Source organism: Streptomyces sp. H27-H1 (assembly GCF_026627445.1).
GTDB lineage: Bacteria > Actinomycetota > Actinomycetes > Streptomycetales > Streptomycetaceae > Streptomyces.
In genome coordinates this window covers 165,323-214,625 of the sequence record NZ_JAPNLJ010000011.1, presented here as the reverse complement: position 1 = coordinate 214,625, position 49,303 = coordinate 165,323, and the positions used below count along the sequence as shown (strand labels likewise).

General features: G+C 70.8%; 52 protein-coding genes and 1 pseudogene. 28 read left to right on the top strand and 25 right to left on the bottom strand.

Translation table 11 applies throughout. The features are described from left to right. Positions 1 to 124: 124 nt before the first annotated feature. Positions 125 to 358, top strand: coding sequence for a GNAT family N-acetyltransferase (locus OTB20_RS15220; protein WP_324290372.1), 234 nt, complete (start codon positions 125 to 127; stop codon positions 356 to 358). Here OTB20_RS15220 and OTB20_RS15215 read toward each other — a convergent pair. The 6 genes from OTB20_RS15215 to OTB20_RS15190 form a co-directional block, all read right to left on the bottom strand. Continuing rightward, positions 355 to 2,064, bottom strand: a complete 1,710-nt coding sequence (locus OTB20_RS15215) for a type VI secretion protein (protein WP_267817882.1) — start codon at positions 2,062 to 2,064, stop codon at positions 355 to 357. The genes OTB20_RS15220 and OTB20_RS15215 overlap by 4 nt on opposite strands. 1 nt (position 2,065) lies before the next feature. Further along, entirely contained in the window at positions 2,066 to 3,487 is a 1,422-nt protein-coding gene (locus OTB20_RS15210) for an ATP-binding protein (RefSeq protein WP_267759761.1), read from the bottom strand. Between the two features lie 19 nt (positions 3,488 to 3,506). Beyond that, positions 3,507 to 5,069 (bottom strand): SCO6880 family protein, encoded by a 1,563-nt coding sequence (locus OTB20_RS15205; protein ID WP_267817881.1) that lies wholly within the window; start codon positions 5,067 to 5,069, stop codon positions 3,507 to 3,509. Further along, positions 5,066 to 6,370 (bottom strand): hypothetical protein, encoded by a 1,305-nt coding sequence (locus tag OTB20_RS15200; RefSeq protein WP_267817878.1) that lies wholly within the window; start codon positions 6,368 to 6,370, stop codon positions 5,066 to 5,068. Before OTB20_RS15200 ends, OTB20_RS15205 begins: the two co-directional genes overlap by 4 nt. Beyond that, positions 6,360 to 7,181, bottom strand: a complete 822-nt coding sequence (locus OTB20_RS15195) for a hypothetical protein (protein WP_267817876.1) — start codon at positions 7,179 to 7,181, stop codon at positions 6,360 to 6,362. The genes OTB20_RS15200 and OTB20_RS15195 overlap by 11 nt, the downstream gene beginning before the upstream one ends. A gap of 85 nt (positions 7,182 to 7,266) precedes the next feature. Beyond that, a complete protein-coding gene (locus tag OTB20_RS15190) occupies positions 7,267 to 7,575 on the bottom strand; it encodes a hypothetical protein (RefSeq protein WP_031145169.1) in 309 nt (102 codons plus the stop codon). A gap of 673 nt (positions 7,576 to 8,248) precedes the next feature. On the opposite strand from OTB20_RS15190, the gene OTB20_RS15185 reads away from it, so the two are divergent. Beyond that, complete coding sequence (locus OTB20_RS15185; protein WP_267817874.1) at positions 8,249 to 8,392, top strand: hypothetical protein; 144 nt, start codon at positions 8,249 to 8,251, stop codon at positions 8,390 to 8,392. Between the two features lie 69 nt (positions 8,393 to 8,461). On the opposite strand, the gene OTB20_RS15180 is transcribed toward OTB20_RS15185, so the two are convergent. After that, positions 8,462 to 8,749 carry a hypothetical protein gene (locus OTB20_RS15180; protein WP_267817872.1) on the bottom strand — a complete coding sequence of 96 codons (288 nt, stop codon included), beginning with the start codon at positions 8,747 to 8,749 and terminating at the stop codon, positions 8,462 to 8,464. Between the two features lie 172 nt (positions 8,750 to 8,921). Continuing rightward, positions 8,922 to 9,755: a pentapeptide repeat-containing protein gene (locus tag OTB20_RS15175; protein WP_267817870.1), complete on the bottom strand. Its 834-nt coding sequence runs from the start codon at positions 9,753 to 9,755 to the stop codon at positions 8,922 to 8,924. Between the two features lie 101 nt (positions 9,756 to 9,856). Between OTB20_RS15175 and OTB20_RS15170 the strand changes: the two genes are divergently transcribed. The 4 genes from OTB20_RS15170 (at position 9,857) to OTB20_RS15155 (ending at position 13,477) form a co-directional block, all read left to right on the top strand. Further along, positions 9,857 to 10,465: a LysE family translocator gene (locus tag OTB20_RS15170; RefSeq protein ID WP_267759774.1), complete on the top strand. Its 609-nt coding sequence runs from the start codon at positions 9,857 to 9,859 to the stop codon at positions 10,463 to 10,465. Between the two features lie 74 nt (positions 10,466 to 10,539). Continuing rightward, on the top strand, positions 10,540 to 11,379 hold the full coding sequence (locus OTB20_RS15165; RefSeq protein WP_267817869.1) for a thioesterase family protein: 840 nt from the start codon (positions 10,540 to 10,542) through the stop codon (positions 11,377 to 11,379). Between the two features lie 153 nt (positions 11,380 to 11,532). Then, positions 11,533 to 12,552 carry a bifunctional lytic transglycosylase/C40 family peptidase gene (locus tag OTB20_RS15160; protein WP_324290370.1) on the top strand — a complete coding sequence of 340 codons (1,020 nt, stop codon included), beginning with the start codon at positions 11,533 to 11,535 and terminating at the stop codon, positions 12,550 to 12,552. 211 nt (positions 12,553 to 12,763) lie between these two features. Beyond that, positions 12,764 to 13,477 (top strand): phosphatase PAP2 family protein, encoded by a 714-nt coding sequence (locus OTB20_RS15155; protein WP_267817865.1) that lies wholly within the window; start codon positions 12,764 to 12,766, stop codon positions 13,475 to 13,477. Positions 13,478 to 13,633: 156 nt separating this feature from the next. Here OTB20_RS15155 and OTB20_RS15150 read toward each other — a convergent pair whose 3' ends face one another. Together OTB20_RS15150 and OTB20_RS15145 are read right to left on the bottom strand one after the other, a co-directional pair. Then, positions 13,634 to 13,867: a hypothetical protein gene (locus tag OTB20_RS15150; RefSeq protein ID WP_267817863.1), complete on the bottom strand. Its 234-nt coding sequence runs from the start codon at positions 13,865 to 13,867 to the stop codon at positions 13,634 to 13,636. A gap of 139 nt (positions 13,868 to 14,006) precedes the next feature. Then, a complete protein-coding gene (locus OTB20_RS15145) occupies positions 14,007 to 14,228 on the bottom strand; it encodes a hypothetical protein (protein WP_267817861.1) in 222 nt (73 codons plus the stop codon). A 146-nt stretch (positions 14,229 to 14,374) separates the two neighbouring features. Here OTB20_RS15145 and OTB20_RS15140 point away from each other — a divergent pair, with 146 nt between their 5' ends. Together OTB20_RS15140 and OTB20_RS15135 are read left to right on the top strand one after the other, a co-directional pair. After that, positions 14,375 to 15,214, top strand: a complete 840-nt coding sequence (locus tag OTB20_RS15140; protein WP_267817860.1) for a hypothetical protein — start codon at positions 14,375 to 14,377, stop codon at positions 15,212 to 15,214. A gap of 145 nt (positions 15,215 to 15,359) precedes the next feature. Then, positions 15,360 to 15,515 (top strand): hypothetical protein, encoded by a 156-nt coding sequence (locus OTB20_RS15135; protein WP_250744641.1) that lies wholly within the window; start codon positions 15,360 to 15,362, stop codon positions 15,513 to 15,515. A 42-nt stretch (positions 15,516 to 15,557) separates the two neighbouring features. Here OTB20_RS15135 and OTB20_RS15130 read toward each other — a convergent pair whose 3' ends face one another. Beyond that, positions 15,558 to 15,935, bottom strand: coding sequence for a metal-sensitive transcriptional regulator (locus tag OTB20_RS15130; RefSeq protein WP_267817858.1), 378 nt, complete (start codon positions 15,933 to 15,935; stop codon positions 15,558 to 15,560). A 195-nt stretch (positions 15,936 to 16,130) separates the two neighbouring features. Between OTB20_RS15130 and OTB20_RS15125 the strand changes: the two genes are divergently transcribed. Beyond that, on the top strand, positions 16,131 to 16,751 hold the full coding sequence (locus OTB20_RS15125) for a DUF47 domain-containing protein (RefSeq protein WP_267817856.1): 621 nt from the start codon (positions 16,131 to 16,133) through the stop codon (positions 16,749 to 16,751). Between the two features lie 5 nt (positions 16,752 to 16,756). Beyond that, a complete protein-coding gene (locus OTB20_RS15120) occupies positions 16,757 to 17,758 on the top strand; it encodes an inorganic phosphate transporter (protein ID WP_267817854.1) in 1,002 nt (333 codons plus the stop codon). A 136-nt stretch (positions 17,759 to 17,894) separates the two neighbouring features. On the opposite strand, the gene pstB is transcribed toward OTB20_RS15120, so the two are convergent. The 7 genes from pstB to mshD all read right to left on the bottom strand — a co-directional run bounded on the left by pstB (position 17,895) and on the right by mshD (position 26,901). Further along, entirely contained in the window at positions 17,895 to 18,671 is a 777-nt protein-coding gene (gene pstB / locus OTB20_RS15115) for a phosphate ABC transporter ATP-binding protein PstB (RefSeq protein ID WP_267817851.1), read from the bottom strand. Between the two features lie 55 nt (positions 18,672 to 18,726). Then, positions 18,727 to 19,809, bottom strand: a complete 1,083-nt coding sequence (gene pstA / locus OTB20_RS15110; RefSeq protein WP_267817850.1) for a phosphate ABC transporter permease PstA — start codon at positions 19,807 to 19,809, stop codon at positions 18,727 to 18,729. Then, positions 19,809 to 20,798 carry a phosphate ABC transporter permease subunit PstC gene (gene pstC, locus OTB20_RS15105; protein ID WP_267817848.1) on the bottom strand — a complete coding sequence of 330 codons (990 nt, stop codon included), beginning with the start codon at positions 20,796 to 20,798 and terminating at the stop codon, positions 19,809 to 19,811. Before pstC ends, pstA begins: the two co-directional genes overlap by 1 nt. A gap of 134 nt (positions 20,799 to 20,932) precedes the next feature. Next, positions 20,933 to 22,069 carry a phosphate ABC transporter substrate-binding protein PstS gene (gene pstS / locus OTB20_RS15100; protein WP_267817846.1) on the bottom strand — a complete coding sequence of 379 codons (1,137 nt, stop codon included), beginning with the start codon at positions 22,067 to 22,069 and terminating at the stop codon, positions 20,933 to 20,935. A gap of 356 nt (positions 22,070 to 22,425) precedes the next feature. Then, on the bottom strand, positions 22,426 to 23,382 hold the full coding sequence (locus OTB20_RS15095) for a CHAD domain-containing protein (RefSeq protein WP_267817845.1): 957 nt from the start codon (positions 23,380 to 23,382) through the stop codon (positions 22,426 to 22,428). Beyond that, complete coding sequence (locus OTB20_RS15090; RefSeq protein ID WP_324290369.1) at positions 23,363 to 25,672, bottom strand: RNA degradosome polyphosphate kinase; 2,310 nt, start codon at positions 25,670 to 25,672, stop codon at positions 23,363 to 23,365. Before OTB20_RS15090 ends, OTB20_RS15095 begins: the two co-directional genes overlap by 20 nt. Positions 25,673 to 25,968: 296 nt before the next feature. Next, the gene (gene mshD, locus OTB20_RS15085) at positions 25,969 to 26,901 is read right to left on the bottom strand and encodes a mycothiol synthase (protein WP_267817842.1); all 933 of its coding nucleotides are present in this window, start codon (positions 26,899 to 26,901) and stop codon (positions 25,969 to 25,971) included. Between the two features lie 169 nt (positions 26,902 to 27,070). Here mshD and OTB20_RS15080 point away from each other — a divergent pair, with 169 nt between their 5' ends. Further along, positions 27,071 to 28,894, top strand: a complete 1,824-nt coding sequence (locus tag OTB20_RS15080; RefSeq protein ID WP_267817840.1) for a bifunctional metallophosphatase/5'-nucleotidase — start codon at positions 27,071 to 27,073, stop codon at positions 28,892 to 28,894. Between the two features lie 84 nt (positions 28,895 to 28,978). On the opposite strand, the gene OTB20_RS15075 is transcribed toward OTB20_RS15080, so the two are convergent. Then, entirely contained in the window at positions 28,979 to 29,758 is a 780-nt protein-coding gene (locus OTB20_RS15075; protein ID WP_267817838.1) for an alpha/beta fold hydrolase, read from the bottom strand. A gap of 158 nt (positions 29,759 to 29,916) precedes the next feature. Between OTB20_RS15075 and OTB20_RS15070 the strand changes: the two genes are divergently transcribed. From OTB20_RS15070 to OTB20_RS15060, 3 genes and pseudogenes are all read left to right on the top strand, one after another. Further along, complete coding sequence (locus OTB20_RS15070; RefSeq protein ID WP_267817836.1) at positions 29,917 to 30,486, top strand: TetR/AcrR family transcriptional regulator; 570 nt, start codon at positions 29,917 to 29,919, stop codon at positions 30,484 to 30,486. 107 nt (positions 30,487 to 30,593) lie between these two features. Next, positions 30,594 to 31,472: a phosphatidylinositol-specific phospholipase C gene (locus OTB20_RS15065; protein ID WP_267817834.1), complete on the top strand. Its 879-nt coding sequence runs from the start codon at positions 30,594 to 30,596 to the stop codon at positions 31,470 to 31,472. A 36-nt stretch (positions 31,473 to 31,508) separates the two neighbouring features. Then, positions 31,509 to 31,604, top strand: a pseudogene (locus OTB20_RS15060) (hypothetical protein); the annotation flags it as partial. Here OTB20_RS15060 and OTB20_RS15055 read toward each other — a convergent pair. The 5 genes from OTB20_RS15055 to OTB20_RS15035 form a co-directional block, all read right to left on the bottom strand. Next, positions 31,594 to 33,063 (bottom strand): sensor histidine kinase, encoded by a 1,470-nt coding sequence (locus tag OTB20_RS15055; RefSeq protein WP_267817832.1) that lies wholly within the window; start codon positions 33,061 to 33,063, stop codon positions 31,594 to 31,596. The pseudogene OTB20_RS15060 and the gene OTB20_RS15055 overlap by 11 nt on opposite strands. Continuing rightward, positions 33,060 to 33,809, bottom strand: a complete 750-nt coding sequence (locus OTB20_RS15050) for a response regulator transcription factor (protein WP_267817830.1) — start codon at positions 33,807 to 33,809, stop codon at positions 33,060 to 33,062. The genes OTB20_RS15055 and OTB20_RS15050 overlap by 4 nt, the downstream gene beginning before the upstream one ends. A 51-nt stretch (positions 33,810 to 33,860) precedes the next feature. Next, on the bottom strand, positions 33,861 to 35,117 hold the full coding sequence (locus OTB20_RS15045) for a S1C family serine protease (protein WP_267817828.1): 1,257 nt from the start codon (positions 35,115 to 35,117) through the stop codon (positions 33,861 to 33,863). 507 nt (positions 35,118 to 35,624) lie between these two features. Then, entirely contained in the window at positions 35,625 to 36,647 is a 1,023-nt protein-coding gene (locus OTB20_RS15040; RefSeq protein ID WP_267753982.1) for a LacI family DNA-binding transcriptional regulator, read from the bottom strand. A 70-nt stretch (positions 36,648 to 36,717) separates the two neighbouring features. Then, the gene (locus OTB20_RS15035) at positions 36,718 to 37,488 is read right to left on the bottom strand and encodes a response regulator transcription factor (RefSeq protein ID WP_267817827.1); all 771 of its coding nucleotides are present in this window, start codon (positions 37,486 to 37,488) and stop codon (positions 36,718 to 36,720) included. Between the two features lie 477 nt (positions 37,489 to 37,965). On the opposite strand from OTB20_RS15035, the gene OTB20_RS15030 reads away from it, so the two are divergent. The 13 genes from OTB20_RS15030 to OTB20_RS14975 all read left to right on the top strand — a co-directional run bounded on the left by OTB20_RS15030 (position 37,966) and on the right by OTB20_RS14975 (position 47,953). Continuing rightward, on the top strand, positions 37,966 to 38,220 hold the full coding sequence (locus OTB20_RS15030) for a MoaD/ThiS family protein (RefSeq protein ID WP_267753985.1): 255 nt from the start codon (positions 37,966 to 37,968) through the stop codon (positions 38,218 to 38,220). Positions 38,221 to 38,230: 10 nt separating this feature from the next. After that, the gene (locus OTB20_RS15025; RefSeq protein WP_267817826.1) at positions 38,231 to 39,685 is read left to right on the top strand and encodes a hypothetical protein; all 1,455 of its coding nucleotides are present in this window, start codon (positions 38,231 to 38,233) and stop codon (positions 39,683 to 39,685) included. Positions 39,686 to 39,901: 216 nt separating this feature from the next. After that, positions 39,902 to 40,618 (top strand): DUF2993 domain-containing protein, encoded by a 717-nt coding sequence (locus OTB20_RS15020; protein ID WP_267817824.1) that lies wholly within the window; start codon positions 39,902 to 39,904, stop codon positions 40,616 to 40,618. Between the two features lie 158 nt (positions 40,619 to 40,776). Further along, positions 40,777 to 40,866, top strand: a complete 90-nt coding sequence (locus tag OTB20_RS42750; protein WP_350875872.1) for an Ms5788A family Cys-rich leader peptide — start codon at positions 40,777 to 40,779, stop codon at positions 40,864 to 40,866. Positions 40,867 to 41,068: 202 nt separating this feature from the next. Then, complete coding sequence (locus OTB20_RS15015; protein WP_267753989.1) at positions 41,069 to 41,914, top strand: sulfurtransferase; 846 nt, start codon at positions 41,069 to 41,071, stop codon at positions 41,912 to 41,914. A 65-nt stretch (positions 41,915 to 41,979) separates the two neighbouring features. Continuing rightward, positions 41,980 to 42,270, top strand: a complete 291-nt coding sequence (locus tag OTB20_RS15010; protein ID WP_243339454.1) for a DUF1416 domain-containing protein — start codon at positions 41,980 to 41,982, stop codon at positions 42,268 to 42,270. Between the two features lie 62 nt (positions 42,271 to 42,332). Continuing rightward, entirely contained in the window at positions 42,333 to 42,671 is a 339-nt protein-coding gene (locus OTB20_RS15005) for a DUF3099 domain-containing protein (protein WP_267817905.1), read from the top strand. 116 nt (positions 42,672 to 42,787) lie between these two features. Then, positions 42,788 to 43,651 (top strand): hypothetical protein, encoded by an 864-nt coding sequence (locus tag OTB20_RS15000; protein ID WP_267817823.1) that lies wholly within the window; start codon positions 42,788 to 42,790, stop codon positions 43,649 to 43,651. After that, positions 43,648 to 44,487 (top strand): hypothetical protein, encoded by an 840-nt coding sequence (locus tag OTB20_RS14995; RefSeq protein WP_267817821.1) that lies wholly within the window; start codon positions 43,648 to 43,650, stop codon positions 44,485 to 44,487. Before OTB20_RS15000 ends, OTB20_RS14995 begins: the two co-directional genes overlap by 4 nt. Continuing rightward, positions 44,484 to 45,443 (top strand): hypothetical protein, encoded by a 960-nt coding sequence (locus OTB20_RS14990; protein ID WP_267817819.1) that lies wholly within the window; start codon positions 44,484 to 44,486, stop codon positions 45,441 to 45,443. Before OTB20_RS14995 ends, OTB20_RS14990 begins: the two co-directional genes overlap by 4 nt. 318 nt (positions 45,444 to 45,761) lie before the next feature. Then, the gene (locus OTB20_RS14985) at positions 45,762 to 46,334 is read left to right on the top strand and encodes an FABP family protein (RefSeq protein ID WP_267754000.1); all 573 of its coding nucleotides are present in this window, start codon (positions 45,762 to 45,764) and stop codon (positions 46,332 to 46,334) included. A gap of 147 nt (positions 46,335 to 46,481) precedes the next feature. Next, complete coding sequence (locus tag OTB20_RS14980; protein WP_267817818.1) at positions 46,482 to 46,952, top strand: Fur family transcriptional regulator; 471 nt, start codon at positions 46,482 to 46,484, stop codon at positions 46,950 to 46,952. 32 nt (positions 46,953 to 46,984) lie between these two features. Then, positions 46,985 to 47,953 carry a YgfZ/GcvT domain-containing protein gene (locus OTB20_RS14975; RefSeq protein WP_267817817.1) on the top strand — a complete coding sequence of 323 codons (969 nt, stop codon included), beginning with the start codon at positions 46,985 to 46,987 and terminating at the stop codon, positions 47,951 to 47,953. Positions 47,954 to 48,047: 94 nt separating this feature from the next. On the opposite strand, the gene dtd is transcribed toward OTB20_RS14975, so the two are convergent. Then, a complete protein-coding gene (gene dtd, locus OTB20_RS14970; protein WP_267754006.1) occupies positions 48,048 to 48,473 on the bottom strand; it encodes a D-aminoacyl-tRNA deacylase in 426 nt (141 codons plus the stop codon). 132 nt (positions 48,474 to 48,605) lie between these two features. Between dtd and OTB20_RS14965 the strand changes: the two genes are divergently transcribed. Continuing rightward, positions 48,606 to 49,232 carry an AmfC protein gene (locus OTB20_RS14965; RefSeq protein WP_267817815.1) on the top strand — a complete coding sequence of 209 codons (627 nt, stop codon included), beginning with the start codon at positions 48,606 to 48,608 and terminating at the stop codon, positions 49,230 to 49,232. The last annotated feature ends 71 nt before the right edge of the window (positions 49,233 to 49,303 follow it).

Genomic DNA, 49,303 nt, shown 5'->3' with positions numbered 1-49,303 from the left:
ACAGGCGACTTGGCAAGGTCACCCGCATCAACGGGAGCTTCGTTGCGTTCGTAGCGCCTCCGCCGGACACCGTCACACGGCCACACCAGCGCGTCTACAAGATCAATCCGACTTTGCAACAGCCCTGGGGCAGCGGGGCACCGGGGTGACCGAGTCGCTGTTCGCGGCCGCGCTGGAATGGGCCTGGGCGTTGGAGGAGCCGGCGCTGGGGCGCGTACGGCTCTTCGTGCACGAGGCCAATGCGCGGGCCGGCGCGTTCTACCGGCGCTTCGGGTTCGAGCCGAGCGGGCAGGTCGTGCCGATGCCGACCGATCCGTCCGCGAAGGAACTGGAGTACGTGTTCCCGCGGCCGGTTTAGCGGGCGGCGACGGGCAGGTCCGCCTCCGGCCAGCGGGAGCGGGCCTGTTCACGGCTGCGGCACAGGGCGACGAGCGGGAGCGTCGTGTCCTGGAGCAGCTGCGGGAGTTGGGGGATCGGGGCCACGGCGGCGACGTCCTCGAAGACCAGGCTCAGTGGTGGGTCGAGCCGACCGTCGGATGACCGTGCGGCCATGCGGCGGCCGTGCTCGACCACGCTTGAGGCGAGTGCGGTCAGCAGCGGCATCGCACCCGGGTGGGCACGGGGGTCTTCCAGCGGTTCGCCCACCACGTAGAGGGTGCCCCCTTCGGAGACGAACGATGCCAGGGCGAGGGAGTCGTTTCGGTTCGGGGTGCAGGATTCCCGGATGTGGATCGAGGAGAGGGCCGTCAGGGCGCGGGCCGTGAGGTGCTGGGCGAGTTCGCGGCGCTCCGGGTGAGCGGTGAGGGCGCTCTCGAGCTCGCCGGCCGCGCCGGGGGCGGCTGTCGCCGCCTGGGGGTGGGTACGCAGGATGCGGACCGGCTCCTGGGCGTTGGTGCCCTGGGCCCAGCGGTGGAGCTGCTTGAAGGGGCGGTTGTCCAGGGCGGCGGCCTGGAGCCAGCTGCGCAGGAGCGTTTCCGCGGTGTCCGCGAGGGCGGAGTCCATACGGGCCTGGGGGCGGACCGGGGCCAGCAGCGCGACGGCGCGGGCGGTGGCGGTGGCGCGGTCCGCGCAGCCTTCTGTGGGGCTCCAGTGGATGCGGGCCGGGGTCTCGCAGAGGTGGGAAGGGTCGTAGAGGAGGACGGGGCCCAATTTGGAGCGGGCGTCCTTCGTGTCCGACCAGAGGGTGGGGGAGGACGTGATCACGAGCACTGCGCCGGGGGCGGCGGCGATGGCCTCGGCGGCGGCGGTGGTGCGGGCCGCGGGTGGGGCGTATGTGAGGCGGTGGGGTTGTGCGGGGTTGGGGGGCGGCGCGCTGGGGGCGTAGCCGAAGCCGTAGCGGTATGCCTCGTCTGTGGGGGATGGGGCGGTGCGGTTGGCTTGGGGGGTGGTCTGTGCCTCAAACGCCGGCGGGGCTGAGAGCGGCTGCGCCGGGGGGAAGGCCGGGTGGGGCTTGGTGGGGGTGGGGACCGTGGGTGGGTGCGGCGCCTTTGCCGGGGGCCAGCCCCCGGGCCCCTGCGCCTCAAACGCCGGCGGGGCTGAGAGGGGCGACGGCCTCGTGGGTGGGTGCGGCGCCGTTGCCGGGGGCCAGCCCCCGGGCCCCCGCGCCTCAAACGCCGGCGGGGCTGGAGTTGCCAGTGAGGCTGGAGTTGCCAGCGGGGACGACGCAACCGGAGTTGGTTCGGGTGACGGTGGGGCCGGGTGGCGGCGGCGGGATTTTGTGCGGGCGATGATGCCCAGGGTGAAGATGGTCAGGACCAGGAGGACCAGGAGCTGGCTGATGAACAGGCCCCAGACCAGGCCCCAGTTCGAGAGGGATTCCGGGGGCGTGTCTGGCCAGGCTGCCGGGATGTTGTGGGGTTGAGCTATCAGCGAGCGGACCGCCGTCGGGGTGCGGGTGAAGGTGACCGTGCCCGGCCAGGCGCCCTTGGTGAAGAGGGCGGCCAGGCCGGTGGCCGTCCAGGTGAGGACGGCCACGCCGAGGAGGAAGGCCAGCAGGCCCACCAGGAGGCCGTCCGGGATGCCGCCCTGGGGGCGGTGGTCCGTGCGGTCCGTGCGTTCGGGCATGTCAGGCCACCGTGGTGGCCGAGCCGGCGCCGCCGGCGTTGCGGTGGCGTTCCATCAGGAGAGCGCGTTCCTCCGCTTCCAGTTCCGCGGCGAGGAGGTCGTCGGGCAGCCGGTGCTGGGCCGAGGACTCGGTCATGGCGCGGTCCGTGAAGACGAGGGGGCGCTCGGCTTCGGTGATCAGGTGTTTGACCACCTGGACATTGCCGTTCACGTCCCAGACCGCGATGCCCGGGGTCAGCGTCGGGATGATTTCCACCGCCCAGCGGGGTAGGCCGAGGACCCGGCCCGTGGCGCGGGCCTCGTCTGCCTTCTGGGCGTAGATCGTGCGGGTCGAGGCCATTTTCAGGATCGCCGCCGCCTCGCGGGCAGCGGCGCCGTCGACCACGTCCGAGAGGTGGTGGACGACCGCGACGAAGGACAGGCCGAGGCGCCGGCCGAACTTCAGGAGGCGTTGGAACAGCTGGGCCACGAAGGGGCTGTTGATGATGTGCCAGGCCTCTTCGACGAGGAAGATGCGCTTCTTGCGGTCCGGGCGGATCCAGGTGTGTTCCAGCCACACGCCGACGATCGCCATCAGGATCGGCATGGCGATGGAGTTGCGGTCGATGTGGGAGAGGTCGAAGACGATCAGGGGGGCGTCGAGGTCGATGCCGACGGTCGTCGGGCCGTCGAACATGCCGCGCAGGTCACCGTCGACGAGGCGGTCGATGACGAGCGCGACGTCGAGGCCCCAGGCCCGGACGTCGTCCGTGGCCACGTTCATGGACAGCGCCGATTCCGGTTCCGGATGGCGCAGTTGTTCCACGATGTCCATCAGGACCGGCTGGCGGTCGCGGATCGTGTCCACCACGTAGGCGTGGGCGACCTTCAGGGCGAAGCCCGAGCGCTCGTCCAGGCCGTGGCCCATGGCGACTTCGATGATGGTCCGGAGCAGCGCGAGCTGACCGGTCGCGGTGATCGCCGGGTCGAGGGGGTTGAGTCGGATCCCGTCGTCGTTGGCGGCGATCGGATCCAGGCGGATGGGGGTTATTCCCAGCTGCTGGGCGATGAGGTTCCACTCGCCGACGCCGTCCTCGCCCTGGGCGTCGAGTACGACGACCTGGCGGTCCCGGAAGCGGAGCTGGCGCAGGACGTACGTCTTCTCCAGGGCGGATTTGCCGTTGCCGGATTCGCCCAGGACCAGCCAGTGGGGGGCCGGGAGTTGCTGGCCGTACAGCTGGAAGGGGTCGTAGATGTAGCCCTTGCCGCTGTAGACCTCACGGCCGATGATGACGCCGGAGTCGCCGAGTCCGGGGGCGGCCGTGGGGAGGTAGACGGCCTGCGCCTGGCCGGTGGACGTGCGGACGGGGAGTCTGGTGGTTTCGACCTTGCCGAACAGGAAGCTGGTGAAGGTGTCCGTCAGGGCGGACATGGGATCTCGCATGGGCGGCCATTCCCTCCAGCTAGCGTCGGATGCCGGTGGCGAACGGCAGGGTGTTGACGAAGGCGCGGTGGTGCTCGCGGTCGCACCACTCGATCTTCAGGTAGGACTTGCCCGCCGCGGCGCGGATGGTGCGCTTGTCGCGGGCGAGGGCTTCGGGTGAACGCGAGGACACCGTGATGTACCCGACCAGGTTGACTCCGGCCGCACCGCTAGCGAGGTCTTCACCCCGCTGGTCGAGCCGGCCGTGTGCGGCGATGTCGCGGGGGTCGACGGTGCGGTTCATCTTGGCGGCGCGGCTGGCGTCGGCCTCGTCGTTCGTCTTCTCGGTGAGCATGCGCTCGATGGCGATCTCGGTGGGTTCCAGGTCCATGGTGACGGCGACCGTGCGGATGACGTCGGGGGTGTGGACGAGGAGCGGGGCGAGGAAGTTCACGCCGACCGGGGTCATCGGCCATTCCTTCACCCAGGCGGTGGCGTGGCACCAGGGGGCGCGGGTGGAGGACTCGCGGGTCTTGGCCTGGAGGTAGGTCGGTTCGACGGCGTCCAGTTCGGCGGGCCAGGCGTTGCGCTTGGTCATGGCCTGGATGTGGTCGATGGGGTGGTCGGGGTCGTACATGGAGTGCACGAGGGAGGCGAGGCGGCCCTGGCCCAGTGGCTGGCGGACGCGGATGTCGGCCTCGGCGAGGCGGGCGCAGATGTCGGTGAGCTCGCGGGCCATGACGATGGCCAGTCCGGCGTCGCGGTCGACCTTGCGGCCCTTGTACGGGGTGGCCGCGCGGGCGATGGTGTGGGCCTCGGCGGCGAGGTCGCGGGTGAAGTGGATGCAGGCGACGAGGTACGCGCGGTGCTGTTCGGAGGAGGTCGACACCATCGACTGGAGCTGGTCGTACGAATCGCGGAGCCAGATCGGGGCGTGGGTGTCGCCGCGGGCGGCCACGTCCTTGTCGTGGGCCTCCGGATCGGCCGGGAGGGTACGGACGAGCATCTGCAGGCGGGTGACGAAGCCGTCGCCGTTGGCCACGTGCTTGAGGAGGGTGCCGAAGCGGTCGACGAGGGCCTCTTGGTCCTCGCTGTCGCGCAGGCCCACGCCGGGCCCCTCGATCTCGATGGCGGCGGTGACGGTTCTGCGGTCCGCGTGGAGCAGGACGGCGATCTCGTCGGGGCCGAAGGGCGCGGCGAGCCAGTTGATGCGGCCGATGCCGGGGGGCGGACCGACCTCCACCTCGCGGCCGTCGCCGGCGCGGATGCCGGCTTCCATGGCGCTGGAGCGGAACGTCGTGCCGCGGCGCAGGGTGCGCTTGTAGCTGCGGTTGATCTCGAACCAGCGGTAGAAGGTGCGGCCGCGGTAGGGGACGTAGACGGCGGTGAGGGCCAGCATCGGGAAGCCCGCGAGGGAGACGATGCGCAGGGTGAGGCTGGGGACGAGCAGTCCGCTCATCATGCCGAGGAACGCGCCGACGATGATCAGGGCGATCTCGCCGGTCTCGCGGTTCTTGCCGACGATCGCGTTCGGCCGGGCCCGGCCGATGAGATACGTGCGGCGGGGCGTGACCGGGTGGAGCTGGTGCGACTGGGTCGTCACCGCCCGTCACCTCCTGTGTTCCTCGTGCTGGAGCCCGTACGGGGCGGGGGTGCGGCGGTGGGGCCGGTCCCGCCGCTTCCGCCGCCGGAGCCGCGGCTGCTGTGTGCGGCCACGCCTCCGGAGATCTGGTTGCCGCCGCCTGCGCGGTGGGCGCCGCTGCCGCTGTTTCCGCCGCCGCGGCTGCTGTGGGTCTTGATGCCCTGGGAGACGAGGGAGGCCGGGGAGCTGATGACGGCGGCTGCCTGGGCGCCGTCGGTGGCCTTGCTGCGGTTGGTGCGGGCGGAGGCGATCTCGTCGCCGAAGCCGGGTACGAAGCGGTAGATCATCGCCGAGGCGAAGATCGCCAGGAGGATGATGGAAAGGCCGGAGACGACGGCGGAGAAGGCGTTCGGTCCCTTTTCGCCCGCGAGGGCTCCGGCGAGGCCGAGGACGATGACGATGACCGGCTTCACGAGGATGACGGCGATCATGATGCCCGCCCAGCGGCGGACGTGGCCCCAGAGGTTGCGGTCCACGAGGCCGGCGTAGACGACGGTGCCGAGCAGGGCGCCGACATAGAGGAGTGCGGCGCGGATCACGAGCTCGAGGCAGAGGATGCCGGCGGCGAGGACGGTGACGAGGGCGACGACGATCAGCATGATCGGGCCGCCGCCGATGTCGTCGCCCTTTTTGAGGGCCTCGACGAAGGAGCCGAAGAACACGTCGGTCTGGCCGCCGGTGGCGGAGGCGATGACCTCGGTGACGCCGTCAGTGGCGGAGACGACGGTGTAGAGGATGAGGGGGGTGAAGGCGGAGGCGAGGACGGTGAGCCAGAGGAAGCCGATGGCTTCGGACATGGCGGTGGTGAAGGGGACGCCCCGGATGGCTCGTTTGGCGACGGCGAAGAGCCAGAGGACGAGCGTGAGGATGGTGGAGGCGGCGAAGACGATGGCGTACTGCTTGAGGAAGGCGCCGTTGGTGAAGTCGACGTTGGCGGTGCCGTTCACCGCCTTGCTGAGTTCGCCGACGATCCAGGCTGCGGCGTCGGCGCAGCCCTTGGCCAGGGAGGCGAGGGGGTTCAGGGCGTCTGCGGGGTCGCTGGGGGCCAGGCCTGAGCCGGGGGCGGAGTTGCCGCCGCGTTCGCAGTACTCCTTGGCCGGGCCGGCGATCAAGCCGCAGGGATCGGTGCTCGGACTCGGCAACGGGGCGGCTGGCGGTGACGGCGCGGCCGTCGCGCGCGCGGCGAGGAGGATGACGGCGGCCTGGACGGCTGCTGCCGTGGCACCGACGCCGCGGAACGAGAGCTTGCGGCTACCGGGCATAGGTGAAGCCTCCGAATTCGGTGACGGCGCGGCCGATCTCGTCGGAGGTGGATACCGGGTCGTCCCCCGTGACCGGGGTGGGGCCGTCCTTCTGGGCGGTTTCGAGGACCTTCCAGTCAGACCCGTCCCACTTGAGGGTCAGGGAGATGGTGAACCAGCCACTGGTCACGGGGCGGGTGGACTTCTCGCCGGTCAGGCCGAACAAGCCGATGCACCAGACGTCGACCGAGGCGGTCCCCGCGGAGAAGTTGGTGACCTTGGTGCCGGCCGCCACGGTCCGGTTGACGAACGTGGATCCCGTTGGCGCGAGACCGTCTTTGGTCAGACCGATCTGGGAGAGCAGGCCGGCGGAGTAGTCTGCGTCGAAACCGCTCTGGAGTTTCGTGCGGGTGCCGGCGTCCGCGACGGCATCGATGATCGCGTGTCTGCGCGCGGTGTTGAACATGCCATCAGAACCCAGTGCCACGGCGTAGTTCGACGCTGCCGACTGGGCGCCCTGCTGATCCTGCGGGAAACCGGAAGGAACCCCGGACGATTTGTTCCCCACCGGGGGGACCCCCGTCGCGGCCGTGGGATTGGCGGCCGGGGGCTTGTCCTGGTTGGCGGGGTCCTGGGGGGTACGGGACTGGTTCGCGAAGGCGATGGCTGCGATGAGGAGGACCACTACGCCGACCACCGCGACCAGGCCGCGTGAGGGGCGTGGGGTGCGGCGGGGGGCGCCGTACGGGTCGGTGGCGGATTCCGGGAAGCGGGTACGGGTCTGGCCGGTGCCGCCGACCTCGCTGCGACCGTACTGGTCGTCGGTGCTCATTCGGTGTTCGCCCCCTCCGCGTCGTACGACGGTAGCGCTGGTATCCGCGCAGGCGCGGCGTGGTGAGTCCTCATCAGGGCTCTGGCTAGACGGCCATTCCGTAGACGATCGTGAAGAGGGTGCCGAGGGAGCCGATGATGAAGACGCCCGTCAGGCCGGCCACGATGAGGCCCTTGCCCTGTTCCGCGCTGAAGGTGTCGCGCAGTGCGGTCGCACCGATGCGCTGCTTGGCGGCGCCCCAGATGGCGATGCCCAGGCAGAGCAGGATCGCGACGGCCATGACCACTTCGATCATGATCTTCGCTTCGTTGCCGAGACTGCCGAACGGGCCCCAGTTCGGGGCGATTCCGCCGATGATGGTGGTGATGTCGCCCTTTTCGGCTGCCAGGATCATGTAACTCACCGCCCCTGTATGGGTAGTTCCGGTAGCCCATGCCCGGACGGCAGGGGTCACGCTCTATCTTCCCTGATGAAATCGCCGTCGGATGTCGACTTGACTGCTCTCTTTACCCGATCTGTCGCATCAGGTGCCGTCCGTATGTCCTGACCTGGGGTCGGGCGGCGTGTGGGGGAAAGAACGTATGGTCACTCTGTGTATCACGAGGGGTGACCGCAGGCAATGATTGCCGTCTCGGTGGGCTGGGTGGTCGTCGCGGGGGCGCCGTTTGGCTCAACGGGCCGTGGTTCGTTCGACCATACCGATGATGTTTTCCGACATTCCGTCAGTCGGCCCAGTCGGGAGCGGGGGTTGCGGGTGATGCTCCACGTGGTTCGGTACGGAGGCGCGGGGAGTGGTGGCGGATGGGGGCTCGCGGCAGGTTGGGGCGGCGGGGTGCTCGGCCGGCCGGAGGGCCGAAGGGGGATCGCGGGCCGAAGGGTGGCCGGGGGTCGACCGGTCCGTGCGTGGACATGGACTCGGTGAAGGCGCAGGGCGATCAGGAGCTCAGTGTCGCGTTGAGCCGGGGCAGGGCGTACATCGGGCGGCGGACCGTGAAGGGGGCGACGGTCGGCGCGTACGTCTGGAAGGACCTCACCACGCCGGCGAATCCCGGTTTCCCGAGGGATGCTTGCGGGGTGTCCGTCACCTGTACCGGGCGGCGGGCGTACGTGAGGTGCTGACGCCGGGCGGGGATGTTTCCGAGATCTTCTGCGACTACTCGGCCATGAGCGTCACTTGCCCGCTCGGCCGGCAGGCCGTCGTCAAGCCCTGACGGCCGGCTTCCCCGCGAGTGCCGTGCCCGGGGCACGAGCCGGGCACGGCACTCGCGGGGTGTCCGGAGTTACGGGACGAGGATGTTCGAGGTGAACGGGGCGAAGCGGGTCTCGCCGGAGTGGATGACGCCGATGATCGCTCCCGTGCACCAGCGGCCGCTGGTGATGAAGACGGGGCCGTCGGTGTGGTTGGAGACCGCGGCGGGGCCGTTGTGCAGGATGCAGCCGGACGGTTCGTGGATCGGGTAGCCGTTGACGACCAGTTCGCCCGAGGACGCGTACGCGGAGCCGCCGAGGCCGAGGGCGAGGGTGGCGGCGGCCGCGAGGGTGCCGAGGGTCTTGGTCAGTCGTCGCATGGTGGGAGAACCTCCAGTGGGCCCGTCGGATGACGATCATCTTCCGGTTGCGTGGCTCACCGTATTGGCTCAGTCGCTCGTGGTCACGTCGGGTGGGGAGCGTGTGGATGCGCCAGGGGCGCACGAGTGTCCGGTGTGCGCCGTCCGGTGAGTGCGGGGGGCGGAGCTGCCCCTACGGGAGCCAGTGCGCGGGGCGGGTGAGGGAAGCCGGGATGCGGGTCTCGGCGTTGCCCCGGGCCGCGTTCAGCTGGGGCTGCGTGAGGAAGAGGGCGCCCCGCAGGTCGGCGCCCCGCAGGTCGGTGTCGCGGAAGTCCGCGCCGATCAGGTCGGCCGTGCGCAGGTCTGCGCCGCTGAGGTCGGCGGCGATCAGGTAGGCGCCGCGGAGGTTGGCGCCGCGCAGGTCCGCGGCGGGGAGGCGGGCTCCCATCAGGTCGGCGCCGCGGTGGTTCTTCTTGCGGCCCGCCACCTCGGCCCGTACGAGTTCGCTGGTCTTGAGGAGCAGGGTGTTCACCTCCTGGCGCAGGGGGGTGATGTCGAACTCGGCGAGGGTTTCAGGGGTCGCCGCGGTCCATTGGGTGGTGTCGGCCAGGGCTGCGCGCAGGTCCGCCTGGAGGGGGCGCGCGGCGGGTCGGGTGAGGGCCTCGGTGAGGTAGAAGAGCAGCTCGTGCAGGTTCCGCATGACCGGGAAGACCGTGAACATCGTGCCGGCCGCGGCGGGATGGGCGCGCCAGTCGCGGCCGCCGAAGGTGACCTGGGAGACCTGCTGGCCGGCGCCGAAGCAGTCGAAGACGGTGCAGCCCTGGAAACCCTTGTCGCGCAGGCCGGTGTGGATGCCGCAGCGGAAGTCCTGCCGGAGGTTCTTGCAGGGGGTGCCGGCCGGCTTGTTCACGGCGAAGTCGGCGGACTTCGCGAAGGGCAGGGCGACGCAGCAGAGCGCGAAGCAGTTGGCGCAGTCGGCTTGCAGCACGGGGAGCGGGGCGGGGGCGGCGGGAGGAGGCTTGGGCACGTCCTCATTGTCTCCCGACGGGGGAGTCGGGTGCTCGCGGGGTGGTGCCCGGGATCCGGGAGGGCTTGATCATGTGGGGTGTGGGCGGCGAGCATCGGGGGATGACCGAAGTGATCGCAGTTGCCGTCATCACCTTCCTCGCCGTCATCAGTCCCGGCGCGGATTTCGCCATGGTCGTCCGCAACAGCTACCTCTACGGGCGGCCCACCGGCCTGTTCGCGGCCGCCGGGGTCGCGGCCGGGGTGCTGGTCCACGTCTCGTACACGATGCTCGGGGTCGGTCTGCTGATCGCCTCCTCCACCGAGCTGTTCACGGTGATCAAGCTCGCGGGCGCCGCGTATCTGGTGTGGATCGGGATACGGACCTTCCGGGCGCGGGCCGAGGTGACCGTGGACCTGGAGGGGAAGGGCGGGCTGACGCCGTTCGGGGCGCTCAGGGGCGGTTTCCTGACCAACGTGCTCAACCCGAAGACCACGCTGTTCGTCGTGTCCACCTTCACGCAGGTGGTCGGGCCGGGGACTGCGGTGTGGCAGCAGGCCGGGTACGGGCTGTTCATGTCGGTGGCGCACCTGGGCTGGTTCTCGGCGGTGGCACTGTTCTTCTCCAACTCCCGGCTGCGGGACCGGATGCTGAAGGCGCAGAAGGCGCTGAACCGGGCCATCGGCTCGGTCCTGGTGGGTCTCGGCGTGGGGCTGGGTTTCGCCCGCTGAGCGGGGCGGGGCCGCGGAGGCGAGGGCCGGTGGGGGCTGGCGGCCGCGGATTACCAGTCGGTAGCGTGGCGGTCATGGGTGCCGAGAGTGGTGTCGCAAGCGCCGCTGAGAGTGGTGTCGCGGGGTTCTACGAGCGGATCGACGCGGGGCGGTTCCTGTCGACCGGCTATACGCGCGGCCCGTGGGATCCGGGCTCGCAGCACGCCGGTCCGCCGGCCGCGCTGCTCGGGCGGGCGATCGAGGAGCGGCCGGGCGGGCGGGAGGACATGCGGATCGCCCGGATCACCTACGAGATCCTTCGGCCGGTGCCGATCGGCCCCTTGGAGCTGACCACCAGCGTGCTGCGGGCCGGCCGCGGCACCGAGGTGGTCGAGGCCGCGCTCGCCCCCGCCGGGGCCGCGCCCGTGATGCTGGCGCGTGCCCTGCGCATCCGGGTGGTGGGGGAGCCCGTACCGGCGGTGGTGCCCGGGCCGCAAGTGCCGCCGCCCGGGGAGGTGGGGCCGACGCCGTTCTTCCCGGTGCCGTGGGAGAAGGGCTACCACTCGGCGATGGAGACCCGTTTCACGGAGGGTGCGTTCCTCGAGTCCGGTCCGGGGACCTGCTGGATGCGGATGAGGGTGCCGCTCGTCGCCGGGGAGGAGCCCCGGCCGCTGGACCGGGTCCTGGTCGCGGCCGACTCGGGCAACGGCATCAGCGCCGTCATGGACTTCGGGCGGTACCTCTTCGTCAACGGCGACCTCACCGTGCACCTGCACCGCCATCCGGCCGGTGAATGGGTGTGCGTGCAGGCCCGTACGAGCGTGGACGCGGCGGGCATCGGGTTGGCGGACGCGCGGCTGCACGACGAGAAGGGGCCGATCGGGCGGAGCGCGCAGAGCCTGTTCGTGGCACCGCGGGGTGAGCGGTCCCAATAGTTCGTATCGTCTGATGAGTTCACCCGTCCGCCGGGGTTCGTGCCCCAACTACCCTCGGTGCGGCGGTTCCTGCGAAGGCCGTCCGGCGGGATGATTCGACACGGGGTGGCGCAATGCCACGGGAAAAGCCGTTCGATGGGGGAAGGTTGGCGGGTGCGCAGACTCTGGGTGGTCGGTGGAATCAGCTTCGGGGCATGCCTGTGCTTTCTCGCCCTGCTCGTGATCGGTACGTACTCGGCGGCCGCGGGCATCGCGACCGGCGCGGGCGGGCGCGCCGGCGGGCTCGCGAAGGGGGCCGTGCCGGGGAAGTACCAGTCCCTCGTGCAGAAGTGGGGCAACCTCTGCCCGACCCTCACCCCGGCGGTGCTGGCAGCCCAGCTCTACTCGGAGAGCGGCTGGAACCCCGGCGCGGTGAGCCCGGCCGACGCGCGGGGCATCGCGCAGTTCATCCCGGGGACCTGGGCGACGCACGGCATCGACGGCGACGGCGACGGGGACCGTGACATCTGGGACCCGAACGACGCGATCCCGTCGGCGGCTTCGTACGACTGCGACCTGGCGCGGTACGTGGGCAAGGTGCCCGGGGACCCGGTCAAGAACATGCTGGCCGCCTACAACGCGGGCCCGGGCGCGGTGAAGAAGTACGGGGGCGTCCCGCCGTACCGGGAGACCGAGGGGTACGTGAAGACCATCACGACCCTCGCCAAGAGCTTCGAGGCCCCCATCGGGCGGGTCGCGCCCTCGCAGCAGGCCGCCGGGGCCATCTACTTCGCACAGAAGCAGTTGGGGACCCCCTACCTGTGGGGCGGGAACGGGACGCCCGACCAGAACGGGCGGTTCGACTGCTCGGGGCTGACCAAGGCCGCGTACGAATCGGTGGGGATCGATCTGCCGCGCGTGGCGAACGACCAGTACAACGCCGGTCCGCATCCCTCGCGAGCGGAACTGCTGCCGGGCGACCTGGTGTTCTTCTCCGATGATCTGACGAACTCTCGGGAGATCCGGCACGTAGGGCTCTACGTGGGCGGCGGGTACATGATCAACGCCCCGTTCACCGGAGCCGTGATCCGCTTCGACAAGATCGACACGCCCGACTACTTCGGTGCGACGCGCGTGACGAAGGACGGCGCGGAAGCGCTGCCCAGGCGCGAGGCCGTCGGCAACGCAGCGTGAAGCGAAGGCCCTGAGCTGCGACGATGAGTCACTCTTCGATAACGTTGGGGTGATCATTCGGTGGAGAGTGGAACGTGGCGGCCAGAACGGGCGTTCCATGGGCACGGGGGACGCACGGGCGCAAGCGCCGGCTTGACCACCGGGGGGTGAAGGGCCGCACACAGGGGTGCGGCCGCACGGTTACCAAGGCAAGGGCAAGGGCCGCATCACCATGGCTGGACTCACAACAGGTGGGCCGAACGTGGATGTAAGCCTGCTGTACGAGATCAACGGACTGGCGCGGCAGGCCCCGAGTTGGCTGGACCGGGCGGTCTCCGTCCTCGGCGAGTACGGGATCCTGTCGGCCCTCGTGCTCCTGGTGCTGTGGTGCTGGCGCGGAGCGCGCCGGCAGGAAGAACCCGCCGCCGTAGAGTCCTTCGCGGCGCTCGTGTGGGCTCCGCTCGCCGCCGGGGCCGCCCTGCTCCTCAACGTCCCGCTGCGGGAGTTCGTGGCCCGGCCGCGGCCCGCCGCGCAGCACGGCGGCGTGGAGGTGCTGGATGCCGGCGCCGGGACGGGCCACAGCGCTTTTTCGTTCGTCAGTGACCACACGACACTCGCGATGGCCCTGGGCGTCGGCCTGTTCATCGCCCACCGCAAGCTCGGCCTCATCGGGATCGGGCTGGCGCTGGTCGAGGGGTTCACCCGGGTCTACACGGGCCTGCACTATCCGACCGATGTCATCGGCGGACTCGCCCTGGGGACCGCGGTGGTGCTGTTGCTCGCGCCGCTCGCGATGGCGCTGCTGACCCCGGTGGTCCGGGCGGTGGCCCGGTCCCCGCGGCTGGGCGTACTGGTACGGGATCGCGGCCGCGTGGTGGCCCGGCCGGTGGACCTCGCGGCTACGCCGCCCGCGGCCCGCGGGCACGAGAGCGACCTCGCCGCCTGACGGGGCGGCCGCCGCGGCCACCGGCTGCGCGGTCGGGGCCGTCGGGGCGTCAGCCGATGCCGTACGCGTCCCAGACGGTCAGCGCCACGGCCGCCAGCAGGCACAGCGCCGACGCCCCGAAGCACACGCGGACCGCGGCCGGGCGGGGACGCGGGGTCACGGGTCGCCGCCGCTGTCCGTGCCGTCCGGATCCGTTTCCGGGCGGCGGTAGCGGGAGCGCAGCCACAGGCCGGTCGCGGCCGCCGCGGTGGTGGTGACACCGATGGCCAGGGCTACGTCGCCGGGGCCGTCGGCGGTCCCCACGGGGCTGGCCCGGGCCTGCGTGGCGGGGGCGGATGCGATCAGCAGGGCCCAGAGGAGGGCGGCGAGTCGTGGCGCGGGTCCGGGCATGACACAAGGGCAACCGGTCCCGGGCGCGTCGGCCAGCCGGGCCGTCCGATCGGGCGAACCGCAGGGCGGGCCGGCAGACCGGGCGGGCCGGAGACGGCCCGGAGGCGAGCCGTGGGCCGGGCCGGCGGGCCTGCCCGGGTTACTCCGAGGTGTGGCCGGTGGCGTCCTTGCGGGCCAGGTCGCGGGAGCGGCGGGCCGGGCCGCGCCAGCCGCAGGTACAGACGGCCAGACAGAACGATCCGCGGTCCGAAGTGCTCGTGGTGTGGCTTGCGGGCGGTGTCAGGGCCGGGCCCGTGGGATCGCGGGGCAGCGGCACTGCGGCAAGCGGAGGGACGAGGGTCGCTTCTGTGTGCGGTTCCACTCCACCAAGGTACCGGGCCGGGGGTGGCCGGGGCACTGGTCCGGGGTGGTGAACTCGCGGCCGTGACGGGAGGCCCCGGACCTCGTTAAGCGGAGCGGTTGGGGGCTTCGGGCAAACAGCTGTCACGCGTTGGGGGTTGGCAGGCAATGGTGGTGCACCAGCAGAGGCGGAGGCCGGCAGGCGCGGGCCGTGCCGCGGTCGCGGTCGGCCTGGCCCTGACCGTGGCGGCGTTGAGCGGATGCGGTGGCGGCGCGGCCGCGGGCGATGACGCCCGGCCCGCCGACGACCCGGCGGCGACGGTCCGCGGAGCCGCCGACGCGCTCGTCAGGACCGGGAGCGCGCAGGCCCGTACGGCCATGGAGATGGCCACGGGCGGTACCCGGGTCACGATCCGGGGCGAGGGCGGCGTCGACTTCAAGAACCGGATGGGGCAGCTCCTGGTGATGCTCCCGGACGACGCCAAGGGCAACGCCGAACACCGGCCCATCACCGAGCTCCTGGTGCCCGGCGCGCTCTACATGAAGAACCGGGGCGCGGGCGTTCCCGACGACAAGTGGGTCCGGGTGGACACGACGGCCCTCGCCGACGGGAACCTCGTCACGGGCGGCGCCACCGATCCGATGGCCGCCGCCGAGTTGCTGCGCGGGGCGCAGGAGGTGAGTTACGTCGGTGAGACGGAGGTGGCCGGGACCAAGGTGCGGCACTACCGGGGTACGACGGACATCGTGCGGGCCGCGGCGCTGGCCTCACCGGCGGTGAAGGGCGCGCTGGAGGCGGCGGCGAAAGGGTTCAGCAAGGGGGCGGTGCCGTTCGACGCGTACTTCGACTCCGACGGCCTGCTGCGGAAGGTCCGCCACCGCTTCACCTACGTCAACAATGGCGTGATCGATGTGTCCTCCACCACGCTGCTCTACGGCTTCGGGGCCCCGGTCACCGTCGTATTGCCGGCGGAGGCGGACATTTACGCCGGGAAGATCGCCGATTAGCCGGCCCGGGCCCCTGGGGCGGCGCGATCGGGCCATGGCCGGGTATCCGGAAATGGCCCATCCGTGTCATGCGCGCCGCACCGCGCGCTCCCTACGCTGAGAAACCGAGCGCCGGCGACCGGACGACGGCAGAGAGAGGTGGCGCGTGACTCCCGCAGGCGGTTCGACGGTGCAGGACCTCGTGGCTCTCGCCGAGATCGAACTGTGCGGAGAGTTGATCATCGCGGCCTCGGCCGTAGCCGAGGAAAGGCTCAGCCAGGACCGGATCGACGAGGTTCTGATGGGCGTGTGGTCCGGCTGAGCCCCGCTTTTCCGGCCCCGAGTCCGCTCTTGCCGTGGCTGGTCAGGTGCGCAGCAGCCGGGCGATCGCCTTCGTCGCTTCCTCGACCTTGGCGTCGATCTCGCCGCCGCCCTTGAGGGCCGCGTCCGCGACGCAGTGCCGCAGGTGCTCCTCCAGCAGTTGGAGCGCGAAGGACTGGAGCGCCTTCGTGCTCGCCGAGACCTGCGTGAGTATGTCGATGCAGTAGACGTCCTCGTCGACGAGGCGCTGGAGCCCCCGGATCTGGCCCTCGATCCGGCGCAGCCGCTTGAGGTGCTCGTCTTTTTGGTGGTGGTAGCCGTGCACCGCGCCCGTGGTGGCCGCGCCCGCCCCGGTGCCTGCCTCGGTGCCCCTCGCGGTGCCCGCTTCGGCTCCGGAGCCCTCCGCCTGGATGGCAGTCATGCGTCCTCCCGTGGTCCGGAATGGGGGATCTATACCCCTCATGGGTATAGGGTACCGGCCCTCGGCCGCAGGGGCAGGGGGTCAGTCGTGCTCACTCTGCCTGATGGAGGACACTGGGGAACTGTCGGTTAGCCGTGGCCGGGGGATGCACCTAGCATCAGCCTGACCGAATCCAATGCACCCCGAGGACCTCACGTGCGATTTCGTCTGACCCCCAGGGAGACGAGCTTCTACGACATGTTCGCCGCATCCGCGGACAACATCGTCACGGGCTCCAAGCTCCTCATGGAACTGCTCGGAGCGGACTCCACCGCCCGGGTCGAGATCGCGGAGCGGATGCGGGCAGCGGAGCACGCGGGAGACGACGCCACCCACGCGATCTTCCACCAGCTCAACTCCTCCTTCATCACGCCGTTCGACCGCGAGGACATCTACAACCTGGCGTCCTGCCTCGACGACATCATGGACTTCATGGAGGAGGCGGTCGACCTGGTCGTCCTCTACAAGGTGGAGGAGCTCCCCAAGGGAGTCGAGCAGCAGATCGAGGTGCTGGCGCGCGCGGCCGAACTGACCGCCGAGGCCATGCCCCACCTGCGCACCATGACGAACCTGACCGAGTACTGGATCGAGATCAACCGTCTTGAGAACCAGGCCGACCAGATTCACCGCAAGCTGCTCGCCCAGCTCTTCAACGGCAAGTACGACGCCATGGAGGTGCTGAAGCTCAAGCAGATCGTCGACGTGCTGGAAGAGGCGGCCGACGCGTTCGAGCACGTCGCGAACACGGTGGAGACCATCGCGGTCAAGGAGTCCTGAATCTCGTGGACACCTTTGCTCTGATCGTGACCATCGGTGTCGCGCTCGGCTTTACGTATACGAACGGCTTTCACGACTCCGCGAACGCGATCGCGACCTCGGTCTCGACCCGTGCGCTGACCCCGCGGGCCGCGCTCGCGATGGCCGCGGTGATGAACCTCGCCGGTGCCTTCCTCGGCAGCGGGGTCGCCAAGACGGTTTCCGAGGGTCTGATCGAGACGCCCCACGGAAACCGGGGCATGTGGATCCTCTTCGCGGCGCTGGTCGGCGCGATCGTGTGGAACCTGGTCACCTGGTACTTCGGCCTGCCCTCGTCCTCCTCGCACGCGCTGTTCGGCGGCATGGTGGGCGCGGCGCTGGCCGGCGGTACCGAGGTGCTCTGGTCGGGTGTGATCGACAAGGTCGTCATCCCGATGTTCATCTCCCCGGTGGTCGGCCTCGTCGTCGGTTATCTGGTGATGGTCGCCATCCTGTGGATGTTCCGCCGCTCCAACCCGCACAAGGCCAAGCGCGGTTTCCGTATCGCGCAGACGGTCTCGGCGGCGGGCATGGCGCTCGGCCACGGTCTGCAGGACGCGCAGAAGACCATGGGCATCGTGATGATGGCCCTGGTCATCGCCGATGTGCAGAGCTCGGGCGACGAGATCCCGATCTGGGTCAAGATCGTGTGCGCCGTGATGCTGTCGCTGGGTACCTACGCGGGCGGCTGGCGGATCATGCGCACCCTCGGCCGCAAGATCATCGAGTTGGATCCGCCGCAGGGCTTCGCGGCGGAGACCACCGGTGCTTCGATCATGTTCGGCTCGGCGTTCCTCTTCCACGCGCCGATCTCCACCACTCACGTGATCACCTCGGCGATCATGGGTGTGGGCGCGACCAAGCGGGTGAACGCGGTCCGCTGGGGCGTCGCCAAGAACATCATCCTGGGCTGGTTCATCACCATGCCGGCCGCGGCCCTCGTCGCGGCGGTCAGCTTCTGGATCGTGAACCTGGCCTTCGTGAAGTAGCCGTACGGGCACCAGCGCGACGGCGCGACGAAAGCGGGCCGGCTCCCCCCACCCAGGGGGAGCCGGCCCGCTTTCTTTCTTTCGCCGTGCGGTGGCACCGCCATGCAGCACCGCAGGACGTGTGTGACATCCCGGCTCAGCCGAAGCGGCCCGAGATGTAGTCCTCGGTCGCCTGCACGGACGGGTTCGAGAAGATCCGGTCCGTGTCGTCGATCTCGACCAGCTTTCCGGGCTGGCCGACCGCGGCGAGGTTGAAGAAGGCAGTGCGGTCGGAGACGCGTGCCGCTTGCTGCATGTTGTGCGTCACGATGACGATCGTGAAGCGCTCCTTGAGCTCGCCGATCAGGTCCTCGATGGCGAGGGTGGAGATCGGGTCGAGGGCCGAGCAGGGCTCGTCCATCAGCAGGACCTGGGGCTCGACCGCGATGGCGCGGGCGATGCACAGGCGCTGCTGCTGGCCGCCGGAGAGGCCGGAGCCGGGCTTGTTCAGGCGGTCCTTGACCTCGTTCCAGAGGTTGGCGCCCTGGAGGGACTTCTCGACGATGTCCTTGAGCTCGGACTTGTTGAAGGAGCCGTTGAGGCGCAGGCCCGCCGCCACGTTGTCGAAGATCGACATGGTGGGGAAGGGGTTCGGGCGCTGGAAGACCATGCCGACCGTCCGGCGGACCGCGACCGGGTCCACCCCGGGGCCGTACAGGTTCTCGTCGTCCAGCAGGACCTTGCCCTCGACGCGGCCACCGGGGGTGACCTCGTGCATGCGGTTCAGGGTGCGCAGGAAGGTGGACTTGCCGCAGCCGGAGGGGCCGATGAAGGCCGTCACGGAACGGGGCTCCACGGTCATCGAGATGTCGTCGATGGCCCGGTGGGTGCCGTAGAAGGCGGACAGTCCGCTGACGTCGATTCGCTTTGCCATGGTGGTTACTTCGCTTTCGTTGGTCACCGCGGCGGAGCCGCTAATGGACTCGCTTTTAGCGACCGGTCTTCGGGGCCTTCCAGCGGGCGATGCCGCGGGCCACCAGATTGAGGATCATGACGAAGGCGATCAGGACGAGCGCTGCGGCCCATGCCCGGTCGTAGGAGGCGTCACTGCCGACCTTGTACTGCTCCCAAATGTAGAGGGGGAGCGAGGACTGGGCGCCTTCGAAGGGGTTGTTGTTGATCAGCTGGGTGCCGAAGACCAGCAGCATGATCGGGGCGGTCTCGCCCGCGATGCGGGCGACGGCCAGCATCACGCCGGTGGCGATTCCACCGATGGCGGTGGGCAGCACGACCTTGAGGATCACGCGCCACTTCGGTACGCCGAGGGCCAGCGCCGCCTCGCGCAGCTCGTTCGGGACGAGCTTGAGCATCTCCTCGGTGGAGCGGACCACGACGGGCATCATCAGGATCGACAGGGCCATCGCGCCGGCGAAGCCGGAGGGGCCGAAGCCGAGCATGAGGTTCCAGGTCGTCAGGATGAACAGACCCGCGACGATGGAGGGGATGCCGGTCATGACGTCGACGAAGAAGGTCACGGACTTGGCGAGCGCGCCCCGGCCGTACTCGACCAGGTAGACGGCGGTCAGCAGGCCGATGGGGGCCGCGATCGCGGTGGCCAGGGCGACCTGCTCGATGGTGCCGAGCAGTGCGTGGTAGACGCCGCCGCCGGCCTCGAAGCTGGTCACGCCGTTCATCGAGTGGCCGAGGAAGTCCCCGTCGAGGACCTTCATGCCGCGGCTGACGGTCGTCCACAGCAGCGAGAGCAGCGGGACGAGGGCGAGGATGAAGCAGACCCATACGACGGAGGTCGCGACGCGGTCCTTGGCCTGGCGGCGGTTCTCGATCAGCGAGCTGGCCGTGTACGTGACGACCACGAAGAGGAAGGCCGCGAGCAGACCCCACTGGACCTTGCTGTGCAGGCCGAAGAGGGCGCCGAGGCCGCAGCCGAGGGCGATCGAGAGGGCCGCGATGCCGGCCGGGGCCCAGCGGGGCAGGTGGCCCTGCGTGAGGCTGGTGGGGGCTGCGGACTTGCGGGCCCGGGTGGGGCGCGGGTCCTGGAGTGCGTGGCTCATCAGGCGTTCGCCCCCGAGAAGTCCTTGCGACGGGCGATGATCAGCCGGGCTGTGCCGTTGACCAGCAGGGTGAGCAGGAAGAGCACGAGGCCGGAGGCGATCAGGGCGTCGCGGCCGAACTCGTTGGCCTCGTCGAACTTCGCGGCGATGTTCTGCGCGAACGTGCCGCCGCCCGCGTCCAGGATGTGGCCGGAGATCAGGAAGCTCGGGGAGAGGACGGTCGCGACGGCCATCGTCTCGCCGAGCGCGCGGCCGAGGCCGAGCATCGAGGCGGAGATGACGCCGGAGCGGCCGAAGGGCAGCACCGACAGCCGGATGACCTCCCAGCGGGTCGCGCCGAGGGCCAGTGCGGCCTCCTCGTTCATGCGCGGTACCTGCAGGAAGACCTCGCGGCTGACGCTGGTCACGATCGGGAGGATCATGATCGCGAGCAGGATGCCGACGGTGAAGAGCGAGCGCGCGACGCCGACCTCGGTCTTGTCGAAGACGTAGGTCCAGCCCAGGTACTCGTCGAGCCAGGAGTTCAGGCCGCCGAGGTACGGGACGAGGAAGAGGGCGCCCCAGATGCCGTAGATGATCGACGGCACTGCGGCCAGCAGGTCGACCACGTAGGCGAGGGGGGCGGCCAGCTTGCGCGGCGCGTAGTGCGAGATGAACAGGGCGATGCCGACGGCGATCGGGACGGCGATGGCCATCGCGACGATCGAGCTGACGACGGTGCCGAAGAGCAGGACGGCGATGCCGAAGACGGGGGGATCGGCCGACGCGTTCCAGTCGAACGTGGTGAGGAAGTTGCCCTCGTTGTCGGCCAGGGCGATCGAAGCGCGGTAGGCGAGGAAGGCGGCGATCGACGCCATGATCGCCAGGAGCAGGATGCCGGAGCCCTTGGAGAGGCCGGCGAAGATCTTGTCACCGGCGCGGCCGGTGGACCTTCCGCTCTTGGCGACAGGCGGAGCCGTGTCTATCTGGGTGGGTGTGGTGGAAGCCATGGTCTTTCCGGTCTGGACGGGGGCAGGGCCCCCTGGCGGCGGTGCACCGGATCCCCTGGGTGGAGGGGAGGGTCCCCGGGCCGGTCCGCTCCACCCGGACGGGAGGGAGCGGACCGGGAGTCCGGAGGTCTGGGTCAGGCGAGCTTGGCGACGATCTCGCGGACCTTGGCGTTGATCTCGGCCGGGATCGGGGCGTAGCCGTTCTCGGAGAGGATCTTCTGGCCGGCGTCGGACGCGGTGTAGTTCAGGAAGGACTTCACGGTCGGGAGCGTCTCGGCCTTGTTGCCCTTGTCGCAGACGACCTCGTAGGTCACCAGGACGATCGGGTACGCGCCCTCGGCCTTGGTGGTGTAGTCGAGCTTAAGCGCCAGGTCGTCACCGGTGCCGGAGATCTTGGCGGCGGCGATGGCCTTGGAGGCGTTCTCGCCGGTGGCCTTGACCGGAGCGGCGGCGCCCGTGTTCACGTCCACGGTCTTGATGGACTGCGAGGAGGCGTAGGAGAGCTCGAAGTAGCCGATCGCACCGTCGACGGCCTTGACCTGCGAGGCGACGCCGGAGGAGTTCGAGGCGCCCTGGCCACCCGGGGCCGGCCACTTCTTCGAGGCCTCGTACGTCCAGGCCTCGGGCGCGGCGGCCTTGAGGTACTTGCCGAGGTTCTCGGTGGTGCCCGAGTCCTCGGAGCGGTGGAAGGCCTGGATCGGGGTGGCGGGAAGCGTGGCGCCGGGGTTCAGCTTCTTGATCGCCTCGTCGTCCCACTTCTTGATCTTGTCGTTGAAGATCGCGGCGATGGTGGGGGCGTCCAGCGTCAGCTTGTCCACGCCGGCGACGTTGAAGCCGATCGCGATGGGGCCGCCGACCATCGGCAGGTCGATGCCCTGGCCGCCGGTGCAGATCTTCTTCGACTCGACGACCGCTTCGGGCTTCAGCGCGGAGTCCGAACCGGCGAAGCCGACGGTGCCCTGGTTGAAGGCGACGATGCCCTCACCGGAGGAGGAGGACTTGTAGTTGACCTCTACGCCGGAGCAGGCCGCCATGTAGTTCTTGATCCACAGGTCGACCGCGTTCTTCTGCGCGGAGGAGCCGGAGGCGAGGAGCTTGCCCTTGGCGCCGTCGCACTTGATGTCGCCCACCGCGGCGGAAGGCTTGCCCGAGGCGCCGGCGTCGGCCTTGGTGTTGTCGTCCGAGCCGCACGCCGTGAGGACCAGGGCACCGGACACGACGAGCGCCCCGAGGGCGGAGGCACGAAGCATGTTCTTGCGCTGAAGCTTCACTTTCGGGTGTTTCCTTCCAGAAGCCGCCGGCCGCTTTCTGCATCGGGGCGGCGTGCGAAGAGGACTACGTGGGTTGCCCGGAGTAATCGTCCGCCTTCGCGGTGACTCGCTCCCTGCGTCTACAAAGTTAGGCAGATCAGGTGAAGTGGCCGACCGGGGTAAGTGAACGGATGGTGAACCGTGGCGGGCGGGGTGGTGCGGTGGGCTGCGTCGCAGTGGGGGCGTCATCTCCTGTTATCCCGTCGTTACCGTCGCGTGACCTGTCGGGGGTGCGTGCGGCGCCGTTGCCGGGGGCCAGCCCCCGGACCCCCGCGCCTCAAACGCCGGCGGGGCCGGATTTGTCCGGGCCGGAGGGGTCAGACGCCCGCGTGGCTGGAATCGGCAGGCTGCCAGATGTGCTGGAAGGTGGCGCGGGAGGCCTCGACCTCGTGGCGCTGGTCCGCGTGCAGGACGCCCAGGGCGTAGGCCGTCGCCGGGGCGATGCGGGGGGTGCGGGCGGCCGTGGCCGAGGCGGTGGCCGCCTCCGCGGCGTCCCGGTGCCGGGTCAGGGCCTGGCCCGCGACCGTCAGCCGGGCCACGTCACCGCCCAGTGCCTCCTGCGCGTACCGGTGCACCCGCAGGAGGCGGCGTACCTCGTTCCACGAGCCGTCGTGGTCCGCGTCGTAGGGGTGCGAGGGCGAGGGGGCTGGGAGCGAGGTCACCGCCGCGGACAGGCGCAAATGCGCCACCTCTGCCAGCGGGGCCAGTACGTCGTCCACCCGGCCCCGGGCCGCGACCGGGTCCAGCGGCACCTCGGAGGCCAGTACCGCGACCGCGTCCGCGACCGCGTGGAAGCGGGAGGAGCCCAGCGCGTGCAGGGTCGCGGAGTGGGCCCGCGTACGGGCCAGGGTCAGCTGGCGCTCCAGTAGCGCGCCCGCCCGCGCCGAGCCCACGGTCAGCGAGCCGGCCGTACCTCTGGGCGCCGGCAGCTCGGGGGTCCCCGAGAGCCGCTGCAGGGCGTCCATCAGCCGGGCCAGCCGGGCCGCGTACGCGTGCTCGTCGGCCAGCGTCGCCGAGAGCCACACCAGCTCGGTGCGCAGCGAATCCGCCCAGGAGGAATCGGCCACCGCCCTGAACGTGGACAGGGAGCAGGAGATCCGGCGCGCAGCCCCCCGCAGGGTGCGCGCCGCCTCGTTGCCGTCGGGGGCGCCGCCGGCAGGGCCCTCGTCGTGCAGGCGCAGGCCCCGCAGGAACGCGGTGGCCTGCGCACGCAGGTACGTACCGAGTACGGTGCCTGCCGCCGTCGCGGTCAGGTCATGGTTTGGCTGAGCCACGCCGGCGCCTCCGGGCGTCAATGAGCATCTCCTGAACGTGCTGCAGCGGCTGGCCCTCGCCGTCGGTGCTGTGCCGGGTCCATTCGCCGTCCGGGCCCAGGTGCCAGGAGGTGGTGGCGTCGGACATGCCCGTCTCCAGCAGCCGGTCCAGGGCCGCGCGGTGGGCCGGATCGGTGACCCTGACCAGTGCCTCGATACGGCGGTCGAGGTTGCGGTGCATCATGTCGGCGCTGCCGATGTACACCTCGGGTTCGCCGCCGTTGCCGAAGGCGAAGACCCGGGAGTGCTCCAGGAAGCGGCCGAGGATCGAGCGGACCCGGATGTTCTCCGAGAGCCCGGGGACCCCGGGGCGGATCGCGCAGATCCCGCGGACCCAGATGTCGATGGGCACGCCCGCCTGCGAGGCCCGGTAGAGGGAGTCGATGAGCGCCTCGTCGACGATCGAGTTCATCTTGAGGCGCACGTACGCGGGGCGGCCCGCCTTGTGGTGGGCGGCCTCCTTGTCTATCCGGGAGATCAGGCCGCCGCGCAGCGAGCGCGGAGCCACCAGCAGCCGGCGGTAGGTCTCGCGGCGCGAGTAGCCGGACAGCCGGTTGAAGAGGTCGGAGAGGTCCGCGCCGACCTGTGGGTCGGCGGTGAGCAGGCCGAGGTCCTCGTAGAGCCGTGCCGTCTTGGGGTGGTAGTTGCCGGTGCCGACGTGGGAGTAGCGGCGCAGCGTGTCGCCCTCCTGGCGGACGACGAGCGACAGCTTGCAGTGGGTTTTGAGGCCGACGAGCCCGTAGACGACGTGACAGCCGGACTCCTCCAGCTTGCGCGCCCACTTGATGTTGGCCTGCTCGTCGAAGCGGGCCTTGATCTCGACGAGTACGAGGACCTGCTTGCCGGATTCGGCGGCGTCGATCAGGGCGTCCACGATCGGGGAGTCGCCGGAGGTCCGGTACAGCGTCTGCTTGATCGCCAGGACGTCCGGGTCGGCGGCGGCCTGCTCCAGGAAGGCCTGCACGGACGTGGAGAACGAGTCGTACGGGTGGTGCAGGAGCACGTCCCGTTCGCGCAGCGCCGCGAAGATGTCGGGCGCGGACGCGGACTCGACCTCGGCCAGGTCGCGGTGCGTGCCGGCGACGAACTTCGGGAACTTCAGCTCCGGGCGGTCCAGGGAGGCGATCCCGAAGAGCGCGGTGAGGTCCAGGGGGCCGGGGAGCGGGTACACCTCGGACGGATTGACCTTCAGCTCCTGCACGAGGAGGTCCAGGACCCCGGGGTCGATGGACTCCTCGACCTCCAGGCGCACCGGCGGGCCGAAGCGGCGCCGCATGAGCTCCTTCTCCAGGGCCTGCAGGAGGTTCTCGGCGTCGTCCTCCTCGACCTCGAGGTCCTCGTTGCGGGTCACGCGGAACATGTGGTGCGCGAGCACCTCCATGCCGGGGAACAGCTCCTCCAGGTGCGCGGCGATGACGTCCTCCAGCGGGACGTAGCGCTGCGGGGAGGCCTCCAGGAAGCGGGAGAGGAGCGGCGGGACCTTGACGCGGGCGAAGTGGCGGTGGCCGCTGACGGGGTTGCGCACGACGACGGCAAGGTTCAGGGAGAGGCCGGAGATGTACGGGAACGGGTGCGCGGGGTCCACGGCCAGCGGGGTGAGCACCGGGAAGATCTGGTTGCGGAACAGGGTGAACAGACGCGCCTGCTCCTTCTCGGTGAGGTCGGGCCACCGGATGAGGTGGACGCCTTCCTCGGCGAGCTGCGGGGAGATGTCCTGCTGGAAGCAGGCCGCGTGGCGGGCCATGAGCTCGCGGGAACGGGTCCAGATGAGATCGAGGACCTCACGGGGCTGCAGGCCTGAGGCCGAACGGGTGGCGACGCCGGTCGCGATGCGGCGCTTGAGGCCGGCGACGCGGACCATGAAGAACTCGTCGAGGTTGCTGGCGAAGATCGCCAGGAAGTTCGCGCGCTCCAGGAGGGGCGTGGTGGGGTCCTCGGCGAGCTCCAGAACGCGCTCGTTGAAAGCGAGCCAGCTGCGCTCCCGGTCGAGGAAGCGGCCCGGGGGCAGCTCGCCGGTCTCCGTGTCGTCGTAGGCGTCCAGGTCCGCGTCGAGATCCGGTTCCAGATCGACGTGCGGGCGGTGGGCGGCTATGGAGCCCAGGCGGGCGTGGGCGCCGCTGGCCGCGCGGGAGGCGATGGCCTCCGGGGTGGCTGCGGCCCTGGCTGCCTGGGCGGCCTGGGCCTCCTGGGCCGCCCGGGAGGGGTTCTGGATGGGAAGGTCGGCGGGGCCGGCGCTGGGCTTGTGGCTCATGACTCCATTCTTCCGCGCGCGCGGAAGAACAGGCGCGTCGGAAGTGTCGGCCGTCAGTCGGGGTCGGGGCTGCATGCGGTCAGCTTCGCGAGTGCGCGTTAATGCCCGGTAAATGGCGCATGGCTTCCAGGGTCCGGGCGGGTGGCTGCCTCTGGGCTCCGCCGGGCGGGCTGGGTGGGGCCGGGCTGGGCCCGGGCCGCAGCCCCGGGGCCCCAGGGCTGCGGCATGGCTCCTGGGGCTCCGCCCCGGACCCCGCGCCTCAAACGCCGGCGGGGCCGAGTTTGCTGCGGCCGGGGTCAGCTTTCCGTGCGGTACATCAGGTCGATTTCGTGGGTGGTGAAGCCGAGGCCCTCGTAGACCGCGAGGGCCGCCGGGTTGTCGGCGTCCACGTAGAGCATCGCGGTGGGGAGGCCGGCCGACGCCAGGTGGCGCAGGCCGATCGCGGTGAGGGCTTTGCCGAGGCCGCCGCCCTGGGCGCCGGGGCGGACGCCGAGGACGTAGACCTCGCCCAGCTGCTGTTCGGCGTGGACCTTGGTCCAGTGGAAGCCGATCAGTTCGCCGTCGCGTTCCGCGAGGAAGAAGCCCTCGGGGTCGAACCAGGGCTGCGCGATCCGGTCGTTCAGGTCCCGCTGCGTGAGTGAGCCCTGCTCCGGGTGGTGGGCGAAGGCCGCCGCGTTGACGGCCAGCCATGCCGCGTCGTCGGCGCCGGGGACGAAGGCGCGTACGGTCACGCCCGGCGGCAGGGCCGCCTCCGGGAGCGGGGCCGCGTCGCCGCTCAGCGGGCGGCGGAGCTGGCGCAGTTCGCGGAACAGGGTCAGGCCGAGCACCTGCGCGAGGTGGCGGGCCGCGGACTTGCCGCCGTGCGCCCACACGCGGATCCGCTTGCCGGAGGCGGCCATCAGGGCGGTGCCCAGGGCCCGCCCGTGGCCGCGCCCGCGCAGCGCGGGGTGTACGACGAGCTCGGCGGCGGGGGCTTCCACCGGGTCGGTGTCCTCCAGTTGCCCGTAGGCGGTGAGCCGCCCCTCGGCGGTGAGGAGGAAGTGGCGGATCCCCTCGCGCGCTCCGCCGCGCAGCTGGAGCCGGCCCTGTTCGGACACGGCCGTGGTGCCGTCGGTGCGGGCCGCGTCCTCGATCAGCGCGAGAACGGCGTCGGCCTGCTCTTCCGTCAGTTCGTCGAGGGTCTGGATCTGCCGTCCCGGCTCGAGGACCGCTGCTGCGTCGTCAGTCATGGAGTCGAGCCTACGACCCCCGTGGGGCCTTGCGGGGTGCGGCCCGGACGGCCGTCCTTCTTCCGCGTGTAACCAGCTCGATACCCGGTACCCCCTGTCGCGCTACGCGCGTTGACTCTAGGCTGCGGCAGACCTCCCAAGATGTATCGCTGTCCGCAAAGGGGACTAAATGTCAGCGACGCCACAACGGCACCGCCGAGCCCGCCGGTTGACCCTCACCGCTCTCGCCGTCGCCACGGCGGGCGGGGCGATGGTCGCCGCCGCCCTTCCGGCCGGAGCCGCGAGTGGTGGCGGTGGCGGCCAAGACCAGGGCCGCACCGTCGACGTACAGATGCTGTCGTTCAACGATCTCCACGGCACGCTGGAGCCCCCGCAGGGTTCCTCGGGCAGTGTGACCGAGCGTCAGGCAGACGGCACCACCAAGTCCATACCGGCGGGCGGTGTCGAGTACCTCGCCACCGGCCTGCGCGAGGCCCGCAAGGGGCACCCGTACTCCGTCACCGCCGCGGCCGGCGACATGATCGGCGCCAGCCCGATGGTGTCCGGCCTCTTCCACGACGAGCCGACCATCGAGGCGCTGGGCGCCCTCGACCTGGACGTGACCAGCGTCGGCAACCACGAGTTCGACGAGGGCAAGACCGAGCTGCGCCGCATGCAGTACGGCGGCTGCCACCCCGTCGAGGGCTGCTTCGAGTACGGCAAGGAGTTCGAGGGCGCCGACTTCAAGTACCTCGCCGCGAACGTGGTGGACGAGAAGACCCGGCGTCCGATGATGAACCCCACCTTCATCTGGAAGAAGGGGGACGTGAAGATCGGCTTCATCGGCGTCACCCTGGAGGGCACGCCGGACGTCGTGACCGCCGACGGGGTCAAGGGCCTCAAGTTCGGCGACGAGGTCGAGACGATCAACAAGTACGCCAACGAGCTGAACAAGCAGGGCGTGAAGTCGATCGTGGCGCTGGTCCACGAGGGCGGCCTGCCCGCGAGCGGGGCGTACAACTACGACTGCGACGTGCCGGGCGCCGGCGCCGGTATCTCCGGGGCCATCGTCGACATCGCGAAGAACGTCTCGCCGACGGTGGACGCGCTGGTCACCGGCCACACGCACCAGGCGTACGCGTGCAACATCCCCGACCCGGCGGGCAACCCGCGCACGGTCACCTCGGCAGCCTCGTACGGCCGGCTGTTCACGGACACCACCCTCACGTACGACCGCCGGACCAAGGACATCGTCCGTACGCCGGTCAGCTCCCCGAAGCCGGTCCAGAAGGTCGTGGGCCGTGAGCAGCCCAAGGCGCCGGACCTGACCGCGCTGATCCAGCGCTGGAACGCGCTGGCCGCGCCGATCGCGAACCGTCCGATGGGCTACATCTCGGCCGACATCCAGGGCCGCGGCTCTGAGGCGTACGAGAAGCCGCTCGGCGACGTGATCGCCGACGCGCAGCTGGAGGCCCTGGCCCCGGCGGCCAAGGGCGGCGCCCAGCTCGCCGTCATGAACCCGGGCGGCATCCGCGCCGACCTCGCCTACAAGGCGGCGGGCTCGGAGGGCGACGGGGTGGTGACCTACGGGGAGTCCTACACGGTCCAGCCGTTCACCAACATGATGAACGTGGTCGACCTGACCGGCGCCCAGCTGATCACCATGCTCCAGCAGCAGGTCAGCGGCCCGGTCAACGGCGTGAGCCCGAAGATCCTGCAGATCTCCAAGGGCTTCTCCTACACCCTGGACACCACCAAGGCGGGCGCCGAGCGGATCGTCGTGGACTCGGTGAAGCTGAACGGTGCGCCGGTCGACCCCGCCCAGACGTACCGGGTCGCGATGAACGAGTTCCTCGCGGGCGGCGGTGACGGTTTCACCGTCCTGAAGGAGCACAAGAACAAGCTGGTCGGCGCGTCCGACCTGGATGCCTTCAACGCCTACCTGGCCGAGCACTCCTCGGCGTCCGCGCCGCTGGCCCCGCCGGCGGCGGACCGGATCACGGTCGTCAAGTAGTCATCGAGTAGTGGGCGGGTAGTACGTACGCCCTTGCGCGCGAGGGGCGGTGGGCCGTGGCGGCCCGCCGCCCCTTCGGCGTTCTCAGTGGCCGGCCAGGTAGGTGCGGACGGCGGTGTGGAAGCCTTCCGGGTCGGTGAAGGGCAGGAAGTGATCGCCGCTCAGGGGCGTGTACGAGGTTCCGGGCCGCTTGGTGACCATCGCGTCGGCCTGTGCCTGCGGGAGCGAGGTGCTGCGCGTGCCGTGGATCAGCATCGCCGGGCAGGTGCTCGCGAGCCAGGCGGCCCAGTGGTCGCCGCGGCAGGCCTCGACGGAGTCGAGCATGTCCTGCGGGTGGAACGGCAGCCGCCAGCCGGTGCCGGGGAGCGGGCGCAGGGCCCGGGCGACGAACTGGGAGCCCACGGGACCGGCGGCGTCGAGGAGTTCCTCCCGGGTGGGCGCGGTGTACCGCATGTCCCGGAGGAAGGCCGTCCACGCGCCGTCCGCGGGGTCGACCTCCACCGCGGCCTCCGCGTTGATGAGGACGGAGACCCGGTCGGGGTGGGCGGCGGCCAGGTGGAGGGCGTTGAGTCCGCCGAGGGAGTAGCCGAGGAGGGCGACGGGGGTGTCCAGGCCGAGGTGGTCGAGGAGCGCGACGGCGTCGGAGACGTAACCGGCGCGGTGGTGGTCGGCGGCCCGGTCGGAGTCGCCGTGGCCGCGCTGGTCGGGGGCGATGACCCGCCAGTCGGCCCCCAGGGCCTCGGCGAGCCCGGCGAAGGCCAGGCCCTCGGACATGCCTCCGTGCAGGGCGAGCAGCGGGCGGCCGGGGCCGCTGAAGTCCAGGTAGGACAGTGTGCGGTCCTCGATCGTCAGCGTGTGGCGCATGGTTCCGCTCTCCCTTTGCTCGTCCTGCCGTGCTTGCTCGCCTGCTGTGCGTGTCCGCCTGCTGTGGTGACGGGTTCGAGCCTGCCAGGATTTGGGCAGGCGCGCAATACGTCTGTCTTGGGCGCTTGCCCAAAACCTGGCACGGCTACGATCCCGGCATGGGAAATCGCGAGGACCTGCTGGCCGGAGCCCGGCGCTGTCTGGAGGAGAAGGGGTACCTCCGGACGACCGTGCGCGATATCGCCTCGGCCTCGAAGGTGAGCATGGCCGCGATCGGCTACCACTTCGGTTCCCGCGAGGTGCTCCTGAACCAGGCGCTGTTCGCGGCCATGGACGAGTGGGCCGCGGGGGCGGGCAGGCTCGCCGGGCAGGGCGATACCGCGCGGGAGCGCTACGCCGACACCTGGGACCGGAAGATCCGGGACTTCGGCGAGATGCGCTGGCTCTGGACCGCCTCCGTCGAGGCCTTCGTGTACGCGCAGTCCTCGCCGGAGCTGCTCGCGATCCTGGCCGACGGCCAGCGCCGCAACCGCCGCATGGTCGCCGCGCAGTTGCGCGGGGTGCCGGAGGAGGCGGTCGCGGAGGAAGACGTACGGGCCCTCGGCTCGGTGCACCTCGCGCTGCTGACCGGGGTCATGGTGCAGTGCTTCACCGACCCGGAGCACGCGCCGGACGGCCGTGAACTGGCCCGGGGGCTGCGCGAGATGGCGGCCCTGCTGGAGGGTTAGCGGCCCTTTCGGGGTCTTCCTGCGGGCGGATTCTTACCCGTGGGTAGTAAAGCTGACGTGCGCACGCCATAATCCCGTCCCACCACTGGGTCGGCAAAGGGGCGGGCATGGCATTGGACCGACGGGCATTTCTGGCCGGAGCACTGGCCGCGGGCGCCGCGGGAGCTGCCGCCGGGCTCGGGGCCTCCCCCGCGGCCGCCGCGGCGCTCTCCACCCAGGACTGGATGAGCGGGCTCGGCGACTCCACCGCCCTGCGGCAGATGACCATCCCCGGCACCCACGACTCGGGCGCCCGCCAGGGCGGGCTCTACGTCGCCTGCCAGAACACCTCCATCGCCGACCAGCTCAACTCCGGCATCCGCTTCCTCGACGTCCGCTGCCGGGTGACCGGCGGATCGTTCGCGATCCACCACGGCGCGTACTACCAGAACCTGATGTTCGGCGACGTCCTCGTCGCCTGCTGGAACTTCCTCGCCGCGCACCCCTCCGAGACCGTGCTGATGCGGCTCAAGCAGGAGTACTCCGAGGAGAGCGACGCCACCTTCCGCGCCGTCTTCGACGACTACCTGAACAACCGGGGCTGGAGCCCCCTGTTCAAGATCGCGGACGCGCTGCCCGCCCTCGGGCAGGTGCGCGGCAAGGTGCTGCTGCTCCCCGACAACGGCGGTCTGCCCGGCGGCCTGCGGTACGGCGACGGCAACGTCTTCGACATCCAGGACGACTACATGGCCGAGCCCTTCGCCAAGCGGGGGAAGATCGAGAACCACTTCCGCAAGGCCGTCCAGCAGCCCGGCAAGTTCTTCATGAACTACACGAGCACGGCCGCCGCGCTGCCGCCCCGCTGGAACTCCGACCGGCTCAACCCGCAGGTGCACGCCTTCGTCGACGGCGCGGAACTGGCCGGCCGCACCGGCCTCGGCATCGTCCCGATGGACTTCCCCAACACCCGCTCCGGCCTGGTCGCCTCACTGATCCGGCACAACTGACTCCGAAGCGGAGTTCCGTTTCTTTCGAATTCCGCCATGCCGGGAGGTTCGCAGGAGGCTGGACATGGCTGGTGTCTCCAGGAGGCCGCGGATCTCCTGTGCGTCAGCAGGCCCACCTTCGTCAAGATCCTTGACCGGGGCGAGTTGGCGTACTCCCGCCCCGGGCGCCACCGCCGGGTGGCGGGGTCGGGGCGCCCGGGATGCGGAGTACCGACTCCGTGCCCGGGCCGCCGTCGGCCGGGGCGCGGAGTTCGGCCGTGCCGCCCGCGCGTTGGACCGTACGGGCCACGATGGACAGGCCCAGGCCGCTGCCGGGCAGGGCGCGGGCGGACGGGGAGCGCCAGAAGCGCTCGAAGACGTGCGGGAGGTCATCGGCCGGGATGCCGGGGCCGTGGTCGCGTACGGTCAGCTCGCCCGCGTGCAGCGAGACGGCGACCGCGCCGCCCGGCGGGCTGAACTTCACCGCGTTGTCCAGGACGTTGACGACAGCCCGCTCCAGGGCCGCCGCCTCGCCGCGTACGTACCAGGGCGCCAGGTCCGAGGCGAACTCCAGCTCCGGACCGCGCAGTCGGGCCCGGGACAGCGCCGCGCCCGCGATCTCGTGCAGGGCCACGACGCCGAGGGGGCCGGGGGCCGCCGCGTCCGGGCGGGACAGTTCCTGCAAGTCGCCGATCAGCGAGGCCAGCTCCGTCATCTGTGCCTTGACCGAGGCGAGCAGCTCCTTGCGGTCCTCGGGCGGGATGGCGCGGCCGGTCTCCTCGCTGCGCGCCAGCAGTTCGATGTTGGTGCGTAGCGAGGTGAGCGGGGTGCGCAGCTCGTGCCCGGCGTCCGCGATCAGCTGGGCCTGGCGTTCCTGGGAGGAGGCGAGCGCGGCCGTCATGGAGTTGAAGGAGCGCGACAGCCGGGCGATCTCGTCGTCGCCCTCGTCGGGGATGCGGACGGTGAGGTCCTCGGTGCGGGCGATGTGCTCGACGGCGCCGGTCAGTTCGTCGACCGGGCGCAGCCCCGTACGGGCCACCCAGAGTCCGGCCGCGCCGGCGCCGACGACGCCGACTCCGCAGACGAAGAGCAGTACCCAGGCCAGGGTGGACAGCGGTTCGGTGATGTCCGAGAGGGGCTTGGCCACCGAGATCGCGGCGTTCGCGTTCTGCGCGGCCGGCCCGGAGGTCAGTTCCACGGGCTGGGTGTAGACGCGTACGGGGGTGCCGTCCGTGGTCTTGCCGTCGTAGAGGATCGCGCCGCGCAGCCCCTTGGCCACGTCGAGGTCGTAGTCGGTGACCGGGAGGGTGTTCTTGCCGTCCACCCAGCAGCGCCCGCCCGTGGGCAGCACGATCTGCACCTGCGCGCTCAGGTTGTTCTCGAAGGGGCCGGGCACCTTCTCCCGGCAGCCGAACCCGTTCAGCGTCTGGCTGGCCTGCGCCCTGGCGTTGGTGGAGCGCAGCGAGCTGTTCAGCTGGTCGTTCAGCTGCGTGCGCACCATGAACCAGCTCACGCAGGCGACCGCCGCGACGGCGAGCGCCACCGCGACCGTGACCAGCAGGGCGAGGCGCGAGCGCAGCGGGAGGGCGCGGAATCTGGCGGTGGGGCTCACTCCGGACCGCCGCTGTCGCCGGCCCCGGAGGCGCGCAGTACGTAGCCCACCCCGCGCACGGTGTGGACCAGGCGGGGCTCGCCCCCGGCCTCGGTCTTGCGGCGCAGGTACATCACGTACACGTCCAGGGAGTTGGAGCTGGGCTCGAAGTCGAAGCCCCATACGGTCTTGAGGATCTGCTCGCGGGTCAGGACCTGGCGCGGATGCGCGAGGAACATCTCCAGCAGGGTGAACTCGGTACGGGTCAGCTCCACCGGGCGCCCGGCACGGGTGACCTCGCGGGTGGCGAGGTCCATGCGCAGGTCGCCGAAGGTCAGCGCGTCGGCGTCCTCGGGGTTGTCGCCCCCGTCGGAAGGAGCGGTGTAGGAGCTGCGGCGCAGCAGGGCGCGCACCCGGGCGAACAACTCGTCCAGCTCGAACGGCTTGACCAGATAGTCGTCGGCGCCGGCGTCGAGGCCGGTGACGCGGTCGCCGACCGTATCGCGGGCGGTCAGCATCAGGACCGGCGTGGTGCTTCCCGCGGCGCGCAGTCTGCGGGCCGCCGTCAGACCGTCCATCCGCGGCATCTGGATGTCCAGGATGATCAGGTCGGGGGCGTACGAGTCCGCCTTGTCGAGGGCGTCGAGCCCGTCGACGGCGGTCTGCGTGCCGTACCCCTCGAAGGCCAGGCTGCGGCGCAGGGCCTCGCGTACGGCCGGCTCGTCATCGACGACGAGGATGCGCTGCTGGTCGCCTTCGGCGCTCATAAGGGGTCCCCCCAGGTGGTGTCGGTCTCCTACCAGGCTCGCACGGGCGGGCTAGAAGGAGGTCCCGAAACCGTTGGCGGCGCTGCCGGTGCCGGTGTCGCCGCTGTTGCTGTCGCCGGCGCCGCCGGGGCCGCCCTTGCGGAGGGAGGGCAGGTCGGCCTTGATGGTGTTGACCGGGATGGCGAAGCCGAGGCCGACGCTGCCCGCGGAGCCGCTGCCGCTGGACGGGGAGTAGATCGCGGAGGGCATGCCCACGATCTCGCCGTTCATGTTGACGAGGGCGCCGCCGGAGTTGCCGGGGTTGAGGGAGGCGTCCGTCTGGATGGCCTTGTACGAGGTGGTGTCCGTACCGGTGTCCCCGTTGAACTGCTGGCCGCCGTAGGAGAACGGGTAGCCGCCCTGCGGGGACTGCTGCTTCTCGGACTTCGGGACGTTCACCTCGCGGTCGAGCGCGGAGACGATACCGCTGGTGACCGTGCCGGTGAGGCGGTCGGGGGAGCCGATGGCGACGACCTCGTCGCCGACCTTGACGTTGTCGGAGTTGCCGAGGCCGGCCGGCTTGAGGCCGCTCGCGCCCTCCAGCTTGATGAGGGCGAGGTCCTTGTCCGGATCCGTTCCGACGATCTTCGCGGAGTACTTCTTGCCGTCGCTCATCGTCACCTGGATCTGGCCGGCCCCGTCGATGACGTGGTTGTTGGTGACGATCTCGCCGTCGGCGGTGATCACGACACCGGAGCCGGTGCCCTGGCCGGAGCCGGTGCGGGTGTCGATGCGGACGACCGAGGGGCTGACGTTCTCGGCGACGCCGGAGACGGTGCCGTTGCTCGACTGGGAGATGGTGCTGCCGTTGACGCCGGTGCCGGTGCCGTTCGTCTTGTTCAGCATCTGCTGCACGGCGGCGGCCGTTCCGCCGCCGATGACGGCGGCCGCGAGGGCTACGGCGGCGAGGAGGGCGACCGGGCGCTTGGCTCGGGCGTGGCCCTGCGGGGTGGGGGTGGCGGGGGCGTCGGCCCAGGTGGCCCAGCCGTTGCCGTTGCCGTTGCCGTTGCCGGCGGCGGCGGCGGCTGCGGCTGCGGCTGCGGTGGTGGTCTGGGGGACGGTCTCGCCCTGGATCACCTGGGGAGTGTGTGCCTCGTGCCAGCCGGGGGCGGGGGTGGGGGTGGCCGGGGGGTAGGAGGGGGGCGGCGGGTACGCGGCGTCCTGCGTCAGCCGGTCACGACCGCGCTGCCAGTCCCCGCCCCACGGGGCGGGCTGCTCGGGGAGGTTCTCCTGGGGGTACTCGCCTTCGCGGCGGAGGTTCTCGGTCATGACTACGACTGTGTCCGCAGATCATGAGAGCTATCTGAGTCTCCGCTGAGAAGCCCGACAGAACCGTGTATGCCCGATATAAGACCGGGTGATGGCCGGGGTGCTCCGGTGCGGGCCGCCGCCCGTCGGACCGCTGCGCGGGGCGAAGTCCCCTACCCGCCCTTCCACCGTTCCCCGGGCGCTGCCCGGACCCCGGTTCTCAAGCGCCGGACGGGCTGCAGGACCCTGGGGCTCCGCCCCAGACCCCGGTCCTCAAACGCCGGACGGGCTGGAAGGCGCCGGACGGGTTGGAAGGCGTTGGGTGGGTTGAAGGACCCGGGTGGGTTGAAGGACCCGGGGGCTCAGGTGCCGGCCGGGCTGGGAGGCGCCGGACGCGCTGGGAGGCGTCGGGCGGGTTTGAAGGATCCTGGGGCTCAGGCGCCGGATGGGCTGGGGGTTGTCGGCCGGGTTCGGCCGCGCCGGTGATTGAGGCGAGGACCCGGCGACGGCCGTGGGGTCGGGGGTGGGTCAGTGGCAGCCGCAGGAGCGGCGGATCACCAGGGCCGAGGGGAACTGCTTCAGGCGTTCGCGGCGGGAGCCCGTCACCCGTACGGCGTCGTCCAGGACCAGGTCCACCGCCGCGCGGGCCATCGCCGGGCGGTCGGAGGCGATGGTGGTGAGGGGCGGGTCCGTCAGGGCCGCTTCCTTGACGTCGTCGAAGCCGGCCACCGCCAGCTCCCCGGGCACGTCGATGCGCAGCTCCCGCGCGGCGCGCAGGACGCCGATCGCCTGGTCGTCCGTAGCGCAGAAGATCGCCGGCGGGCGGTCCGGCCCGGCCAGCAGCTCCAGGGCCACCTTGTACGCGTCGTAGCGGTTGTACGGGGCCTGGAAGAGCCGGCCCTCCACCGAGCGGCCGGATTCGAGCATGGCCCGCCGCCAGCCCTCGACGTGGTCGGCCACCGGGTCGCCGACCTCGGGGGTGTTCTCGACACCGCCCAGGCAGGCCACGTAGGGGTGCCCGTGCTCGAGGAGGTGCCGGGTGGCGAGCTGCGCGCCGCCGATGTCGTCCGTGACGACGGCGACGTCGTCGATGGCCTCGGGGCGCTCGTGGAGGAGGACGACGCGGGCGTCCCACGCCTCGATCTCCGAGGCGGCCCGCTCGCTCATGCCCTGGCTGACCAGGATCAGGCCCGAGACCCGCATGCCCAGGAAGGCCCGCAGGTAGTGGACCTCGCGCTCGTCGCGGTAGTCGGAGTTCCCGACCAGCACCATCTTTCCGCGCTCGGCGGCGGCCTGTTCGACCGCGTGCGCCATCTCCGCGAAGAACGGCTGGCGGGCATCAGGGACGATCATGCCTATGAGGTCGGTGCGCCGTGAGGCCATCGCCTGGGCGACCCGGTCCGGGCGGTAGCTCAGGTCCTTGATCGCAGCGAGGACACGCTCGCGCGTGGCCGGGGCAACCGGCCTGGGTCCGTTGTTGATGACGTAGCTCACGACGGCGGTAGAGGTACCCGCAAGTCGTGCCACGTCATCCCGCGTCACCTTGGCCACGCGCGGAAGTCTACGCGGGGTGACCTACCTCTGGGCAGGGCGTCCGGAGGAGGTCGTTCCCACAGCCTTCCTAGTCCATCCGGGTGAGCGCCGCCGCGGCCCGTGCGGAGGCTTCGGCCGCCGCCTTGGTGGCCGCCTGCGCGGCCGCTTCGGCCGCCGCCCGTTCCACCTTCTCCGGGGTGACGAAGCGGTACCCGACGTTGCGGACGGTACCGATCAGCGACTCGTGCTCGGGGCCGAGTTTCGCGCGCAGCCGCCGTACGTGCACGTCGACCGTGCGGGTGCCGCCGAAGTAGTCGTAGCCCCACACCTCCTGGAGGAGCTGGGCGCGGGTGAAGACCCGGCCCGGGTGCTGGGCGAGGTACTTGAGGAGTTCGAACTCCTTGAAGGTCAGGTCCAGGACCCGGCCCTTCAGCTTCGCCGAGTACGTCGCCTCGTCGACCGACAGGTCGCCGTTGCGGATCTCCATCGGGGAGTCGTCCGAGCCGAGCTGCTGGCGGCCGGTGGCGAGGCGCAGCCGCGCTTCGACCTCGGCCGGTCCGGCGGTGTCGAGGAGGACGTCGTCGATGCCCCAGTCGGCGGTGACGGCCGCGAGGCCGCCCTCGGTGACGACGAGGATCAGCGGGCAGCCGGGCCCCGTGGAGCGGAGCAGCTGGCACAGCGACCGGACCTGGGGCAGGTCGCGGCGGCCGTCGACGAGGATCACGTCGGCGCCGGGGGTGTCCACGAGGGCGGGGCCCTCGGCTGGAGCCACCCGGACGGTGTGGAGCAGCAGGCCGAGTGCGGGCAGCACCTCGGTGGACGGCTGCAGGGCATTGGTCAGGAGCAGGAGTGAGCTCATGCCCGACCACCTACCCGGGTCGGGCGGTGGTGTGCGTGCGCAGGTACATGCGCTTGCACGACGGTTCGCTGGTCCATCACGTCGGTTCCTCCTCGGTCCCGTCGAGGACTTTCGCGGCACTGCTTCGTACGACTTGCCTGGTGTCCGCCCGGTCCCCGCGCCCTGAGGTCCGGATGGATACCACTGTTCTCGGTCCGTTCAACGTGCTGAAAGCACAAAAGGACCCGGGGGCTACGTTGCCCGGATCCTCACGCCAGCAGAATAGCCCACCCGCCCGGGCCTCGCCGAGGCTTCGGGAGAAGCCGCTTCTGTGGTTCCCACCACCCCGGCACATGTGTATGTCCCGGTTTCACCGGATCGGTGGACCTGGTGCGGGCCGCGCGGGCGTACGCGGGCCGTGCGGAGGCACGCCGGGATCGGGGGCGGGAGGGTTCATGATGGAGGCCGACGGCAGAGCGCCGACGAGAGGAGCGTGCAGTGGCAACCGGAACCATCCGCTACTGGGCGGCGGCGAAGGCCGCGGCCAAGACGGCGGAGGAGCCGTACTCGGCGCGGACACTGGCCGAGGCGCTCGACACCGTGCGGGAACGCCACCCCGGGGAGCTGACCCGGGTCCTGCTGCGCTGCTCCTTCCTCGTGAACGAAGAGCCCGTGGGCAAGCGCCCGCACGATTCCGTCGAGCTGACCGAAGGGGGCACCGTCGAGGTGCTCCCGCCGTTCGCGGGCGGGTGAGCGGAGTCTCATGAGCACGCCCGAGGAACAGCAGCGACAGCGGATGCAGGAGCTGCAACAGCAGCAGCAAGAGCAGCAACGGCAACTGCAGCAAGAGCAGCAACAGCAACAGCAGCCGGATCCGTACGGGACCCAGACCTGGCAGTCCCCGACCTGGGACACCTCGTACCAGCCGGTCCAGGTCCCGCTGGACGGCGTACCGGCGCAGTACCCGGTCGCCCCCGAGGGCTGGTTCCGCGAGGAGCCGCAGGTCCAGGACTCCCAGGCGCCCGTTCCCGGTCAGGACTGGGGGCAGCAGCAGTCGTACGCCGATCCCTACGCCGATCCCTACGCGGATCCTTACGCGGCGCCGGCCTACCCGCAGAACCCGCAGAACCCGCAGATCTCGGCCCCGGACCACTGGTTCCGCGACGAGGCGCAGGCGCAGCAGGCACCGCAGGCCGAGCCCCCGCAGCAGTGGGGGGAGAACGCCTACCTGCCGCCGTACCCCGGCCCGGCCGACCCTCTCCAGGCCCAGGCCCAGGCCCCGGTCGAGTTCCAGGCCCCGGCCCCCGGCCAGGAGTGGGCCGCGGAGCCGGCCGCGTACCTCCCGCAGCAGGCGGCCGAGGTCCCTGCCGGGGCTCCCGTCGAGCCTCCGGTGGGTGACGGGGCGGCCGCCGGGGAGGAGCCCGCCTGGTCGCCGCCGACCCTCGCCGGCAACACGCTGCGCGCCGTGGATCCGGCCCAGGCCCGCGCCGAAGGCCGCTCGCCGGTCATCGATCCCGGTCCGCAGGCGGCCATACTGACGGCCGCCCTCGGGCTGGTCATCGCGGGCGCCGCCGCTCTGGGCGAGTTCGCGCTGCTCGCGCCCCTGATCGCCCTGCAGGGCCTCACCGCGGCCGGCTGGTTCCGGCTCAACGGCATGTGGCCGGCCCGTCAGGGCATCGCACTGGCCTTCGCCGGAGCCCTCGTCGCCGATGCGGCCGTGCTCGCGGTGGACGAGCCGTACGGTCCCGGCGCGATCGTCGGCACCCTCGGCGCCTGGGTGCTGCTGACGCTGGTGCTCCAGCTGCGCAGCCACGCCGATCCGGACGAGCGGATGTACGGGCTGATGGCCTCGGTGGCCTCGGCCGCGCTGGCCATCGTCTGCGCCGGCTACCTCGCCGCCGACTCCGCCGCCGTGAGCGTGGGCGGAGCCGCCGTGGCGGTGGCCGTCTTCGCCCGGGCGCTTCCGCTGCCCACCGCCGTCTCGGTCGGCGTCTCGCTGGCCGCCGCGACCGGTGCGGGGATCGCCGTGGGCGGGCTGACGTCCGTCGGCGCGGGTGGTGCGCTGATCGGCCTCGCGGCCGGGGTGTGCGCGCTGATCGGGCTGCGCGTGGCGGCGTACGACTACCCGTCGAAGTTCGTCCACATGACGGCCGGTGTCGCGCTGCCGCTGGCCGCGGCGGCTCCGGCGGTCTACCTGATCGGCCGGGTGGTGGGCTGAGGCCCCCGCCTCCGGGCCCTCGCCCCCGGCGGGCTCCCCGTGCGCCCGTCCCGCTCGTGCGGGGCGGGCGTCGTCACACCCGCACACCGGCCGGCGGTACGTCGGAGCGCACCCGCCTCACACCCGCCGAACACCCGCCTCGCTTCCGTCTCACACCGCCCCGACAGCCGGGCATGGTCCACTGGGTCGACGTACCGATCGTCTGGGGGTGGACACGTGCGTGTCCTGCGTGTCGTTGTGATCATCGGAGTGGTGCTCGGAGGCCTGTTCGTCGGCCTGGACCGCTGGGCGGCCGGCTATGCCGAGGACCGGCTGGCGGACCGGATCCAGGCCCGGCAGGGCCTGTCCGGGGGAGTGGACGTGGACATCCACGGGTTCCCGTTCCTGACCCAGGCACTTTCCCACGACCTGGACCAGGTCGACCTGAAGGTGGCCGGCCTCGACGTGGCGACCACGGACGGCCGCAAGACGCACCTGTCCCAGTTGCAGGTCGCCTTCCGCGGAGTGGAGCTGAACGGCGACTACAGCGGCGGCACCGCCCGGGACGCCAAGGGATCGACGCTCATCACGTACGCCGATCTGACCGCGGCCGCGCAGTCCGGGGTGACGGTCGCCTACGGCGGGGCGCCGGGCAAGGTGAAGGTCACCGCGAGCGTGGAGTTCCTCGGCAGGACGCTCAGCCGCAGCGTGGTGTCGACGGTCTCCCTCGTCGACGCCGGCGAGGGCAAAGGTTCGAAGATCGTCCGGGTGCGGGCCGACGAGGTGCCGGGCGAGGGCCTTCCCGGGATCGAGGCGGTGGTCCGGAAGAAGACCGACTTCGACCGGCGGCTCGACGTCGGTCTGCCGTCGGGGGTCGAGCTGACGGCGCTGACCTCGGACGAGGCCGGTGTGCGCCTCACTCTGGGCGGTACGAATCTGACGTTGGCCGGATAGTGAGACGGGGAGGTCCGATCCGCAGATGGGCGGGCCGCACGAGGGCCCCCGGGCCTCGGTCGAGAGCTCCCCAGGGCGCCTCTATCTCAATATCCGGACGATCCTGTCTCGGAATATGACACGACGGTGACAGGGCGGCCGATTCGTCCCTACGATCCATGGCTATGAAGCATCAGCAGGCGGACCTCACGAAGCGACGGGCAGTAGACCTGTGTCGCGTCGCCGCCATGCTCTGTCGATCCATGTGACGTGTGAGCGCATCCCGCTCCATAGCCGGACGACGGCCTTCCGCTTTCCCGTGTGACCGCCCCTGCCTCCCGCCCTCCTGAAGCCACCCGCAACAGGATCCGCGAGGGGGCACCTCCCAGCGGTAGCTGGGGGAGCACCCGGAAGACACGCCCCTGCACCACCAGCACCACCCCGCCGCACACTGCCCCGGAGGAGAACACCATGAGCCGCAGCGACGTCCTTGTAGACGCCGACTGGGTCGAGGCCCACCTGAACGACGCGAACGTCGTCATCGTCGAGGTCGACGAAGACACGGCCGCGTACGACAAGAACCACATCACCAACGCCGTCCGGATCGACTGGAAGAGCGACCTCCAGGACCCGGTCCGCCGCGACTTCGTGGACCAGGAGGGCTTCGAGAAGCTCCTCTCCGCCAAGGGCATCTCCAACGACGACACCGTCGTCCTCTACGGCGGCAACAACAACTGGTTCGCGTCCTACGCCTACTGGTACTTCAAGCTGTACGGCCACCAGGACGTCCGCCTGCTCGACGGCGGCCGCAAGAAGTGGGAGCTCGACTCCCGCGACCTGGTCGACGGCAACGAGGTCCCCGCCCGCGCGGCCACCCAGTACAAGGCCAAGGCCCAGGACACCTCGATCCGCGCCTTCCGTGACGACGCGGTCGCCGCGATCGGTTCGAAGAACCTGGTCGACGTCCGCTCGCCCGACGAGTTCTCGGGCAAGCTGCTCGCGCCGGCGCACCTCCCGCAGGAGCAGTCGCAGCGTCCGGGTCACATCCCGAGCGCCCGCAACATCCCGTGGTCGAAGAACGCCAACGACGACGGCACCTTCAAGTCCGACGCGGAGCTCACCGCCCTCTACCAGGCCGAGCAGGTCGACCTGGCGAAGGACACCATCGCCTACTGCCGCATCGGTGAGCGCTCCGCGCTCACGTGGTTCGTTCTGCACGAGCTCCTGGGCCAGGAGAACGTCAAGAACTACGACGGCTCGTGGACCGAGTACGGCTCGCTGGTCGGCGTGCCGATCGAGCTCGGCGCCAACAAGTAATCCCGCCAAGTAGTTCCGGGCACGCGACGCCCGTAGTCATCCCTCTCTAGGACAGGACAGAGAACATGTGTGGAGCAAAGATCGGCGGGCCCGACCTCTCGACGCTGAAGCCCGGTGAGACGGCCATCCAGGGCCAGGTCACCAAGGACGGCGAGCCCATCAGCGGTTACGTGCGGCTGCTGGACTCGACCGGCGAGTTCACCGCAGAGGTCCCGACCTCCGCGACCGGCCAGTTCCGCTTCTACGCGGCCGAGGGCTCCTGGACGCTGCGCGCGCTCGTGCCCGGCGCCCAGGCGGACCGCGCCGTGGTCGTCGTCGAGTCCGGCGGCGTGACGGACGTGGCGATCGCGGTCTGAGCACCGCAGCTGTGTGACCGTACGACCGGCCGAAGGGCCGCACCCCCGGGGGTTGGACGCCACTGGATCGGGGTGCGGCCCTTCGTGCCGTCCCGGAGTCCTTCGCAGGGGGCCGCTTCCCGCTCTACCCTGAAGGCATGTACGCCCGGCGCCGCCGCGCCTACTTCCTGCTCATGGGCGGATGCCTGTTCCTCTTCGTCTCCGCCTGGTCCTTCGTGCGCCTGTGGTCCGTCGAGGCCGCCGTGGCCATGTGCGTCGTCGCCATGGTCATCCCGCCGGTCGCCGCGATCGTCGCGAACCGGCGCGGCCCCGATGACCGCTGGTGGGACGACCCCTCGGGCGACTCGAAGTCCGACGAGTGGTGGGACGAACTGGACGGAAAACGGCCTCCTGGCGACTGAAAACCGGCCGATATAAAATTGTAATAAGGCTTTTTGCGGTTCTCCTCACGGCAGGGTGTCTTGTGTGTAGGCGGGCGATCGGTCCGCGACTACCAGTCCTGTGGGGGGACCTTCTTTTGGAACACGAACAGACCATCCCTGAGCAGCGGAAAGAGGCGGAGAAAGCCCCGGAACCGGGCACTCCGGACGCACCTTCGGCGGCCACTCCCGAAGCCGCTCCCGGCGCTTGGACCGACGCAGCTCCGGAAGCAGCTCCGGCCGCTGTCCGCCGTCGCGGCGGCCGCGCACTCCTCCTGATCGCCGGTGCGGCAGTCCTCGGCGTCCTGGCGGGCACGGTCACCGGTTACGCGATCCAGTACGACCGCGAACCGACACCGCTGGCCCCGCTGGCGCAGCAGGACCCGGTGTCCCCGAAGGCACTCGCGCCTGATGGCGCCACCACGAACGAGACGATCAACGCCAACCGCTGGCACAAGACGGACGGCGACCTGGCGACGCTGCTGATCGACGCGCCGGGCGGGGCGAAGGTGGTCGGCAAGGGATACGACACCATCGACTCCGTGGCGACCGGGTTCGAAGAGCCGGACCGCATGCTCCGCAACCTGGTCAAGACGGATGTCCGCCGGCTCGCTTCGGTCAGCTGGACGGAGGGTGACAGCACTTTCGTCACCGTGCAGCTGCTGCAGTTCAAGGACCGGGACGGGGCGGACGACTACCAGGCCGGTCAGTCCAGCTACATGCCGCAGAAGAAGTACGCGGGCAACGAGGGGGTGGCCATTCCTGGTCTCGCCTCGGACCTCGGGCACGTCTGGGTGGACTCCGAGGCCGAGGAGAAGCCCGGGTACCTTCCGATGCGTGCCGGCCGGGCCATCGCCCGCCGCGGCGACATCGTGCTCGACATCCACTATGTGAACAACCGGGGAAAGGTCGCCCAGGGCGATGTCCTGAACCTGGCCAAGCGACAGCTGGAGCGACTGTGACCGAGCCTCACGACCACGTGACCCCGGTCCCGGACGAGGTGTCCGCCGAGGGCCGCGACGACCCGAACCCGAACACCGACGCGGCCGCGTCCGTGGCGCCCGCGCGCAGGCCCGGCCGCAAGGCGTTCGCCCTGGTCGCCGGCGTCGGCGCGGTGGCCGCCCTCGTGGGCGGTGGTGTCTGGGCCTCCGTCGCCCTTGCGGACGCCGACCGGGATGCGCCCACCGCCTACTGGGTGCCCCGGAGCGAGCGGTACGAGAAGCCGGCCGAGCCCGGTCCCGTTCCGGCGAACGCCCTCTCGGGCAAGCTGCTGCCGGTCCCGTCCGCTTTCGAGCTGGGACCGGACCTCGCACAGGACGGCAACAACTTCTTCGTCTCGGGCGAGAAGGCGGTCGAGGGCTTCAAGGAAGCCCGCGGCGGCCTCTCCAGCTCCGACCGCAAGAAGCGCGACGAGGCGCTGGCCGACCTGAAGCTCAAGGGCCTGGCCGGCCGCAGCTACGTCAGGGATGGCTCCTACAACGTCGTCGAGGTCCGCATCATGCAGGCCGACCCCGCCGCGGTCGGCAAGCTCTCCGAAGTCAGCAAGAAGTTCCTCGAAGCCACGGGCGACGACCGGGACGCGCCGAAGGTGGACGGATTCCCGGCCGCCAAGTGCTCGCTGATGGCGATCGGCCAGGAGAAGAAGGAGAAGATCGACTCCCTGGACTGCGTGGCAGTCGAGGGCGACGTGATGATCACCTTCCGCGCCTACGGGGCCAAGCCCTTCTCGAACTCCGACGCCGTCCAGTTCTTCAAGAACCAGTTGAACCACCTGAAGTCCCCCGGGGAGTCCGCGTGACCGAGCAGAGCATCACCGGAGCGGAGCCGGCGCCCGTCGAGGACGCCGCCTTCCCGCAGGCGGCCGTGGCCAAGGACACCGTTCCCGCGCCCACGCTGGTCCCCGAGTCCTCCGTGCCCTCGGTGTCCTCCGAGAATCCGGCGAACGCGTACGGGTCCCCCGCTGTCCCGGCGGCTCCCGAGGCGCCGGTCGCGCCCAAGGACCGCCGCAAGCTGCTCGCCGCGCTGCGCTGGACCGCCGCCGTACTGGTCTTCGGCGCCGTCGGCGCGGGAGTCGCGTACGAGGTCACCGAGCCCGAGCGCACTGACATTCCGGGCCTGTCCACCAAGGCCGACGGCCGCTGGACGTACCCGGCGCCGACCAGGCCGGCATTGCCGGCGGGCGCCGCCCTGCCGTTCGCCGAGGACAACCCGGACGGCATCCACTACGCGGGCCTCACGGAGCTGCTCCTGCCCGCTCCCACCGGCTCGGCTCCCGACTCCGAGCTGAAGCTGGAGAAGGACGGGGTGGTGGCGGTCGACACTTTCCTGGCGGAGTACGAGGCCGCCGAACGCGAGAAGATGAAGGAGCAGTTCACCAACGAGGGACTGCGCCAGATCGCCGCCCGCGGATGGACCACCCCGGACGGCACCCGCACCCGCGTCTACCTGCTGCGTTTCCACGCCTCGGGCTTCGTGGACACCTTCAACGGATGTGGTCCGACCATGAAGCTGAAGGACGTCCGGCTGATGGGCTCCGATCTGGACTGGAGCAAGGGCAAATCGGGCCAGTCCGCGCCGCCCCTCAACTTCGTCTCGCTCTTCGCGGAGTCGAAGCCGGTCGGCGATGAGCAGGTCAAGGCGGGCTGCGTCCAGTCCGGCGACATCCAGGCCGTCATCCTGCAGACCCGCGAGGGCGAGGTGGCGACCGTGCCGTTCCACCAGACGGTGATCCTCCAGCACCAGCTGCTCGGCTAGCAGGGCGGGAAGCCCCGCGGTCCGCCCTACGGGCTACCTCACACCGTGCCCCGGTCCCCGGCCCAGTAGGCTTGGGGACCGGCCCCGTAGTTCCCCCGGACTCCGCCCGGGGGACCCCCTGTCACTCACTCCGAGGAGCACCCCGTGCTTGAGGCAGTCTTCACTTCCCTGCTGGTCCTGGTCTGCGTCGGCGTCCTCGCCTTCTCCGGACTGGCCGTGAAGAAGCTGTACCAGGGCCAGCGCTGATCCCCTTCGGATCTGCCGCCGCCCGCCCCGGATGCCGCAACCCCCTCACACAGATCGCCTGAGCACCCACCCATGATCCAGATTCCGTCCGACCTGAACCCGGGTCTCCTCCCCATCGCCTTCCTCCTCGGCAACTGGGAAGGCGCCGGCGTGTTCGACTTCCCCGGTGAGGAGAAGTGCAACTTCGGCCAGGAAGTCGTCTTCAGCCAGGACGGCCGGGACTTCCTGGAGTACACCTCCCACACGTGGGTGCTCGACGCCGAGGGCAAGAAGGTGCGGCCGCTGGAGTCCGAGTCGGGCTACTGGCGCATCGACAAGGACCGCAAGGTCGAGATCGTCATGGTCCGCGACCAGGGCGTCGTAGAGGTCTGGTACGGCGAGCTCGCCGACAAGAAGCCGCAGATCGACGTGGTCACCGACGCCGTCGCCCGTACCGCGGCCTCCGGCCCGTACAGCGGTGGCAAGCGGCTCTACGGCTACGTGAAGAGCGACCTCATGTGGGTCGGCGAGAAGGCCACCCCCGAGGTGGAGCTGCGCCCGTACATGTCGGCCCAGCTGAAGAAGGTCGTCACGCCCGAGGAGGTCGCGGAGATGGCGCGCAACCTTCCGGACATGCCCGACGACGGCATCGCCTTCTTCCGCTAGAGCGCGCGAGCCCGTACGCGTGGGAGCCCCCGGCCGGCCCGGCCGCCGGGGGCTCCCGTGCGCGCACCGCCTCCCGTCCCCGTCCCCTCCCCGTCCCCGTCCCCTCCCCGCTCCCCTCCGCCGGGACCCGAGGCCTACACTGGCCGGGTGGTGACCACCGACAGCACCGAGAACCTCGCCGCCCCCGACGGCGACTGGAAGAGCGACCTGCGCCGGCGCGGATACCGCCTGACCCCGCAGCGCCAGCTCGTGCTGGAAGCGGTGGACGCCCTCGAGCACGCCACCCCGGACGAGATCCTCGTCGAGGTGCGCAAGACGGCCTCGGGGATCAACATCTCCACGGTCTACCGGACGCTGGAGCTCCTGGAGGAGCTGAAGCTGGTCTCGCACGCCCACCTCGGGCACGGGGCCCCCACCTACCACCTCGCCGACCGGCACCACCACATCCACCTGGTCTGCCGCGACTGCGCCGAGGTCATCGAGGCGGACGTGGACATCGCCGCCGAGTTCACCTCCAAGCTCCGCGACACCTTCGGTTTCGAGACCGACATGAAGCACTTCGCGATCTTCGGCCGCTGCACGGCCTGCGCCGCGAAGCACCGGGCGGGCACGGCCTAGGTTCGGCTTCCGCGGGGTCGTAGGCTGGGGCCATGACCAGCAGCCCCTTGCTCCACCTCCCCGGCGCCGTGCAGGCCGAAGGCCGCGACGAGGACGTCGCCGCCCACTACGGAGAGCTGTACGGCGAACAGCGCGCCCTCGCCGCCGGCCGCGGATTCGTGGACCTCTCCCACCGCGGGGTCGTCACCGTCACCGGATCGGACCGGCTGAGCTGGCTGCACCTGCTCATCACTCAGCACGTCAGCGCGCTCCCGGCCGGCCAGGCCACCGAAGCGCTGATCCTCTCCGCGAACGGCCACATCGAGCACGCGCTCTACGTCGTGGACGACGGCGAGACGACGTGGATCCACGTCGAGCCCGGCACCCAGGAGGCGCTGATCGCCTACCTGGAGTCGATGAAGTTCTTCTACCGCGTCGAAGTCGCCGACCGGACCGCCGAGTTCGCCGTCGTGTACCTGCCGGCCGGCTCCATCGCCGAGGTCGCCAAGGAACTCGCCGTACGGGAGACCGAGTACGGCCGCGACGTCTTCCTGCCGCGCGACGGACTGGACGCCTTCGCCGCCTCCCACGGCCCGGCCGCCGGGCTGCTCGCGTACGAGGCCCTGCGCGTCGAGGCGCACCGGCCGCGGCTCGGTCTGGAGACCGACCACCGCACCATCCCGCACGAGGTCGGCTGGATCGGCACCGCCGTGCACCTGCAGAAGGGCTGCTACCGCGGCCAGGAGACGGTGGCCCGCGTCCACAACCTGGGGAAGCCGCCGCGCAGGCTGGTCTTCCTGCACCTGGACGGCTCCGAGGTGCTGCTCCCGGCGCACGGGACGCCCGTACGGCTGGCCGCGGACGGCGAGGACGGCCGCCAGCTGGGCTTCGTGACCACCTCGGTGCGCCACCACGAGCTCGGCCCGATCGCGCTCGCGCTGGTCAAGAGGAACGTTCCGGTGGACGCCCCGCTGCTGGTGGGCAAGACGGCCGCCGCGCAGGAGGTCGTCGTAGCGCCCTGACCGTCCGGGCCGGTTGCAGCCGCATCCGGGCCTCATCCCGGCCGCGTCCGGGGCGGCTCCTGGCCGGCTCCCTGACGGGAGCCGCCCGGGACGCCTAGATGTCGATGACGATGGTGAACGGGCCGTTGTTGGTCAGCGAGACCCGCATGTCCGCGCCGAACCGGCCCGTCTCCACCGTCGCGCCCAGCGCGCGCAGTTGAGCCACGACCTCGTCCACGAGGGGCTCGGCGACCGGGCCGGGCGCGGCCGCGTTCCAGGTGGGGCGGCGGCCCTTGCGGGCATCTCCGTAGAGGGTGAACTGGGAGATCACCAGCAGCGGCGCGTCCACGTCGCTGCAGGACTTCTCGGCCTCCAGGATCCGCACCGACCAGAGCTTGCGCGCCAGCAGCTCCGCCTTCTGCGGGGTGTCGTCGTGGGTCACCCCCACCAGGACGCACAGCCCCTCGCCGACGATCTCCCCGACGGTCTCTCCGGCCACCACGACGCTCGCGCCGTCCACTCTCTGCACCACTGCTCGCATACCACCTGTGTACCAGGCGTGCACCCGTCCGGGGCCGATCGGGTGGAGTGGGACTGCACCGGTACCACGGAGAGTGGCACGATGCACGCAGGCGGTGCCCCCAGCACCGGTCGAGGGGACGGACACGAACGCATGAATACTTCTGGTACTTCCGCACCTGCTCCTGCGCCCATCGCGCCCTTGGGAACGGGCGCGCCCGGCGCGCCCACGGCGTCCGCGGCACCCGCCGAGACCCCGGTGCCGCGCCCGCCCGCCCAGCGGACCGGGGGCGCGGACGCCCCGCCGACGGCGACCAGCGCGCTCGGTCTGCCGGAGCTGCGCGCGCTGCGCCGCGACTCACAGCGCGACGAGGCCGACCTGAGCTACGTACGCCGGCTGCTCCAGGGCCGCATCGACATCCTGCGCGCCGAGCTCGCCCGGCGTACGGACCCCGAGGCACCGGTGGTGGACCGGCTCTCGGAGATCCTCGCAGACGCCCCCTCCAGCCGCAGCGCCTCCGCCCGCCACGTCACGCTCGGCACCCCGCACGGGGAGGAGTACCGGCTGCTGGCTGCCGAAATGCTCTCCGACGTGGAGCTCTCCGACCTGGGAGCGCGCACGGACGAGGAACTCCACGAGGGCATGGCCCGGTTGGTCCGCTACGAGCAGCAGGTCTCCCGGCGCCGGCAGCAGCTCCAGCGCACGGCCGACGACAGCAGCACGGAGATCACCCGGCGCTACCGGGAGGGCGAGGCCCAGGTGGACGACCTGCTGGCCTGAACGGGCGGAGGGGACTTGAACGGCCCGCCGGCCCGAACGGGCGGCATGCGCGCGGAAAATACGGGCGACGG

What these genes read in the sequence shown, in the direction of transcription:
- mshD (WP_267817842.1), bottom strand. Translation starts at nt 26,901, where the DNA reads ATGACTGACGACGCAGCAGCGGTCCTCGAGCCGGGACGGCAGATCCAG.
- OTB20_RS15180 (WP_267817872.1), bottom strand. Translation starts at nt 8,749, where the DNA reads ATGCGACGACTGACCAAGACCCTCGGCACCCTCGCGGCCGCCGCCACC.
- OTB20_RS15190 (WP_031145169.1), bottom strand. Translation starts at nt 7,575, where the DNA reads ATGATCCTGGCAGCCGAAAAGGGCGACATCACCACCATCATCGGCGGA.
- OTB20_RS15010 (WP_243339454.1), top strand. Translation starts at nt 41,980, where the DNA reads ATGTGTGGAGCAAAGATCGGCGGGCCCGACCTCTCGACGCTGAAGCCC.
- OTB20_RS14965 (WP_267817815.1), top strand. Translation starts at nt 48,606, where the DNA reads ATGAATACTTCTGGTACTTCCGCACCTGCTCCTGCGCCCATCGCGCCC.
- OTB20_RS15035 (WP_267817827.1), bottom strand. Translation starts at nt 37,488, where the DNA reads ATGAGCTCACTCCTGCTCCTGACCAATGCCCTGCAGCCGTCCACCGAG.
- OTB20_RS14985 (WP_267754000.1), top strand. Translation starts at nt 45,762, where the DNA reads ATGATCCAGATTCCGTCCGACCTGAACCCGGGTCTCCTCCCCATCGCC.
- OTB20_RS15210 (WP_267759761.1), bottom strand. Translation starts at nt 3,487, where the DNA reads ATGCGAGATCCCATGTCCGCCCTGACGGACACCTTCACCAGCTTCCTG.
- OTB20_RS14975 (WP_267817817.1), top strand. Translation starts at nt 46,985, where the DNA reads ATGACCAGCAGCCCCTTGCTCCACCTCCCCGGCGCCGTGCAGGCCGAA.
- OTB20_RS15070 (WP_267817836.1), top strand. Translation starts at nt 29,917, where the DNA reads ATGGGAAATCGCGAGGACCTGCTGGCCGGAGCCCGGCGCTGTCTGGAG.
- OTB20_RS15065 (WP_267817834.1), top strand. Translation starts at nt 30,594, where the DNA reads ATGGCATTGGACCGACGGGCATTTCTGGCCGGAGCACTGGCCGCGGGC.
- OTB20_RS15195 (WP_267817876.1), bottom strand. Translation starts at nt 7,181, where the DNA reads ATGAGCACCGACGACCAGTACGGTCGCAGCGAGGTCGGCGGCACCGGC.
- OTB20_RS15045 (WP_267817828.1), bottom strand. Translation starts at nt 35,117, where the DNA reads ATGACCGAGAACCTCCGCCGCGAAGGCGAGTACCCCCAGGAGAACCTC.
- OTB20_RS15050 (WP_267817830.1), bottom strand. Translation starts at nt 33,809, where the DNA reads ATGAGCGCCGAAGGCGACCAGCAGCGCATCCTCGTCGTCGATGACGAG.
- OTB20_RS15075 (WP_267817838.1), bottom strand. Translation starts at nt 29,758, where the DNA reads ATGCGCCACACGCTGACGATCGAGGACCGCACACTGTCCTACCTGGAC.
- OTB20_RS15150 (WP_267817863.1), bottom strand. Translation starts at nt 13,867, where the DNA reads ATGCCCGGACCCGCGCCACGACTCGCCGCCCTCCTCTGGGCCCTGCTG.
- OTB20_RS15200 (WP_267817878.1), bottom strand. Translation starts at nt 6,370, where the DNA reads ATGCCCGGTAGCCGCAAGCTCTCGTTCCGCGGCGTCGGTGCCACGGCA.
- OTB20_RS15090 (WP_324290369.1), bottom strand. Translation starts at nt 25,672, where the DNA reads ATGAGCCACAAGCCCAGCGCCGGCCCCGCCGACCTTCCCATCCAGAAC.
- pstC (WP_267817848.1), bottom strand. Translation starts at nt 20,798, where the DNA reads ATGGCTTCCACCACACCCACCCAGATAGACACGGCTCCGCCTGTCGCC.
- OTB20_RS15015 (WP_267753989.1), top strand. Translation starts at nt 41,069, where the DNA reads ATGAGCCGCAGCGACGTCCTTGTAGACGCCGACTGGGTCGAGGCCCAC.
- OTB20_RS15170 (WP_267759774.1), top strand. Translation starts at nt 9,857, where the DNA reads ATGACCGAAGTGATCGCAGTTGCCGTCATCACCTTCCTCGCCGTCATC.
- OTB20_RS15080 (WP_267817840.1), top strand. Translation starts at nt 27,071, where the DNA reads ATGTCAGCGACGCCACAACGGCACCGCCGAGCCCGCCGGTTGACCCTC.
- pstA (WP_267817850.1), bottom strand. Translation starts at nt 19,809, where the DNA reads ATGAGCCACGCACTCCAGGACCCGCGCCCCACCCGGGCCCGCAAGTCC.
- OTB20_RS15130 (WP_267817858.1), bottom strand. Translation starts at nt 15,935, where the DNA reads ATGACTGCCATCCAGGCGGAGGGCTCCGGAGCCGAAGCGGGCACCGCG.
- OTB20_RS15025 (WP_267817826.1), top strand. Translation starts at nt 38,231, where the DNA reads ATGAGCACGCCCGAGGAACAGCAGCGACAGCGGATGCAGGAGCTGCAA.
- OTB20_RS42750 (WP_350875872.1), top strand. Translation starts at nt 40,777, where the DNA reads ATGGCTATGAAGCATCAGCAGGCGGACCTCACGAAGCGACGGGCAGTA.
- OTB20_RS15155 (WP_267817865.1), top strand. Translation starts at nt 12,764, where the DNA reads ATGGCTGGACTCACAACAGGTGGGCCGAACGTGGATGTAAGCCTGCTG.
- OTB20_RS15215 (WP_267817882.1), bottom strand. Translation starts at nt 2,064, where the DNA reads ATGCCCGAACGCACGGACCGCACGGACCACCGCCCCCAGGGCGGCATC.
- OTB20_RS15165 (WP_267817869.1), top strand. Translation starts at nt 10,540, where the DNA reads ATGGGTGCCGAGAGTGGTGTCGCAAGCGCCGCTGAGAGTGGTGTCGCG.
- pstB (WP_267817851.1), bottom strand. Translation starts at nt 18,671, where the DNA reads ATGGCAAAGCGAATCGACGTCAGCGGACTGTCCGCCTTCTACGGCACC.
- dtd (WP_267754006.1), bottom strand. Translation starts at nt 48,473, where the DNA reads ATGCGAGCAGTGGTGCAGAGAGTGGACGGCGCGAGCGTCGTGGTGGCC.
- OTB20_RS15140 (WP_267817860.1), top strand. Translation starts at nt 14,375, where the DNA reads ATGGTGGTGCACCAGCAGAGGCGGAGGCCGGCAGGCGCGGGCCGTGCC.